Here is a 44,852-nt window from a genome sequence, read left to right as displayed (position 1 = left end):
GCGTGCCTATAAAGTAGGTCCAGCCCTGATTATAGGCACGGGAATCAGACTTGCGTGCCTATAAAGAAGGTCCTTCCCTGATTATAGGCATGGGAATCAGACTTGCGTGCCTATAAAGTAGGCCCAGCCCTGATTATAGGCACGGGAATCAGACTTGCGTGCTTATAAAGAAGGTCCTTCCCTGATTATAGGCACGGGAACCAATCTTGCGTGCCTATAAAATAGGCTCAACCCTGATTATGGGCACGGGACCAGTCTGCCGTGCCAAAAGTGAAGTTTCTGCTCAAATTACTGGCGAAGAACATATGCTGCGTATGTTTTGTCCTTCCCTGAATTCACCTCGGTTCTTCACCAGCCTTAAAACGGTGAACATTTTTCTCTTCCCGGGCCCATTCATGAAGCACATGTTCATATAGCTGCTCCAGCTGTTCAGCAGGCCGATTCCACCCCATCGTCCTGCCTTCCTTCAATGCTTCAGCAGAAATGGAAGCGAGCATGCCGCTGTTTCGTGTTTGTAGCACGGTATTTGTGAAGCTTGTCCGGTCGTTCGGATCATAAAGCAGTCCTGTGACCCCGTCCTCGATTTGTTCACGCGTCGGTCCGCTGTCAGCGGCAATCACCGGAAGCCCTGATGCCATGGCTTCCAGAATGACAAGCCCCAGTGTTTCGGTCGTTGATGGAAAAATAAACGCATCTGCAGACGCATAAGCTGCAGCGAGTTCGCCGCCATGCAGGAAGCCGGTGAAAACTGTGTCCGTCCCCAGAAAATGGCGCTCCAATTCGTTCCGGTAAGGACCGTCACCGACAAGGGCAAGGCAAAACTGATCGGACTCCTCAAGCACATCTTTGATTTTTTGGATTTCCTTTTCAGCTGCCAGCCGTCCGACATACAGCAGTAGGATTTTGTCCTGTTTTCCGGCTGTAAGCCGCTCCCTCATCCCCTCATCATAATATTCAGGGCCGAACTTATCGACAGCAACGCCCCGTTTCCAGAGGCGGACACTGTGGAAGCCTCTTTCCGTCAGTTCTTCCTGTACCGACTGTGAGGTGCATAAATTCATGTCAGCTTTATTGTGCATCCGGCGGATCCACCACCACAGCAGCGGTTTGAACGCTGACAGCCGGTAATAGTCGAGATAGCGGGGCACATTCGTGTGATAGGAGGCGACGAGCGGAAGGTTCAGTTTCTCTGCATAATGGACGCCTGCAAACCCGACAAGTGCAGGGTTGACGGCATGAACAACATCAGGCTGAAACTCCATGAGGATTTTTTTCACCTTCCGGCTTGGCAGGCTGAATTCCCTGGACCGGTAGAAAAAGAACTTCCGGGCGGGAATGCCTTTTACCGGTACACCTTCAAACTCGTCAACGCCAAGATCAGGGGCGATGACGATCATTTCATGCCCCTGTTCTTTCAGCCATTTGATTGTCGCGCAAAGCCTTGTCACCACACCGTCGGTTGATGGCAGGAATGTTTCTGTGACGATGGCGATTTTCATTGGAATAACCCCTTCTTATTTCCAGGTCACCTTCGGAAGGACGTTGTCGGTAATGACGCGGTCTTTATGCTTGACTACAGATTTCAGGATGCCTTTCAATACATCATCCGTCAGAAGATTCGGCTCAAGTCCGAGGTCGACCAGCTTGGTGTTGACCGCATGATAATAATGGTCTTCATTTTCAATCCGCGGATTTTCAATATGGGCAATCTTGCTCGTTATGCCTTCTTCTGCAGCAACTTTTTTCACTTTTTCGGCAAGATCGTTCATGGAGAAATACTCGGTGAATTGATTGAATACACGGAATTCGCCTTTCTCTGCCGGATTTTCAGCAGCGATTTCAATGCAGCGGATTGTATCCATTATGTTGAGGAAAGCCCGTGTTTGCCCGCCTGATCCGTAGACCGTCATATCGTGACCGATTGCAGCTTGAATCAAAAAGCGGTTCAGAGCGGTCCCGTAAACTGCGTCATAATCAAGACGGTTCACCAGAAACGGATCCATTAGTGTTTCTTCCGTATGAAGCCCGTACACAATGCCCTGGTTCAAATCAGTGGCACGGATGCCCCAGATTTTGCAGGCGAACATGATATTATGGCTGTCATGCACTTTGGAAAGATGGTACATGGACCCAGGCTGCTTCGGATATGGAAGGACATCTTCACGGCCTTTATGCTGTATTTTTATGTAGCCTTCTTCGATATCAATATTTGGAGTGCCGTATTCTCCCATTGTGCCCAATTTGATGAGATGACAGTCCGGAACAATTTCTTTGATTCCGTATAGGACATTGAGCGTGCCGGTGACATTATTCGTCTGTGTGTAGACAGCATGTTCGCGGTCGATCATTGAATATGGCGCGGACCGCTGTTCAGCAAAGTGAACGAAAGCATCCGGCTTCACTTCTTCAAGTACACTTCTCAAAAAGGTATAGTCAGTCAAGTCGCCGATGTGTGTTTTGATTGTATGACCGGTTACTTCTTTCCAGCGGCCGACCCGCTCATCAAGAGAAATGATAGGAGTAAGCGAATTTGAATTCAACTCTTCATCTATTTCTCTTCTAACCAGATTATCAATAATTGAAACGGTATGGCCTTGTTTCGATAAATATAAAGCGGTAGGCCATCCGCAAAATCCATCGCCCCCAGCAACAATAATGTTCATCGTACCCCTCCTGAAATTGATAATTCATTACCACTATAATTGTAAACAAAAACGATGTAGTAAATGATTAAATAATTGCAAAGATAGATTGGATGTTGAAAAATACCCGCATCTCATTCTGCTTGCCGGAAATATGGACAGGATAAACGATAAGAACGTGACAGGGCATGTGTTTGAATTGGAAATGCAAAATGGCAGGACTTTTCATAACCTTTGCCTATTCAGACTTTATCTTACTTCTCCTTTCTTTGTCCAATGACAAGGCCAGAGAGAAAATGCCCCCGCCGACTGCCTTATTTTCTTATTTGTCTTCCTTTCCCCGGATAATCGCAGTGTCTGGGCAAATGCAGAAAAGACGCCCAAGGTTTACCCTGAGCGCCTTACTGTTAGACCCATATAAAATTATAACGCCGTTTCCTTGGTTTCCGTGTCGCCAGTGAAACCTGAAAGCGAAAATCGGTGGCACGTCGTTTCGGGTCGGCTTCCGACTCTGATGTTCACCCCTGTTTGCCCGAGGCCTTCACTGATGTAAAACCGCTTCCCATTATAATGGTTAAGGCCTTTGATCATTTCCATGCGGACAAGTTTTCCCATTTTGACGAGGTGATACGGTTTTGGCCAGTGGATCTGGCCGCCGTGAAAGTGGCCCGAGAGAAGGTAGTCATAATGATAATCTTCCATGTCAAGGACAACATTCGGGTCGTGCGTAAGGACAAGCCGGAATCCGTCCCCAGCCTCTCTGAATGCCTGTTTAAGATTGCTGCGGCCAGTACTGTAATCATCGACACCGATGATATGAAGCGGACAGCCGTCGACCGTTATGGTGGCGGACTCGTTTTGCATCGTCCTGCAGCCGTGGGCGTTCAGCAACTCTTTAAGCTGGCTGAAGTTATTTTCCCTCAAAACATAATCATGATTTCCGAACACTGCATACATGCCGTATTTTGCATCGAGGCGGTTGAGGGCCTCTAAATAAGGAACAAGCTTTGGTATGCTTCGTTTACGGTCAAGAAAATCCCCCGTCAGGGCGATGAGATCAAACGACTCATCTTTAAATTTCTCATATAGATCATCCGGAGTAACCGATAAGTTTTCAAGATGGAGGTCAGATAAATGGAGGATGTTGACGGAAGGGGCGGAAACGTCTCTGTTCTGGTCATGATCATCCAGGTGAATCGTATTTACTGCAAATTTTTTCGTATTGGCATTCGCCTTTTTATATAGAAATAAAACACTGATACTCAATAGAAATCCTGTGATAGACAGCACCAACAAAATCCCCTCCTTCTCCTTTCATTATAAAAGGATAGGAAGGGCAGATGAACCGGTAATATTTGGTGCGGGGGTCAAGCGGTTTTCAAATGTCCTGACAGCAGCTGGTTTTTGGACATGCAGAGATAGGCCGGTTTCTTCCGGGATAATGTCTGCTTTTTGAAACTGTTTGAAAGCATATAGATCGGGATTGCGGTCAAAAGCTTGAATCTCTCGTAAAAGGGGTTATTGATTGGAATGACTTCAAATCCCAGCCGTTCAGCCCCTTTGTTTAATACCGTGATGCCAAGGATGCCCTTGATTTCCGGACTGCTCGCATGGGCGTTGACATAACTGGCCAGGCAGGGAAGAGCTTTCTCAACATTTTTATAAATAAACAGAGCCTTCCGGATTTCCGTTTGGTATCTGTCCATTTCATTGATGATCCTTATATTGTGCAGATGGATTTTTACCAGGAGATCGTTTTTCTTTATCAATGTGCCGTCAGAAAGGATCATGTCTTTTCCTTTATATCTGGTCAGCCTTACCCGGAAAATTTGCTTTTCCCTGTGTTCGTTTTTTATATATTTCAGCCTTGTCAGGGCGAAATAATAAGGATCCAGAAACGTCCAGATCGATAACATGCATATTCTGATCATCATAGCCACAGTTTTTGCTCCTTTACCTTTAGTCCCCTTTACTTTTTGCCGACTGTGTCAAGTTCATAATAAGCAATTTAAGCCAGTTGCTTGCTCAGGAGATGGGGGTAACGGAGTATTTTCAAAATAACCACCCGGGATACCTACAGTAACTGGTTTTACCATGCCAATTCAGTTAGTAAAACTAATGTTGTTTTATGTTCTGATTTTTGCACTTCCAAACCAAACCCGTAATACATACAACGAGTTTTTTTATCCCCTGCGGAAAATTCATCTGCATAATATTGGGCAGACTGTTCAAATTAAGAACAAATCCAAACAAAAAGGGGTGCATTTTCAGTGTATAAAGTTAAAGTTTTCCTTACTGTATTACTCGCTGCTGCCGCATTAGCCGGCTGTGCCACTAATGAAGCAAGGGATAACGGGGATAACGGAGTTGAAAATACCGGCTATCAGAACATCGGCACAAGAGATGACGGACTGATCGATCAGCGGAATGATAATAACGGCATCATGAACAACGACAATAATGCTGACATGAATAATGGTAACAATGAAAGAAGGATGGATGTTGCAGAGCAAGCGAGCGACCGGGTTGCAGCTATGAAAGAAATAGACCGCGCCTATACGGTGACCACAGAGAATAATGCTTACGTTGCCGTCGTGCTGGCGGATGATCCAAAAGGGGAAATATCCGACAAACTGAAGAACAGAATTTCAGATAAAGTAAAACAAACGGACAATGACATTGACAATGTGTATGTGTCTCAAAACCCTGACTTTACCGATCGTATGGCAGACTATACCGACCGCATCGAGCAAGGCGATCCGATTGAAGGTTTTTTTGATGAATTCACGGAAATGACACGCAGAGTTTTCCCTAATGCCCGGTAGTATAAAAAATGCCTTTATTTGGCTGACGGTTTTTTGGCTTGAAGTGCAAGTATCCTATCGTTAAATGACTTTCGCTCTGTGAATATAAAAAGCGGCCAGTGGCTTTTAAGCTCCTGACCGCTTTTTTACTGTTTTGATAAATAAAGTGATTAAAGTGCGTTTTGGTATAAAAACCTTCATGCAAAAAAACTCATTAGGTAACAAAGGGCATCTTGACACAAACAGAGCCACTCACTTTCTCAAACCTTTACTCAAGCTTTTCGATGAAAGAGTGAGCCCCTGACACCACGTCTGTCCCTTCTGGAACGCGGACAAGAATCACACTCTTTTCCATATTCCACATTATTTCCTCAGGGTGAAGGGCATTTTCAAAGGAGCTTCCTTCGGTTGTGAAGTGCTTGGTAATGAACTCCTTTTCAATGCCGGTGAAATCCAACTTCAAGGAAGAAAGGTGATTGATTGTGAGTGTGCTTCCGTTCAATAACATTCCGGGCGGCGGTATTTGTTCGGACAAGTCCATTCCTTTATATAGGGAAGGGGGGCGGTAATATTCAACTTCAATCATACCATCACTTGCCGGGTCTTCTTCGTAAAAAAGAAGGGAATCCCGATGCCCGCTTTCTCTCAGCTCGACCATAAGCTCGCTTTCTTCGAATGCCATTTCCCATTTTTTGTCCATCCGTATCCCTTCTAGCTGGCTGAGTTTGCCGGCTCGCGCAGCTTTCTGGATTTCCTGGCGGCCGGGGACCTCGCTTCTGGCACTGTCTTCCGGAGTATTTGCAGACAGAATCAGAGCAATGGACGCCGCTAGAAGCAGAAGGGTTCCGTATCCGCCAAGCATCCATTTAAGCTTTCGGGCACTCATATACGTGAAACCGGCTGCATTCCGTTTCCTCATCAAAATGGGCGTAATCGCAGCAAAGGTTACTAAAAGTAAAATCGGCAGTACGAGAGTCATGACCGCACCTCCAATCGATTAGAAATGACAATTGAACAAGCATAAAGGATTGCGGTTCCCAACAACGTTTTCAAACCGAAAACACCGAGAGAAGAATCTGCGAAAAAGGAAGCGATGTGAAACAGGATCCCTTCTTCAGAGCCATTTTTCGCATCAATGACAAGCATGCCGACAAATAAAACAGGCAATAGAAACGCAACCAATTTATGGATCTGGACCAGCATGCCAATAAAGTAACCCGCTGCAGAAAGCAGGAGGAGCGAAAAGCAGGCTGCCAGGATGCCGATGTGCAAATCTTCAAGAGGCTGGAAACCGAGCGGAGTGGCATCCGAAGTAAAGTGAATGATCACTTTTAATAGCACTCCGGCAAGCAGGGCGGTCACTGCACCGATCAAACTCGATGTAGCCAAAAACAGCATACTTGAAAGGTTGCTTGTAAAACGGCTGGTAACAAAGGTGAAGTCGTCATATCGGTAAGCTTTTGTCGTAAGTAAAATGCCGGTAAGGAAAGCCCACACCATCGTAAAGGCGATGATTATGTCACCTGTGTAAAATCTTATGGAGATATCCACGCTGTCTGAGAACCCGGAACTCATCGAACTGGTTCCGGAAAAAGACAAAAGCAAGCCAAGCAATTGGGTCAGCATAAGTGACTGGAAGGCGCCGATGTAACTGTTCAGCTTATATTTATATTGCTTCATCATAATGTCAGGAAGCCTGGCTTCAGTTAAAAACATCGTCAATTCCCCCTTGTGTGCCTCCGGTCAAATAGATGCAAAGGTCATCAGAAGATACCCGGCTCATTTCAATCCCGGCTGAACGCGCTGCCTGCATTTCTTTCTCGGAAAATGTATTCCGCAGCACGGTGTAAGTATGGTTGTCACCGATCTTATGCTGATGAAAAAGCTCCTTTCCATCTGTAAATCGGGTGACAGCCGCCTGGTCGCCGCTCAATGCTACCGCATAATCCTTAAGGTCAATCATCGGCAGGTGAAGCAGCTTTTGGCCGTTGTCGATCAATAGGATATCCTCCAGCAAGTCTTCAATTTCTTCGAGCAAATGGGAAGAGATGATCATTGTCCGGGGATGGGAAATGTAATCTTTTAACAATGCCCGGTAAAAGTCTTTCCGAACCGCTGCATCCATCCCGGTAGTCGGTTCATCGAAAATTGTCAGCGGACATCGCGCCGCAAGCCCGATAATCATCGTGAATGTGCTCTTCATTCCTTTGGAAAGGCGGCTGTATGTTGAGGTGCTGTCAAAGTTGAAATAGTTGAACAGCCGCTCCGCCAGGCCTGCATCCCAATTCTTATAGAAGCTTTTTGAAGCTTGTAAAAGGTCTGCCAGTGTCAGAGAGTCCGGCAAGGTCATCTGATCGTGTACAAAAATCATGTTGGCAGACACCGTTAAGTTGTTAAACGGTTTTTGGCCGAACACATGGATATCCCCGGATGTTTGCTTCAATTGACCCGCAATCGTTTTTAAAAGCGTGGTTTTTCCAGCGCCGTTGCGGCCGATCAAGCCTGTTATGGTGTTTTCCTCTATTGTGAACGACAGGCTGTTAAGTGCTTTCGCCTTTCCGTATGTTTTGGTGAGATTACTGCACGCGATGACATTCACCTTTCTTCCCCCTTTATGAGGCGCTGTTCTGCCCTAATCATTTCAATCAGCTCAGTTTCGCTTACTTCCAGACGGCTTGCTTCGAGTACGGTTTCTGTAACCAGGTTTTTCAATGTCCGGTTTTTCCGTTTCGATGCGATTATTTGTTTCGCTTCATGAGTGACAAACATCCCCAACCCCCGTTTTTTATATAAGATCGCTTCATCCGCCAGCAGTGCAAGTCCTTTGGCTGCGGTAGCCGGATTGATATTGAACATATCTGCGAGCTGATATTGAGAAAAAACTTTTTCATCCACTGCAATATGCCCGCTTAGAATTTCTGTTTCCAGCCATTCAGCTATTTGAATATAGATTGGTTTACTGCTGTCAGTATTAAGACTCAACCATCCCACCTCTTCTCCATATCACCTAGTGCATTAGTGGAGTAATGTACTGATTTAATCATAGCCTACAGCAGTATGATTTGCACGAGTTTTTTTAAAAAATCCTCTTGGTGTAAAAAAAGGTATCCACCGGCTTTATCACGAATGGAAAAACAGGGTTTAATCCGGGCAGAGGGAATGTAAAGGGGGCTTAATGAATTAAGAACCCAACCATGAATTAAAAGCGTTTGTACCAAGCGTTTTTTGTGATAATTATCATCTTCTTTAATTATATACGGAGGCTTTTTTAATTTGTATGGCAGGAGGAGCAGACATGTATAAGTTCAGGAGGCTCACCCAGAAAGAGGCAGAAGAGATAGCGTTTCGATGGCAATATGCAGGGGAATATGCATTTTATGATATGGAAGCAGACGAAGAGGATCTTGAGGAATTCCTGGATGAAGAAAAACGCGGGAATCATTACTTTGCCGTATTGGAGAATGATGATTTAATCGGCTTCTTCAGCTTTGTGAAAGCTGCTGAAGAGCAGTCTGTCGATATCGGGCTGGGCATGCGGCCTGATCAAACGGGAAAAGGAAAGGGCTATGAGTTTCTAATGGCAGGTTTGGGGTTTTGCAAGCAGGTCTGGAAGCCGAATGAAATCACACTTGCAGTTGCTCTTTTCAATAAAAGGGCGATCAAGGTATATGAAAAAGCGGGTTTCGAAGCAGCCGGAACGTATGAGCAGCATACGAATGGCGGGACGTATGAGTTTCTTAAAATGGTTTATAAAAAATAAGTCGATTGCTGCCGATAAAAAAGATAGAAGAAGTTTGCAGGACGATTCCTTTTTTAGTAAAATGATATTATTTTAAGGTTCAATCAGCAAAGGCCAGCCTTTTATTCCTGTTTTCCTTTGCTGAAGACGTTGGAGGAGGTCGTGATATGATGGAGGCAAAAGTAGGCGACATTGTGGAATTTAAAGACGGATGGTACGGAAAGGTTGAAAAAGTGCTGACGAACAGCGTAATTGTGGACTTAACGGTAATGGACCATCTGGATGAACTGGAATTCGAATTTGAGAAAACAGTTGTAGCCCATAAAAATTACAAGATCGTCAAAAGCGTGGGCGTATAGTATTATAACTTCAGGTGAAAACCCGGCAGTCCTTACGAATCATCGGACAGCCGGGTTTTGTGCGCTTAACAGGTTTACCACTTCCGCAACGGGGGAATCACATTATATATATAAAGTCTACAGTAGAGGGGACCAGCTGTGAGATATGAAGTGGAAATCCATACCAAAGAAGATGTGAAGGCAGCGCTGTTGTGTGCAAAAAAAGTAGCAGAAAATGCTGGGTTTTCAAAATTTGAAGAACAGCAATTGCTTGTCTCTGTTTCAGAGCTAACCCATAACATCATCAAGCATTCCGGATCATCTGGAAGGTTCATATGTTATTCCAATGAACGGGGGATCCACCTTGAAATTGAGGATAGTGGAAAAGGGATCACGGACCTTCCCCGTGTGCTGAAAGAAAGCCATCCCCCGTCCTCTAGAGGTCTTGGTCTTGGCCTTCGCGGCGCCAAAAGGATTATGGATAAATTTTCCATAATGTCTTCACCTGATGAAGGAGTTAAGATTTATGCATTGAAGAAGGTGAAGAGGCCTTTATTGGGTGCTCTTATTCAGTTGGCAATCGTCGACTTTTCGTTTTTTCTATTCTAAAAAAATATTAATTTACAAATTGTTCACCGCCCAAAATCAAGGGCGGTTTTATTTTTACTTAATGACTGGAATATAAAACCATTTTAAAGGAGGAAATACATGGTAGAATAGACCTAATTGTGTCAAATTATGTTGAAAAATGCAATCTAAACTACTATAATTAGCTACAAATCTATAGTTCTGATAAAGAACATCGATAATGGCAAACTTGGCCGAAAGGCAAGGACGCAAAGCTGCGGGTCTAATACTCGAAAGGGTGATGACAGCCGGGTTACCGAAATGTTTATGGAGAAATCCATATTCTTTGGTCTGTGCGGGAATTGCCATGGGGAGGCAATTCCTTTTTTTACTTTAGGTCGTGTTAAATCACAATGTTGATTTTTAATGAAGGTGATTGGAGAGGAAATCAACAACGTCATTTAACAGACCCTTACTTTTTGAATGGGAGTCGGAGGCTTATGGACAAACAGAACTATAACCGGTTGGTACGTGAGAACAGAATGCTGTCTGTCATGTTGAAAAGACAGTCAGGTAAAAAGTCATTTATCGGACAGCTGCTGAAGTATGATGAATCTCTTGATTCGTATCTTTTCTATGATACAGACTTGAAAAATGTTTGGCACTTGCTGGGGAATGAAATTGAGAACATTGAATTAGCAGGCGAAGGGGGCGGCGGATTATGAATACAGTGTATTTCGGTTCGGTCGAATTTTTTGAAATGGAGTTAAGGTCACGCCTGGAAAAAGGTGTATCTGAAATGGATTTTGTCAAAGCAAGGCAAACGGTCATGGATGAAATAGAGGACTTCGTATGCAGGGATTTCATTAAGCAGGAGTGCCTAAATAACCTTTCAGCTGCTTCGATAAAAGTTCAGCATGCAGTTTTCGGTGAAAGAAGTGAACAGGCATGAGGTATACGATTTCAGACATCCAGCTTAAAAAAGGGAAAGTCAGGCTGATTTGCCAGGATTTAATGGAGGAAGCGACCCTTCATGTATCACTCGACCCGGATACACTGGAATGCCTTGATCCGTTCATTCCGGAAGACCTGCAGAGATGCATCGGCAAAAACAGAAATGATATATTCCTTTCTTTACAGGCGATTGCACTCAATGAGGGCAGAAAGGAAAGAAAAGTGGAGTGGAGAAATGAGACTTCCATTCTGCATGAATTGCCGATCAATCCGATCTATTTACCCTATTAAAAGTATTTATAGATTTGTTAACCAAAATACTAGCATTTAACACCTTAATTCGAAATTGAGGTGTTTTTTTGTTGTTAAAAAAGTTGGGAAACCAGCTGCGCAAATTGCGCATTACACCTTGTTTTGTCAAGCTTGTTTCCCAATAACATATCGGTAATTTGTATGTTATCGTATTATTATAAATATTCAGAAACTTTGAGCGGCTGCTCTCTGTTTCAGAAGGAGGATAAGTATGAAAAACCCATGGAAGTTCACAGGATTTATCTTAACGTTCTTGCTGGCTTTTTCAATGATATTCAGCAGTTTTGCCAGCGCTGCGCCGGAGAAGGGTCAGGTCAATGATTATTTGATCGGGTTCAAAGACAGGGTCAACCAAAATATCGTGAAAAACCAGGGCGGAAAAGTCCTTCATGAGTACAAATTCATGGAGGTTGTCCACGCGAAGCTGCCGGAGCAGGCAGTACAGGCACTTGCCAATAATCCTAATATCGCTTATGTGGAAGAAGACCACAAGGCATATGCAATCGGCCAGACGGTTCCGTGGGGCATCACGCACATCAATGCGGATGATGTTCAGGCAACAGGGAATACGGGTTCTGGTGTAAAAGTTGCGATTCTTGATACGGGAATTGATGCAAGCCACGAGGATTTAAGTGTGGCAGGCGGTGCCAGCTTCATCGCTGCGGAACCGGATCCGTATAATGATGGAAACAGTCACGGCACGCATGTTGCAGGTACGGTGGCCGGCCTCAATAACACAGTTGGTGTGCTCGGTGTTGCCCCGTCCGCGAATTTGTATGCTGTCAAGGTACTCGATAGTGCCGGAAGCGGTACATACAGCGGCATCATTCAAGGCATCGAGTGGGCTGTTTCAAACGATATGGATGTCATCAGCATGAGCCTTGGCGGCAGCAGGGGCTCAACATCTCTTCAGCAGGCAGTTGATAATGCTTATAACAGCGGCGTTCTCGTCGTTGCGGCTGCTGGAAATGACGGAGCAAAAGGGAAAAGAAACACAATTGGCTATCCTGCCAAATATGCATCAGCGATGGCTGTAGGTGCAGTTGACGACAGCAACAACAGGGCATCGTTCTCCAGTGTAGGTGATGAACTGGAAATTATGGCACCGGGTGTAAATGTCCTGAGCTCTGTTCCAGGAAACGCTTATGACTACTTTAACGGGACATCGATGGCAACCCCTCATGTTTCAGGGGCGGCAGCTCTTATTTTGGCTGACAATCCATCGTTAAGCAATGTCCAGGTCCGCGGTATCTTGAACAGTACAGCAATTCCGCTTGGTGATGTATTTTACTACGGAAATGGAGTGCTGGATGTGCAAGCGGCAGTTCAATAAAAAATGAAAGAAAAGCCCCGGCGGCTGCCGGGGTTTTTCTTGTGGAATGGTGATGGGTTTATACCTAACAGAATAAAAAAAGGGAGCATACATAAATGTGATATCAACTTTTAAAAAAGCTCTTTGTCGTTCTAACCTGCCCGCGAGTGAAGGATAAAAGGGAACCCTAAAACTTTAATGTTGTTGTAGCCATCAACTGTCACTGGCCTGGCCAATTTGCTAACCCGGTTAAAGCTTTTCTCAAAGAAGAGTGGCTCGGAATCGCGCCTTTACTGAACCCAGTGGGCATTTTAAGGTGCGATAAGTCATGAATCGTCTCTTTAGTTAATGAATTATAGAAGAGTCTCATTACGTTCGAAAATTGAAAAACCAGACTTTCATCTATTTTCAAATGTTATGCCGACCCCAGCCGGATTGAAAATAAAACGTAACGGGAACTGATAAATATAACGCGTGATAAAGGAGGCAATTCAGATGCTGACAATTCTTCCTTCCCGGGATGAACAAACGGTTGTAATAGAAGTATCAGGAAAAGCGGCGGAAGAAGATGCTGAGAAAATGGATCAGTATGTGAAACGGTATTTTGGTGAAGATGAGCCGTTCAACGTGCTGGCGTTCATCAGCGATTTAGACGGAGCAACTTTGCAGGGAATGATTGAAGGCGTTAAACTGGATGCGAAACGATGGGGGCAGTATAACAAGTTTGCTGTTGTCAGTCCCCAGGATATTCTGGAAAAAGGAACGGAAATCGGAGACATTCTGCCTGGTATAGAAACAAAACAATTTGAGTCTGACGAAGTGGAAGAAGCCTGGAACTGGATTGAAGAATGATGTTGTCATCAGTCGGATAATTAATCAAGGCCGGACCTTTTGGCGGTCCGGCCTGATACTTCGATTATTTGATTTCCAAAAGCTTCTGCTTTAGTTCATCTTCCATTTTTGCCAGCTCTTGCTCAGCAAGGCGCCGTTTCGTTCTTCCCTCGCTCTGGATGCGGATTGTTTCTTCAAGCGTGGAAATCAGATTTTCCTGGGTCTGTTTCAGCGTTTCAATATCAACAAGCCCGCGCTCATTTTCTTTAGCCGTTTCTATGCTGTTCGTTTTCAGCATTTCGGCGTTTTTCAAGAGCAGCTCATTCGTTGTTTTGCTGACCTGCTTTTGGGCTTCAACCGCGCGCTTTTGGCGGAACAGCGTGAGCGCGATGGTGATTTGATTTTTCCAGAGCGGTATCGCCGTTAAAATGGATGACTGTATTTTTTCGACAAGCGCCTGGTTCATGTTCTGGATCATGCGGATTTGCGGTGCTGTCTGAATGGTGATCTGGCGGCTCAGTTTCAAGTCATGAAGACGCTTTTCAAGCCTGTCCGCAAACTGGATTTTATCATTTAACTCCTGATAAATCATCTGATCGTCGGATTCCTCGGCTTTTTTCTTCAAATCCGGTATTTCTTTCATCTGAATTTCTTCGTATTTCAACTCGCCTGCGGCAATGTAGATGTTCAACGCGTCAAAATACTCTTTATTTTTCTGGAACAGCTGGTCCAGCATCTGGATATCAGACAAAAGGATTGATTTCTGATTGTCCAGCTTTACACTCACTTTATCGATTTGGGCGCCGATCTTCTGGTATTTGGATAGGATTTCATTTACTGATGTCGACAGTTTATTGAACATGCGGGAGAAAACGTTTTTCTTTTCGCCTTTCAGCTCATCCGGATCGACCTGCTCAAGTTTCTGCATCAGTTCTTTTAAAATATCGCCGACCGGCCCTGTATCTTTTCGCTGGACATGGTCCAGCATCGAATGGGAAAAATCGGATAGCTTGGACTGTGCCGCTGTGCCAAATTGAACGATAATCTGCTGGTCGGACGTATTGATTTGGCTGGCCAGACTGAAAGCTTTCTGGCGGTGGTCCTCCGGCAAACGGTCAATAAGACGGACGGGCCTGACCTCTTTTTCTTCATTTGTTTGCACAGCGGGCTGCAAGTCCCCGAACGGTTCAGAAAGGAGATCCGACAGATCGTCGTTCATCAAGTCATTCTGAAGCTGTTTATTAGGCTGTTCACTCATATTTTTTGCCCCTTTCATCAAGCAGTAGATGATTATCACGGTTTATCGTAAGTTTTGCGACATCCAACTCGGTATTCAAATGGTCAATATCATTTGAGACGACGATGACAAGATCATTTTCGACGGATTTTGTCAGTTTCTCAAGCGTCCTTTCCGTTTCGGAAAGGGATACCCGGACATCACGGTCTTTGATTTTTTGTTTGGATAAAAATGTATAGCGGTCTGTTAACTCGACAACCGAATCGAGGTGATAGAAGAAAAAACGTTCGGCCTGGAAGAAACGCCTCGGTTCGCTCCGTACAACTTGATAAATTTTCCCTGCAGTTTTTTGTAAAGTTCTGATTTGCCTGGCTGCATTTATGGAGCGTGCGCTGAAAATCGACTTATTCAAGCGTTTGATTTTCTCCCTGGCTTCCTTCATATTGCTTTTAATATAACGGTATTCCTTACTCGTCAGCCCGTTGTCTTGAAGGATTTTCCGCTTTTGGACCCATTGGAGGACCGAAAAGCCGAAGATTCCGCCGGCAGCCCCCCAGAGAGATGACATCCAGAAGCCCTGCCCAAAGCCGAAGAAGGCAGTGAGCCATGATGCCGCAGTTATATTCATAGAAATAAATCCGTTGAGGAATAGGTATAGGACGGATTTCATATTAATCGACTCCTATTTATTGTTCTTACTTCTATTATACGATAAAGGAGCGGGACAAGTTTCATGCTGCACCAATTATTTCATCGTTAGAGCAGTTATGTTTATCATTATAAATGATTTCACAAATTCTGGCAGTATATTCCTGACGGGAGGCACAGAAAGAATTTAAAAAGATAAGGGTGGGTGAAAAGTCCTCTAAACGGATTAATTTAAGAAGTCTGTTTACCATTATTGATAAACAGACTTCTACGAAGGTGGTAAGCAGGTTCATTAAAAATGCTTCAGTGCCTGATTAAGCGTGTTGAACGTGGAGCGGAATGTTTCATTCTCCATCTCAGAATTTGCGAGTTCAAGTGCAGCCCGGGGCTTTACTCCTGATATCGCGGTTTCAACGCCAAGCATCTGGAGCATGGCAAGCAGCTTTTTAAGGATATGGGCAAGAGAAGGTTCCATATCGGTGATGGCGGATAAATCAATGACCAGTTTTTTTATTTTTGACGAGGCGATCTGCTTAGCGGCATGATCAATCAAGATGTCCTTTTGAAAATCTTCAAGTATCGGCTGGAGCGGAAGGACGGCCATATCATCTGTAACCGGTACAAGATTGACCGTCATGTCTTCAATCATTTTTCGGTTGCGCTCTATTTCGGCCGCCTGTTCGGTTACATCAATAAAGCGGGTCAGCACAAACTCAATGTCGCCGTCTTGTTTGAAGACCTTGCTGTAGGCATTCAGCACCATATGCTTACCCTTCCAGTCGAATGTGATCGCCTTGTATGTTTGCGGTTCCCCGGTTTCTGCAGTTTTAGATGCAACACGGATATCTTCAGGAATATCCCCGTAAATGTCATGGAGGTGTTTGCCGACGATTTCTTCCCGATTGAGCAGAAACATTTTTTCATAAGCTTCATTTACATATTGGATATATAGATCTTTACCGAAAATAATAATTCCTTCATCCATAATCTCCAGTGCTTTATTTAACATGAAAGCCCTCCCGATTCATTAATCCTTCATTAAAGTATAACAAACGAAAAAGAATAAACCTTCTGATAAGGCTGTGGTTTCAAAAATTGGGAAAAAAATGAAACTTTTTCTGAAAACACCCGTAAAGTTAAGTAACGCAGCCTCGAAAGTGACGAATAGCAGGGCTGCATAATAAACAGGGGGTCTGATACAAATGATGGGTATTGTATGGTTTATTGTTTTAGGGGTAGTGTTTTTCTTTTTGCTTATTGCAGGGGGAATCGGTTTTTACATATTCAAAAAACGGTACAAGACAGCAAGCTCCAATCAGGCGCTGATCATAACAGGTCCAAAGCTTGGTGACCCTGAACAGGATAACCGGATTTTTGTCGATGAAAATGGCCGCAGCATGAAAATTGTCAGGGGCGGCGGCGTTCGCCTCAAAATGTTTCAGACGAGCACACCGATCGATTTGACATCGTTCCAGCTGGAAATCGAATCGCCGAAAGCATACACGTCTGAAGGAGTGCCGATCAGGGCAAAGTCCGTTGCCGAAATAAGTATTGGCAGCAAGTTGGAGATTGTCGCCAATTATGCTGAAAAATTCCTGGGAAAAAGCGATAAAGAAAAGCAGACTGAGTTAAGGGAAGTTCTCGAAGGTCATTTGCGTGCAATTATTTCAGCGCTGACAGTAGATGAGATCTATAAAGACTTTCAATCTGTTAATAAGAAAGTGAAAGCAATTGCAGAAGAAGACCTAAAGAACCTCGGTTTTGAAATCACCTCTTTTGCACTAAAAGAGATTAAGGATGATGATGAAGAAAACGGCTATCTTGAAGCACTTGGCCGCCCGCGGATTGCAGAGGCGCGGAAGGACGCGGACATTGCTGAAGCGAATGCAGTCCGGGAAACGAGAATGCATCGCGCCAAAACCGAACAGGAAGCCGAAGAAGAAGAAATTAAACGCAGGATTGAAATTGCCCGTTCAACGAAGGACAAAGAAGTGAAGGACGCAGAATACAAAGTTGAAGTAGAACGTGCCAGGGCCCAGTCCGAATCTTCCTATAACCTTGAGCAGGCCCGCCTGAACCAGAAAGTGAAAGAAGAAGAAATGAAAGTCCAATATATCGAACGCCAGCGCCAGGTTGCGCTTGAAGAGGAAGAGCAGAAACGAAGGAAAACCCAGGCTGATGCGAATGCTTATGATATCAAAGCAAACGCGGCAGCGGAAGCTGAAAAAGCCCGCATCGATGGGGAGACAAAAGCCGCGATTGAAAAACAAAAAGGTCTTGCTGAAGCAGAAGTCATCCGCGAACGCGGCCGGGCAGAAGCGGAATCCAAGGAACTGATGGCTGCAGCGATGGAGAAATATGGCGAAGCGGCGGTACTGGAAATGTTCCTGGATATGCTGCCGAAGTATGCCCATGAAATTGCACAGCCGCTGTCGAAGATCGAAGGCATGAAGGTGATCGATATGGGCGGTTCATCATCTGATGGTGCTGCCTCCAAAATCACAGGCAATGTCACAAAAACGATGCTCGGCCTGCAAGAGAGTTTAAAGGAAACATCAGGCATGGACCTGAAAGCGATGCTTGAAAGTTATGTCTCCCGGGGAAAGGTTGCCAACTTTGATAAGAAAGGCGATCAAGCTGCCAGCACAGGAAACGAAAAAGAAGAATCACACGACAAAGAAATACTGAAACCTGCTGAAGCTGAAGTTGCCAGTGCGGCTGAAGGTCATGAAACGAAAGACTCACCAGAGAATAAGTAAACTGGGAAAGCCGCTTTTCACCCTGTGAAAAGCGGCTGCATTTATTATGCCGTCTTTTTTGGATCAAGTCCTTGTTATTTGATAACGTCAGCAATTTCAGACTAACTGGATGGAAAGGGAAAAATTTAAAGAAATAGTAAAAAAACAATAGTTTACACTTCAAAAATTTTCTGAATTATGGCATAATTGTCCTACCGGGTGTACTGAAATGGAATTTAAGAAAATGGTGATGCCATGAACGCGGGAAGACAAATCAGGTTTTATCGAAAACAGAAGAAGATGAGTCAGGCAATATTGGCAGACGGCATTTGTTCCATTCCATATCTCAGCAAAATCGAAAATGGCCAGGTGGAAGCGAGCCAGGAAATCATTGATCTGCTGTGTCAGCGGCTGGAGATTGAAATTGAGAATACTGAAGAAGTATACGACCACATCTACCGGGAATTGAATGATTGGTATAGGGCTATTTTTAATCGGGAAGGGCAAAAAGTCTTTGCTCAATATCATTCGCTGAAAGAAAAAGTGAGGAGCACTCCGCTTCCTATTCATTTGCAGCTTCACTTTAGAATGATCGAATTTAAATATTATTTGTATAAAGTAGATTTAAAGACTGCGGAAGAATGCTTTCATAATTTAATTCCTTTCAAAGAATTCTTCACGAAGGAACTCACTTTTCACTTTTACAATTTCAGCGGTTTATATCATTATTTCTTAGGTGATTATGAAAAGGCCAAAAGGGATTTGCTTCTTGCTGAGAAAAACGCCGATGACAGCCAGATTGAACTATGGCAAAAAGCCTACTTATTTTACTTGTTGGGACTGGTTTACAGCAATTTAAGGGAAGTTTCGATGAGCATAGATTATACGATGCAAGCATTAAAAAAGTTCGACCAGGAGTATAACTATGCTAGAAGTGCAGATTGTCAGGTAATGCTAGGCATCTGTTATCTGAGGATAAATCAATTTGACAAAAGTGAGACTGCTTTTGAGCGAGCCTGGAAAATTGCTGACTCTTTTAACAGCAACAAGCTTAAAGGTGTCATCCGCCAAAATATGGGCTTTTTGTTTTCGAAACAGCGCATATACAGTAAAGGCATTGAATACTATGAACAAAGCCTTTCATATAAACAGGAGGATGAAATCAAAAGTAAACTCAATACTGTTTTTTCGATTATATTAAACTATTATAAGTTAAACGACCCGGCGAACTGCCAGAAGTGGATCAAAATCGGACAAGACTACAACAGGCGGGGACAATACAAAGATTATGAATTCCATTTCAGCATTTATGAGGCGTTGGTCGCACAGTCCTCAGAAAGTCAACTTGAAGAAGTGTTGACTGAGGCCATTGACTATTTCGTCGACCAAAAAAGTTGGAAATTTGCAGCTGAATATGCTGAAAAGCTGGCTGAACTGCTTGCCAAAAAGTTCAAGTATAAGCTTGCTAATCAATACTATCAATTAGCTGCAAATTCATATAAACAAACATCAGTATAGGAGGAGTTAGATGAAAAAGTTATTGCTTATTGCTTTGATTGCTGCAGTTTCTCTGCTTGGAGGTTCAGGGTTTATCGCCCAGGGAGACTATTCAGACTTCCATTACGGAGCAGAGAAATATAATGCACAGGAAGAGCATCCTGATCCAAATTAATGAGTATAGAGTATTATTAAGCCCCAGCAATAGTGGGGCTTTTTTGGTGTTAACTCTTCTCAGGTCGGTATATTTGCCCGGAATACATTTATTCTAACTTTATGAAATACGCCTTTGAAAAATCCCTCTAATCCGCCTTTTTCCACCCCCTATTTCCCAATACCGCAATCCTTTTCCCTGTGATACGATTTAATTGTAAGTAAATAGTGAATATTCACAAATCGTGTTGAAGGGACGGGAGAATGGATGAAAAAAGGACTATCAATTGCACTGGCGGCGGGGCTGGTGTTCAGTTCAGGTTACCCTGCAGTGAATGCGATGAGCAATGAAAGCATTCAGCAATCAATGGAACAGATGGATGTTAAGAATAAATCTGCAAGTGAAAACGGCAAAGTCCCTTCGTTTTTATCTGGCAAGCTTTCCTCAAAACCTATGAAAACAGAAAAAGAAATTAAGTCTTTCCTAAAGGAAAAAGAATCCCTCTTTCAAATAAACCCATACAATGAGCTGACCCTTTTGGATGTCAAGACTGATGAACTTGGCATGAAGCATTACCATTACATCCAATCAGTAAAGGGAGTGCCGGTTGACGGTTCCGAATTCACGGTACATACGGACAAGGAAGGTATCGTAACGGCAATAAACGGTACGCTGAAGCCGGATGCCGTTAAAAAAACCAGGCAAACAAGACCGGAATTGCAAAAGGAAGCCGCCATCGATGAAGCATGGAGATTCATTGATTTAACGAAGGAAGAGACAAGCAACGGTCCTTCAGAATCACCTGCGGAACTTCCGAAAGACGCAGGGAACACCGGTACAGTTGAAAAAGGAAAACTCCTCGTCCATGAGAAGGATGGAGAGTTCAATTTAGCTTATAAAGTTGAACTTCAGTTTATCGATCCATATCCTGCTAACTGGCAAATTTTTGTGAATGCGGTTAACGGGAATGTCGTGGAGGCATACAATGCAGTGACAGAAGGGGCAACATCCGGATATGGCTACGGTGTAGCGAACGATTATAAGCCCCTGAATACCTACAATTCCAACGGAACCTACTACCTATATGATGTAACCAAACCGATGAGCGGTGTCATCCGCACGACTACAGCTCGAAACGGCACATCAATTCCAGGCTGGTATTCTGTTGACAGCAATAACGCATGGACAGCAAACTCACAGGCTGCAGATGTCGATGCTCACGCGTATGCCGAGGATGTCTATGATTACTATTATAATACACATAACCGCAACAGCTTTGATAACAATGGTGCGACCATTACATCGACTGTCCACTACGGCTATAACTATAACAATGCTTTCTGGAACGGTTCCCAAATGGTATACGGCGACGGGGACGGAACCCAATTTGCGCCTCTGTCCGGTGCAGACGATGTGGTTGCCCATGAAATTACACATGCTGTGACAGAACGGACGGCAGGACTGCAGTATCAATACCAGTCCGGTGCGCTGAATGAATCAATGTCGGATGTATTCGGGTATTTTGTGGATTCTGAAGACTGGCTGATGGGTGAAGATGTGTATACGCCGGGTGTTCCCGGAGATGCACTCCGCAGCATGTCCAACCCGGAAGCATACGGCCAGCCGGCTCACATGAATGATTTTGTGAATACCTCGAGTGATAACGGCGGGGTTCATACGAACAGCGGCATTCCGAATAAAGCCGCTTATCTGACCATATCATCAATCGGCAAATCAAAAGCCGAAAAAATATATTACCGTGCACTGACAGTCTATATGACATCTACGACTGACTTCAGCAACGCCAGAGCCGCATTGCTGCAGTCGGCATCCGACCTGTACGGATACGGCAGTTCCACTTACAACTCCGTACGAAATGCATGGGACCAGGTCGGTGTCTATTAAACTGAGTATCCTTAGCTGCTGTATAAGCAGTTAATTAGAATACAATATCGCAACACGATCGAATGGAGCAGTGTTACTCCCCCACACCTTCTCTGTTTGGCTTCCGGCCTTCTGGCTGGAAGCCCTTTTTTTTGCCGTTTAGGAAAGTGAAAACAAACAGCAAGGAACTGTTTCATTGCACCGGCCGATATGGAACATATGTTTAACTTGCGCTTTTCATACCTCCATTGACTCGAATGATCACATTTCCTTTTATGACAAAATAGCGAACAATAGAATAGTGTGATATTCCTCACTTCTTCTAGCCGCTCAGGTTGTTACCATTAACACGGAATTGATAGTTTCAAACAAAACCAGTAAAGATATAATGTTTGTCATTTGAAGAATTCAAAAAAACACCACTGGAGGTAATCGTAAATGAGTATGTTTTGTTATCAATGTCAGGAAACAGCAAAAGGAACAGGTTGTACAATCGTTGGAGTTTGTGGAAAAAAAGATGATTTAGCAAATATGCAAGATTTATTAATTTACACGCTTAAGGGAGTATCGATTGTAAATATAAAGGCTCGTGAAATCGGAATTAATCAAAAGAAAACGGATGAATTTATCGTAGATGGCCTATTTAAGACGATTACAAACGCGAATTGGAGTAAAAACGACTTTTTTAATACTGTAAGAAAAGGATTAATGCTTCGTGAAGAGATTAAAACGGCAATTGAACATGCGGGGCACACGTTAGACAACAATAGCGATTTTGTCACCTGGTATGGTGAAACAAATGATCAGCTTGAAATCAAATCTGCTTCTCAAGAAGTTAGTGTGTTAGCTACAAGAGATGAGGATATTCGTTCCTTACGAGAATTAGTGACCTACGGATTGAAGGGAATGGCAGCATATTTAGAGCACGCTACACACCTAAGCTATGAAAATGAAGAGCTGAATGCGTTTATGCAAAAAGCCCTTGCACAAGTTACAGATGACTCAGTAAGTATGGAACAATTGATTGACCTTGCAATGGAATGCGGAAAATACGGTGTTCATGCCATGGAGCTTTTGGACACAGCCAATACAACAACGTATGGCCATCCTGAAATGACGAAAGTAAATATTGGCGTCCGCCAAAATCCAGGAATTTTAATCAGTGGCCATGACCTTAAAGATATGGAAGAATTATTGAAACAAACGGAAGGCACGGGCGTAGATGTGTATACACATAGTGAAATGCTTTCAGCGAATTATTATCCAGCTTTCAAAAAATATGACCACTTTGTCGGTAATTACGGAAATGCATGGTGGGAACAAAATCGTGAATTTGAGAGCTTTAACGGCCCCATTTTAATGACAACAAACTGTATTGTACCACCTAAGGCTTCTTATAAAGGGAGAATGTATACAACTGGGGCAACTGCTGTTGATGGTGTAACGTATATTCCTCAAAAAGAAGATGGGTCAAAAGATTTCTCCATTCTTATTGAGCATGCAAAGACCTGCGAACCGCCAGTAGAAATTGAAAAAGGTGAAATTGTAGGCGGATTTGCACATAATCAAGTCGCTCAAGTAGCAGATCAAGTTGTAGAAGCTGTGAAAAATGGTGATATTAAACGATTCTTTGTGATGGCCGGGTGTGATGGCCGCCATAAGAGCAGAAGTTATTATAAAGAGTTTGCCGAGGAACTTCCAACGGATACGATCATTTTAACAGCTGGTTGTGCAAAGTATCGATACAATAAGCTTGAGTTAGGTGATATCAACGGAATCCCAAGAGTGCTTGACGCCGGTCAATGTAACGATTCATACTCTCTAGTCATGACTGCATTGAAGCTAAAAGAGGCATTCGGATTGGAAAGTGTAAATGAATTACCGCTATCTTATAACATCGCATGGTATGAGCAAAAAGCGGTTATCGTTTTCTTATCTTTACTTCACCTTGGTGTGAAAAACATTCACATTGGCCCAACACTGCCAGCTTTCTTATCACCAAACGTAACACAATTCTTAGTTGACGAATTTGGGGTAGGCGGCATTTCAAATACACAAGAAGACATGGAAATGTTCATGAACAGCTCAATTGATGTTCAAGAAAATACGTTAGTTTAACAAGGAAACAGCCTGCTGCGGTGAAGGATAGAATGAGAGACACTGCATTTTATTAAGAAAACATACGAAACCTATAATAAGGATAGATGAACAGGAAGGAAACCTGTATTCATCTATCCTATTTTTTTATAAGGCTATAAGGGAGGGTTATTAAAGCATGCCAATAACCGCAGATGTTTAAAATTGACCTCGCCATAAAAGGAAAGCTGAGATGATGTTCTTAAAAGGATTATCAAGAACATTACAAATGATGATAAAAGTATCGTATAGGACAAACCTCGAACCGGGCAAACTGTATTGCAGGGAGGCGATAAGGATGGAAACATTTGAAGTGTTGTCGCTGATGCTCAGTTTTGGAATGTTTGTGATCGCCATTCTTAAGTTTCATGATCAGGACAGGAACAGTTAGACGCAATAAGAGATTTTTAAAAAAAGTGTAGCATTTGGGGAAATCGCACCCAGAGCTGCTGGGCCATGTACGATCTCAAAGTATCCATGCAATAGATGTCATCTATGCCTATGTAAATGAAATAAACGAAGTGATTAAGCCGCGTAAACAGGTATCGACTAACCTTTAATGCGGTCTTTTTTTATGGAGCTTTTAAAATGCTTGACGGCAGAGCAAAATGGAATTGGCGGTTAAATGAATTGACAATTCCGAATTTCCAAACGTAAACTGATAAAAAGCTGGTAATTGCACAAGCGGGTTACACAGCGGCACTTACATAAATGAAACCAGGTGAAATTATGAGTCGGCACCACAAAGATCAACCAATAGAGATACGCCCATATACCGCCAAAGATCCGGGCTTCTGGAAGGCGGCAGCAGCTCTGGCATTCGGCTCGCTGCTTATTTTTGCCGCTTTGTATGCTTTTCAGCCGCTTCTGCCAGTGTTTGTGGAAGAGTTTGAGATTTCGGCGACTGCTTCCAGCCTCCTTGTCTCATCATCAGTCATTACGATGATTATTGGATTGCTTGTTCTCGGTTTCCAATCCGACCGAATCGGCAGGACTGCCGTCATGAAACTTTCGCTGCTAGTCACAGTCGTCACATTGCTGTTGATGCCATTTGTGCATTCGTTTTGGCTTCTGATTTTATTGCGCAGCATCCAGGGCTTTTTTCTTGCCGGAATTCCCGCAGCGGCAATGGGATATCTGGCTGATGAAGTTAAACCGTCAAGTGTCGGAATGGCGATGAGTATCTATATCGCGAGTAATGCGCTTGGAGGTTTGGGCGGCAGAGTTGCATCCGGCTATCTGACGGACTTATATGGATGGGAGTCCGCCCTCCTCATCATGGGAGGCTTTGGGGTTCTGGCTGTTGTTCTTTTTTATGTGTTTTTGCCTCCATCCCGTTTTTTTGAACCGGGAAGCGGCCGGTTCATGGATGACTTAAAGGGCATGGCTGTCCATCTTAAGGACAGCCGTTTGCTGATCCTCTTCAGTGTCGGCCTCGTTTTGCAGGTCGTTTTCACAAGCGTCTGGACGTATTTGCCGTTTTATTTGCTTGAGGACCCTTTCAATCTATCATTGAAGTGGATATCGCTTACTTATTTTACATATGGACTGGGTGTTATCGCACCTCCTATCGCCGGAAGGCTGTCTGCTTCCTATGGACTGATTCCGGTTATGCTTGCCGGTATCTTCATTATGATAGCAGGGGTGCTGCTGACAATACCGGCCTCGGTTGTCATTGTCGTGATTGGGCTTTCTCTGATTTGCACCGGTTTTTTTATTGCGCATTCGATGGCCTCAGCCGCTGTCAGTACGACTGCCCGGCATCATAAAAGCGGGGCATCCAGTTTTTATCTCGTAAGCTATTATATAGGGGTTGCAGTGGGAAGCACCGCTGTAGGCGGATTGTGGGATGCTTTCAACTGGATCGGAATCCTGGCGACGGTACTTGTTTTCTTGCCGGTCATCTTCTTAGCCAGAAAATTACAATGAGGGAGGAGAAACATCGTTCTTCCCGAAATATAAAGATGAAGACAGAAAAGGCATTGCGAAAAAAACAGCAGTGCCTTTTCTGTTTAAGGAACAAGCATGCGGGGTGAATCAATGTTTGTAAAATCATCGGATACAAGTGAAATGCTTGAAGCGATCCTGGGCAGCATCGATGAAGGCATTCATGCTGTCGATGCGGACGGCATCACCATTTTTTATAATGAATCTGCTTCGCGCCATGATGGTGTTGAGATCGGTGAAGTTCTTAGCCGTCACATCCTTGATGTATTTCCGTCATTAAATAAAGAAACAAGCACGCTTTTGAAAGTGGCCAGGGATGGAAAACCAATCTACCAGCAGTCGCAAACATACACGAACATCCGCGGTGAACTTATCGATACTGTGAACACGACACTTCCGATCAAAAAGGACGGGGCTGTCATCGGCGCTGTTGAAATCGCGAAAGATTTTTCGACCGTCAGAAGGCTATCACAGAAACTCCTTGACCTACAGGCGAAAATCGAACGAAAAGATGGTAAACCCTCAGCTTCGAGTGAGGCCATCTATAGCTGGAATGATGTGATTTCTGTTTCGGAAAAGATGGAACAGCTGAAGAAACATGCTGAAAAAGCCGCCAAAACCTCTTCTGCTGTGCTGATTTACGGCGAAACCGGGACAGGAAAGGAACTGCTCGTCCAATCGATTCACAACGCTTCTCAGCGGGCAAGGGCCCCCTTCATCGCCCAGAATTGTGCGGCACTGCCTTCAGCTCTCCTGGAGAGCATTTTGTTCGGCACTATGAAAGGAAGCTTTACAGGTGCGATTGACCGTCCGGGTTTGTTTGAACTCGCTCACGGCGGCACATTATTTCTCGATGAAATCAATTCAATGCCGCTCGATATCCAGGCGAAGCTGCTGCGGGTTTTGGAAAATGGCGTCATCCGGCGGGTGGGGGGTACAAAAAGTTACGCCTGTGATGTCAGAATCATTGCTGCCCTTAATGAACCGCCTTTAAAGTGTGTGGAGAAAAATTCCCTCCGGCGTGATTTATATTACCGGCTGAATGTATTCAACCTTGAAGTTCCGCCGCTCCGCGAACGAAAAGAAGACATCGCCGTCCTGGTCGATCATTTCATGAAAAAGTACAATTATAAACTCGGGAAGCTGGTCACCATCATTTCGAAAACCCTTCTTCAGCATCTGGAAAACCAGCACTGGCCGGGCAATGTCAGGGAATTGCAGCATGCGGTTGAGTATGCGATGAACATGACAGAAGGCGATACTTTGTCTTTAGAGCACCTGCCGCAATACTTGAAAACCGGCAAACCAAAGCCATCAGAACAGCCTCCGTTCCGTCCGTTGCGGGAAACCCTCGAACAGACTGAAATTGTCTTGATCAAAAGGACACTCGAAGAAACCGGCGGCAACATTCTCCAGGCAGCAAAACGCCTGGAAGTGCCGCGGCAAACGCTGCAATACAAATTGAAGAAATACAGGATTATCTAGTTGCAAATAATGCCTGGCAATTGCCTGGGACTTCCCAGGCAATTGCCAGGCATTTTCTTTTAGAAGGATGGAAAAATTACAGCATTACAAATAAATTCCGTTAGAGAGATGCAAACTAGTACAGTGGAGGTGGAAAACATGGAAGGGAAACCGATTCATTACGATGGAAGTGTGCAAAATCCACAGAATCCAAACGGCGAATCAGTGAATGAAACTTTCAAATTGACTGAGGAAATGAGAGTGAACATAAGTGCAAATCCTTACATACCTGCAGATCCGGAATGAGGATAAGAGAGGGTGCTTTTTGAAGGTGGTCAGACAGGCAATCGTCGCTGAAAAAAGCGGTGATGTGAGTTATGAGGACGATGCTGGGAGGATCTTGTCTGTCATCATCAGAACCAAACATTACAAGCACGATGCCGGAAGAAGCAGTACATTCCTGAAATCAGCAAAACAAAGTCCCTTATTCTCTTCCTCATTAGCAAACCAGCACTACTTAATCAGAGAACAATGTTCCTTGAATTGAAAATTCATCAATTCAGCACAAATGGAAATTTTTTGTAGGAACAAATCGAACATAAATCAAGAAACAGAAAGGACAGGAATGTTGATGCCTAAAGTTTTGTACATTACAGCACATCCACATGATGATACGCAATCTTACAGTATGGCTGTAGGGAAAGCATTTATTGAAACTTACAAGGAAGCAAACCCTGATCATGAAGTCGTCACGATTGATCTTTACAGGGAGAATGTTCCTCAGATTGATGTCGATGTATTCAGCGGCTGGGGAAAACTTCAAAAAGGTGAGGGATTTGACCAGCTTTCTGCAGAGGAGCAAGCAAAGGTCGGGCGGCTTTCCGAATTAAGTGAACAGTTTGTTTCAGCAGATAAATACGTCTTTGTCACCCCGCTATGGAATTTCTCCTTCCCGCCTGTGATGAAAGCATATATTGACTCTGTTGCCGTTGCCGGCAAAGCGTTTAAATATACCGAAGAAGGTCCGGAAGGGCTGCTGACGGATAAAAAAGCGCTCCACATTCAGGCGCGCGGCGGCATTTATTCTGAGGGACCGGCAGCTCAAATGGAAATGGGGCACCGTTATCTGGACACGGTTATGCAATTCTTCGGCGTTCCTTCTTTCGAGGGATTGTTTGTTGAAGGGCATGCCGCTATGCCGGACAAGGCTGAAGAAATAAAAGAAAATGCCATTTCACGTGCAAAGGTTTTATCCCATACCTTTTAAATGACGATGACGAACCGGGCAAATGCTGCCGGTTCTTTTTTTTCCGTATAGTGAGCTTTAACACAGCCTAAGAATAAAGAAAAGTGCAGAAGCGCAGCTGTCTTCACCTGCAGGCTCGCTGATCGGTGAGTTTTCTTTTGCGGTTTGCGATTCTTTCAAAGTGAGAGAATATACATAAAGATAAAGAATCACTGTTTACATGCTGTTGGCACAATCCTTGCAAACAGTCGGACACATAAGAAAGGGGATGGCATCTATGGCTGATCAAGAAAAAAGAGCTGAATCTATTAAAGTTGAAAGCAGGTCTTATTCGTTCCATGTATTACTTGATTACTTCAATGAACGGCTGAGGGTGGAGGATTATCTCGGCAACCCTCAGCACATAATTGAGAAGCTGCAGCGTCTTTCTGAAAAACACTCTTTGAAAAAGTTGATCATGTATGCGAGACCGGCCCATTTGCCGGTGTTCCTCCATGAAGGCTTCTCGTTTGAAGCAGTATTAAAAGGATATTTCAGGGGCACGGATGCATATGCGATGGCCCTGTTCACCGATCCTGAACGGAGGAACAGCCCGTTCTGGATTAAGGAAGACAGAATACTGGCTGATGTGAAGCAAAAAGGCAGAACGCCAGAAGAAAAACCGGCGGCTGATGTCACCTTCAGGAATGCTGAACCGGAAGATGCGGAACAGCTTGCAGCGCTTTACGGGGAAATTTTCAAAATCTATCCAACTCCAGTGACGAATCCTGCCTATATCAGAAAAGGAATGGAGAACGGAACCATTTTTTATATAGGGGAAACCGACGGGCGCATCATAAGCGCAGCTTCTGCCGATGTGAACCGGAACTACTTTAACGCGGAGTTGACAGATTGCGCTACACTGCCGGAATATCGAAAAGGCGGTTTGATCAAGCAGCTTCTTGAACAGCTTGAAGGCGAGCTGAAGAAACAGGGGATATTTTGTGCATATTCCATCGCCCGTGCTTTGTCATTCGGTATGAATGCAGCATTTTATCAGCTCGGTTATCACTATGGGGGCAGGCTTGCCAACAACTGTTACATCTACGATAAAATCGAAGACATGAATGTCTGGGTCAAGGATTTAGCTGAATAAGCTGCCGGATTTTCATCGTTAGTGCCGGGAATTCGGCATATTGAAGGTGAAAGCTGTGAATTTGGAGGGAAGAGCTGCCGGAAATTAGGCGGCAAGGGATGGACGCCCGGACCGTTTCGCTGGAGCCAGCCGGAGAGTTGCTGCACGCCACGATACTCAGACTAACGGAGTGAATTCTGAAGGCTGGCGGGAAAGTGTCTGATTTGGCATGAAACCTGCTGCATTCCGCATGAAATAGCCGCTAAGCGGCACAAAACCGCCTCACTCCCAAGCAGTCTTCAAATTCTGCCTGCATCACCAAAGGCAAAGCCCTTGTATATCCGGTTGCTTCACTGTTTTAGATTGTAAGTAAAATGTCCAAGAAAAACAATTCAACACCCGCTGCCGAAAATTCGGCACAATACGATTCCGAGAACTGCTCCAAACCGCAAAAAACCAACCAAATATCTGCTCAACTTCAGACATCCAGCCCTATGTTTCCGAGAAACCAGGCTTAGACAACATTCCAACTGTATTTTTCAGAATATTATAAAACTGGCATGAGTTTTGCATTAGTAAATGGCAACACAAATAGAAAGGGGCAATTGGGATGCTGCACGACTTGTATAAGCCGAAAAGGCACTGGAAAGACGTCGAGTTATGGAAAGACGTAACCGAAGAGCAGTGGAACGACTGGATCTGGCAGCTTACGAATACGATCCGGACACTTGATGACTTGAAAAAGGTCATTAATATAACACCTGAAGAAGAAGAGGGGGTCAAAATCTCCACAAAGACCATTCCTCTTAATATCACGCCTTACTATGCCTCGCTTATGAATCCGGATGATCCGCGCTGCCCGGTGCGGATGCAGTCAGTACCGGTCGGAGAGGAAATCCAGAAGACAAAATATGATCTTGAGGACCCGCTTCACGAAGATGAAGATTCGCCGGTCCCGGGACTTACGCATCGTTATCCGGACCGGGTGCTGTTTCTGGTGACAAATCAATGTTCCATGTATTGCCGTTATTGTACGCGCCGCCGTTTTTCCGGACAGATTGGGATGGGAGTGCCGAAAAAGCAGCTTGACGGAGCCATTGATTACATTCGGAATACACCGGAAGTGCGGGATGTCCTCATATCCGGCGGGGACGGACTCCTGATCAACGACAACATTCTTGAATATGTATTGAAAAACTTGCGCGCCATCCCTCATGTGGAAATCATCCGGATCGGCACACGGGCTCCGGTCGTTTTTCCGCAGCGGATAACTGAAAACCTGTGCAACATATTGAAGAAGTACCACCCTGTCTGGCTTAATACCCACTTCAATACATCAATAGAGATTACGGAGGAGTCGAAGAAGGCCTGTGAGATGCTGGCCAACGCGGGTGTCCCGCTCGGGAATCAGTCGGTCATCCTCGCCGGCATCAATGATAGTGTGCCGATTATGAAAAAGCTGATGCATGACCTGGTAAAAATAAGGGTCCGCCCTTATTACATTTATCAGTGTGATTTGTCTGAAGGAATCGGCCATTTCCGTGCGCCTGTAACAAAAGGTCTTGAAATCATTGAAGGACTGCGCGGACATACGTCCGGATATGCCGTACCGACGTTTGTTGTTGATGCGCCAGGGGGCGGCGGTAAAATATCATTGCAGCCGAATTATTTGATTTCCCAGAGCCCGGATAAAGTGGTGCTCCGGAATTTTGAAGGCGTGATCACAAGTTATCCTGAACCTGAACATTATGTCCCGGGACGCGCTGACGCTTACTTTAGTGAAATTTATTCTGATACAGAGGAAAAGAAATCAAAAACGGGTATCGCTGCAATTATGAATGATGAAGAATTCAACCTCGTACCTGAGTCGCTCCAGCGTTTTAACCGCCGGAAGTTATATGAAAGTGACCCGGAACATGCATCACTGAAAGACAAACGGACGAAACGCGACGAACTGAAAGAAAAGAAATATCAGTCACAAGTTAAAAAAATGGAAGAAGAAGTGAATTAATGCCGAATAGAAAGGAAAGGAGGCCGGTACAATGAAGTGTGAGTGGTGTGAGAGAGATGAAGCACAGGAAGTCAAAACGACAGTCTACTGGGAACTCCCCGATGGAACACGGGCTATTGAAATCACCGAAACACCCGGCATCAGCTGTTCGGCCTGCGGAATGGAATACCAGGCCGATGATACCGTCAGAGAACTGGAGGACCAGCTTTTCCTCGTTGATACGTCTAAAATTGATAAAACGGTCGTCTATAAAGAATTGATGGAGCTTCCAAGGCTGCTTAAAAGAAATTACTTCAACTTTGACTACTGATATTGAATCAGTGAGACGGTTGTTGTGAAAAGATGGGAAGACGACAGAAGGTTCTCCGGATTTGTGCGGAGAACCTTTATTATTTTTACGGAAATTATAAGATTTTTGCGTAATGGATAAAAAGCCGGAAGGGAGTCATGGAGCTCCAGACGCCAGCGGCTATCGTCATAAGCGTGATCACCAGAAGGGAAACCCGCCTTCCTGCGGGCACCCCCGCTTAGGCGTATGCCGCTAAGCGGGCGCCTTGCGCATTTCGAGTGTCCGGCTGCGATCCAGGGTCTATCGGCCATGCATGAAAAAGGGAGTTCCGGCGTGAAAGCCGGGCTGAACGGCGCGAAACAGCTGCTCCGGCGTGAAAGTTGGAATCTACGGCATGAAATATGGGAGATTACGCGTGAAAGAGTGATCGTTTGGCGTGAAAGAAACGGGATTCCGCGCGAAAGTTGCATCCCTAATTGTGGTTGTTCGTGAACGGCGTGAAAAACCGGGGATATGGCGCGAAGGAACAGCCATCTGGCGTGAAATACGAAGAAAAGGAATAGTCTTTTTATAAAATGAGACAAATCCGGCTGGTTACCGGGCCTAAATGGTTGGAATGATCCTGTATATGAGTAAACAGCCCGGTTTTGGCCGTCAGCTTGCTTGAAACGGTGGAAAAACGTGCAAATTTCCATGCCCGGGGTAATCAGGCAGTGCTGTCTGGCATCGTATTGGGATGCGGACTAGCTACTCCCCTTCAGGAGGGAAAACCGCCGCACTGCTTATAACCCCGCTTAAGATTACGCCGCTAATCGGGCGCCTTGCGCTTTTGTCCGTTAGTCGGGCTGATCGGAGTCAACTACTCCGGCAGAGATGGAACTTTTCATCCGCCGCCAGTGCACGTAGCTGGTGTACTTCCAACCATTTCATTCAGATCGCGCAGAAGGAGTGGAAGAGTGACGGGTTCAACGAGTTCTGTTAATTGCCGATCACTCAGCAGGACATCATATGCTTTAAAGACAGCTCGAGTATTGTCCCAGACGTCAACTATTGCTTGCGGGGACATGGTTGGCTGAATAACCATAGGCAGTCCCTCCTTAATGTCAAGATTTGAAGCCGCAAACGGAAAATATCTTATTTTCTTGAGAATTCCACATTTATAATCGATCATTTACTCACAAAATTTCCTTCGATTACAAGCAAACCTCAGGTGTTTACTCACTGGATTCAGAAGCTTGGTATCCACTTTCCGGAGCTCCATCCTTCCAGTGAAAAATCCAGCGGGCCGGCCCTGCGAATGAAACCATCATTCCCCGGTAACCTCATAATTGTCAAGCTTATAAGCGGCCATGGCCAGCTGCAGCTTCAACCGTACATCAGGAGAGGCAAGGTCATAGCCGCTTTTCTTTTTGATTTGCTCGAGGCGGTATTTCAGCGTATGGCGGTGGATGAAAAGCTCCGCAGCCGTCAGCTGGATGTTGGAATTGTTTTTAAAGTAGATTTCGAGCGTGTGAAGGAGGTCGATTCCCTTTTTGCTGGACCTTACAAGCTCACCGAGCGCCGTTTCATAAAACTGCTTGAGATCGATGCCGAACTCTTTCATTTGCAGCAGGAGATGGAAGGTATTGATGTCGTCATAATGAATCAGTTCTCTTTCGGAAAGCAGGAGACCTGATAGATTGCATGCATACTTTGCCTCGATTGCACTTTCGCTCAGTTTGTTCACATCGTCATAAGGTTTGCCGATTCCGATTTGCAGAGGAACGCCTGTCTGCTTTTTTGCCCACTTTTCCAGCATTGTTTCTGCCAGTTTGATACTGTCATCCTTCGGGTTTTTGGCTTCAGGTTTTTTTAATTCGCACAGGACAGTGATGCCGTCCAGCCTTTTTTTGATGATTGCCTGCCGGTTTTGCTGCTCCATTGTCACCTGGGCGAGGTTATAAAGCTGCTGAATGGCAGCTTTCGGAGCCTTAAGGCCGCTGCCTTTTCTGAACTTCACATGGAACACGGCCTGGGTCAGTGACAGGTCATACCCGAGCATTTTTCCGCGTTCCTGGATGAGGGCAGGGCTGTTATAGTTTTTTGTAATGATTTCTTCTAAAAATTCGCCGCGCAGCCGCAGCTGGGTTTCGTCAACCGCAGATTGTTTTAACAGTTCAATGGCATAGACTGTCACGGCATGTTCGATTGCCGTCATGTCAATTTCTTTCCATTTTTCTGTTTCTTTAATGGCAATGATGTACCCATATGAAGATTCATTGGCGATAATCGGGTGAATGATTGCTTTAAAGGGTTTCAAATCCACCGTCACGGGAGTTTGGGCCGATTTTGCCCGGGCGGTAAAACCGGATAAGTCTATCGGTTCCGCGTTTATTGAAAGCTGCTGATTTTTATAGTTGATGCCGTCGTGGTGAATGACGTGGTGCGGTTCATTGTGCACTTCATTCATCATGAAAACCGATGCACTGATCAAACCTGACAGCGTTTCAGTAATTGACGTTTCTGATTGGTTTTTTAATACCAGGCCGGTAAGCTCTTTATGGATTGTCAGTGAGAGGGAAGTCAATTCCATCTGCTTATTTAGGATTTCCTGTAAGATTTCTTTGGAAATTGTCGAGAAGTTTATGTTTTCCGGGATTTCGATCAAGGGGAGATCGTTTCGTTCAGCGATTGTTTTGAACGAGTCGGGGATTTCCTCAAGATAGACGCCGGTATATATGGCGACTCCGGATAACTTTTTCATGCCGAGAAGGAGCTGGAAATGTTCGTCATGTTCTTTCAGTCCATAGCCCGTCGTGATTAAGAATTCTCCTTCCTGCAGGCGGTTGATATCTTCGATGACCTCCACTATGGTCACCCATTTGATCATATTGTGAATACCGGCTTCACCGGCCGCTAGCCGTGTACTTTTCATCGTCGGCAGCTGCATTGCTTCGAAAACTGTTATTCCCATGGCGGCTTCCCCCTTTTTCGAGCCCGAAATAGCCAGCTGCAGGCGTTACAATCCGCCAGCATATGATTCAAAAGCTGGGCTTCTGTCATGAACAGACAATTTCTTCGTCAAATTACTCCTTTTTACCACGATACCAGACTATTAAACTTATACACTGTGTATAAATTTTGCAAACTGATTTTAGATGACTATGGCCAATATCTAAAAGGTTTCTTATATCATATTATAAACTTAACAGACTATTTAGTTAATTTTTAAGGAATATGAGCGGTACAGCGGTTCACAAAACACCGGATTTGTAAGCGCTTACCTGCCAAGCACATTCATCCAGCAGCTGAGGGAACGCAGGGAAGGCCTAACCAATAAGAAAAAGATGGAAAAATCCCGCCAGCTGCTTTAATCGCAAATCTTCAGGGTATAAACATTCTAACTGATTGAAGAAGGAGGTCAGGGAAAATGGAACGTTCATATTTAATCAAACCTTTTTTGGACCGCTCTTATCCAACCGCTGTACGCGGACATGGTGTATATATTTATGACGAACAAGGCAAGCGTTATCTGGATGGGTCTTCCGGAGCTGTCACGGCAAGTCTCGGTCATGCCGTGCCGGATATCGTGGAGGCCATGTATAAGCAAGCGCAGAACATTTCGTTCGTTTACCGTTCCCAATTCACCTCGAAGCCGGCAGAGGAGTTGGCAAAGAAACTGAATGAACTGGCGTTCGGGGGAGACCAGCATTACTGGTCTTTTTTTGTAAACAGCGGGTCGGAAGCGACGGAAACAGCGATGAAGGTTGCCATCCAGTACTGGCAGGAAAAAGGCAAACCGGAGAAAAAGAAAATCATCTCGCGGTGGAGCAGCTATCACGGCATCACCATGGGTGCGCTTTCAATGTCGGGACACCCGGAAAGGCGGGAACGGTTCATCCATCTGCTTGAGGACTACCCGGCGGTTGCGGCACCTTATTGTTACCGGTGCCCGTTCAATCAAACCTTTCCGGCATGCAACTTGTTATGTGCACAAGAGCTTGAGCGTGCGATTAAACGGCTTGGTGCAGACAATGTGGCAGCGTTCATTGCCGAGCCGATCGTCGGTGCTGCGGGCGGTGTGATTGTGCCTCCTGACGGCTATTATCAGCAAATCAAAAAGATTTGTGAAGAAAACGAAATCCTGTTCATTGCCGATGAGGTGCTGACAGGAATGGGCCGGACCGGCAAGATGTTTGCGATGGAGCACTGGGGCGCCGCCCCTGATATCATCGCGCTCGGTAAAGGGATGACAGCGGGTTACACGCCTATGGCAGCCGCGATGGTCAGTGAAAAAGTGCTTGAGCCTATTCTGAATGGCTCGGCCTCGATCATGAGCGGGCACACGTTCAGCGCCAACCCGCAATCGGCAGCAGTTTCACTTGCTGTTCTTGAATTTATTGAAAAGCATAACTTAGTCAATGAGACAGCGCAAAAAGGCGATTATCTCATGAAAAAACTGCAGGAAATGGCTTCCAAGTATCGGATTATCGGCGATGTGCGGGGAAGAGGGCTCCTGTGGGGCATTGAATTCATATCGGATATATTCACGAAGCGGCCATTCAGCAAAGAAACACTACTGACAGGATTTGTGATCGACAGGGCGAAGGAAAATGGCCTGCTGGTTTATCCGGCAGCGGCCGGGTATGAGGGGGATGACGGTGATGCTGTCATCATTTCGCCGCCGCTCACCATTAACAAACAGGAAATCGATCAGCTTGTGAAATTGTTGGATAAGACCCTTTATGAGGTGCAAACTCATCTGGAAAAACTCGGGCTTATCAATTGTGCAGGATAGGAGGGGCTCAGAATGGCATTTCAAACCAAAAAACAATCACTTAATAAAACAGGAACCGTAAAGGAAGCGCTGGCCTATATAAATGACGGCTGTACGCTGATGTATGGCGGATTTGGGGGAATCGGCAACCCGCCGACAATCATTGCCGGAATCCTGGAAAAAGGAGTCAAAGACCTGATATTGATCGGCAATGATGCCGCTTTTCCGGACATCGGCATCGGCCGTGTTGTGAGCCGGGGGATGGCCCGGAAGCTGATCGCTTCACATATCGGATCGAATCCGATTGCCGGACAGCTTATGACCGATGGAGAGATGGAGGTGGAGTTTTCCCCGCAGGGTACGCTGGCAGAACGAATCAGGGCTGGCGGCATGGGACTTGGCGGCATCCTCACCGATATCGGTCTTGGCAGCATGATTGAAGACGGGAAGCAAAAGGTCACGGTGGATGGAAAGGAATTTTTACTGGAAAAGCCGCTTACCGCTGATGTATCGATTGTGTATGCAAGGAAAGCGGATACATTCGGCAATCTGGTTTTTGAAACGAGTGCCAGAAATACGAGTCCGCTTGTCGCAATGGCAGGGAAGATCACCATTGCTGAAGCGGACGAAATCGTGGAAGCAGGAGAACTGGACCCGGAATGCATCGTGACACCAGGCGTATATGTCGATATGGTCGTTCCAAGCAAGGGGGTGGATTGGAAATGGGCATGGGAATAGATATCCGCAACCGCATCGCCAAACGGGCGGCAACAGAAATTGAAGCCGGAATGGTCGTGAATCTCGGCATCGGGATTCCATCCCTCGTTTCGAATCATGTCCCGGACGGCATGGAAGTCATGTTCCATGCGGAAAATGGCGTATTGGGCATGGGTGAAGCGCCGGATGAAGGCAATGAGGATCCGTCGCTTTGCAATGCCGGCGGCTTTCCGGTAACGATCGTTCCTGGCGCATCCTATTTTGACAGTGCAACAGCATTTGGAATCATCCGTTCCGGCTATCTGGATTTGACTATCCTTGGCGGACTGGAGGTCAGTGAAAAGGGTGATCTCGCCAACTGGATCGTGCCGGGAAAACGGGTTCCGGGAATCGGCGGCGCGATGGAACTGGCTGCTAAAGCAAAGAAAGTTGTTGTCCTTATGAATCATATCAATAAAAAAGGGGAGCCGAAGATTGTCCGTGAGTGCAGCCTGCCCCTTACAGCAAAACGGTGTGTCGATTTGATCATTACGGATATGGCCGTGATTGAGGTTGCTGACAGCGGGCTTGTCCTCAAGGAAGTGATGGAACCGCATACGCCGGAAGAAGTTATTGAAAAAACCGGGGCGCCTCTCCATGTCCCCGGCGAGGTTGTGACACTTCGATAAGTGTAAAAGGAGGTTAAGGAGCGATGCCTGAACTTAAAAAACATGTCCATGATTGGCTGGAAGCCCATCGCGAAGAAGGAATCACACTTTTGCAGCAGATGATTCAAGCACCGAGTACACAGGGAAACGAAAAGGCGGCCCAGGAAATCGTCGTTGAGACACTTGAGAACATGGGGCTTGAAGTGGATGTCTGGGACCCTGATGGCAATGAATTGGCCAAAAACCCGGCGTTTGCCTCATCCCGTGATGAATTCACAGGCAGCCCGAATGTGGTGGGTGTCTGGAAAGGAAACGGGGACGGCCGCTCGGTCATTTTAAACGGCCACATTGATGTCGTTCCGGCTGGGGACCGCGAGCAATGGATTGAAGACCCATACAGCGGCAAGATTAAAGACGGAAAAATATACGGCCGCGGCGCCACGGATATGAAAGGTGGAAATGCCGCCCTTCTATTGGCTATCCAGACACTGCAGGGCCTGGGCATCCGGCTGCAGGGTGATGTCATTTTTGAAAGTGTCATTGAAGAAGAAAGCGGCGGATCGGGGACGCTGGCATCCGTTTTGAGAGGCTATAAAGCGGATGCGGCGATTATCCCTGAACCTACCAACATGAAAATTTTCCCGAAACAGCAGGGGTCGATGTGGTTCCGGATCCATATCAAAGGCCGTTCAGCCCATGGCGGCACCCGCTATGAAGGCGTGAATGCCATCGAAAAAAGCCTTGCGGTCGTTGATCATCTCCGCAGGCTCGAGGAAGAACGGAATAACCGCATCAGTGACCCGCTGTATGAAAAAATTCCGATCCCTGTCCCGATCAATGTCGGAAAGATTGAAGGCGGCGACTGGCCGTCATCTGTGCCCGACCTTGTGAAAATCGAAGGAAGGATGGGAGTTTCGCCAGAGGAAACGATGGAAGAGGCAAAAGCGGAAATGGATGCCTGGCTTAAAGATTTGAAAGAGATTGACGAGTGGTATGAAGATCATCCTGTCACGCTTGAATGGTTTGGTGCCCGCTGGCTGCCTGGTTCGATAGATCTTGGGAATGACATGATCAAAGCGCTTACCGAGAGATACAGGGATGTCATCGGGGGCAATCCGGTTGTCGAAGCTTCTCCGTGGGGAACAGACGGAGGCCTGCTGACAAAGGTCGGCGAAACGCCATCGGTCGTTTTTGGGCCGGGTGTGACTGGCATGGCCCATTATCCGAATGAATACATTGAACTTGAAAAAGTATTTCAGGCTGCGGAGATCATCGCGCTTACACTCGTAGATTGGTGCGGTGCTGAAAACGGGTAAAAGCCCAACAAAGCAAGGAGGTTTTTTAAATGGCAGAAAAAACAACGTCCATTAACATGAAAACATCGATACCCGGACCGAGGGCGGCGGAACTTCTCGAAAGGCGCGAAAAAAACGTTCCGAAAGGCCCCTTTAACACAGTCGCCACGTTTGCTGAAAAAGGAGAAGGTGCGCTCTTGACCGACGTAGACGGCAATACATTCATCGACTTTGCGGGGGCGATCGGCACGCTGAATGCGGGCCATTGCCCGCCGGCTGTAGTAGGTGCGGTGAAAGAGCAAGCCGAGAAGTATCTGCACCCGTCTTTTCATGTGATGATGTATGAGCCTTATATAGAACTTGCCGAGAAGCTGAACAGCATTACGCCGGGGGATTTTGAGAAGAAAACGTTCTTCTTGAGCAGCGGTGCGGAGGCTGTTGAAAACGCCATCAAAATTGCACGCAAATATACCGGCCGCAAAGCGATTGTGTCGTTCGAGAGGGGATTCCATGGCCGTACATTCATGTCAATGTCCCTGACGAGCAAAGTGAAGCCGTATAAGAACGGATTCGGACCTTTTGCGCCTGAGACATATAAAATGCCGTATCCTTACTACTACCGTGCCCCTGCTGGGATGGGGGAGGAGGAAATGGACCAGGCAATCATTGACCAGTTCAGCGACTTTTTCCTGCGGGATGTGCCGCCAGAAGAAATTGCTGCTGTCATTATGGAGCCGGTGCAAGGCGAGGGCGGTTTTGTCATTCCTTCGAAGAACTTCGTCCGCCGGATTAAGGAAATCTGTGAAGAGCATGGCATCCTCTTTATTGCTGATGAAGTGCAGACCGGCTTTGGCCGGACAGGTAAGATGTTTGCGATGGAACATTTCAGTGTCGCACCTGACCTCATGACGATGTCCAAATCCATTGCAGCTGGACTGCCGATCAGTGCGGTGACCGGCAGGGCTGAAGTGATGGAGGCCCCTGGCGTCGGCGAAATCGGCGGAACCTACGGCGGCAGCCCGCTCGGTTGTGTGGCTGCTCTTGAAGTGATCAAAATGATGGAAGAAGAGGCCCTGCCTGAGCGGGCCGTGGAAATCGGGAAGACGATCACCGATCGGTTTTCCATGCTTCAAAATTCGATTCCGCAAATCGGTGACGTCCGGACACTCGGCGCCATGACGGCGATCGAGTTTGTAAAGGACCCGCAGACGAAAGAACCGAACAAAGAAATCGTCGGCCAAATCATCAAAAACGCCCAGCAGCACGGTGTCATTGTCATGGGAGCGGGTCTCTACGGCAACATCCTCCGCATCCTGTCACCGCTTGTCATCACCGACAGCCAGCTGGAGGAAGGCCTCGATGTGCTGGAGCGTATTGTAAAAGACATCACAGCAGAGTAGCGGTGCCTGTCACTTGTCGATGTTTGTCGTAATATGAAGGTGCCTGGCAATTGCCAGGCAAGCGGTTTAGCATAGTATGATTGGTAGTAATCAAAGGCCGGTTCTTTGAATAACAATGTAGTGAAGACCGGGGGCTTTTCCGAAGGAGTTTTGCTGAAAGGCTTTGTGCCTGACTGCTGGGAGCGGGATAGCCTCCGGTTTTTGTATGGAGAGCACTAAAAGCTGCTATTCAGACCGACTCAATAATTGATGCAATCAAAAAGTCTGCATATAAGGAATTCAAAAAAGCTGCATCCCACCTTTTAAAGTAGGGGATGCAGCTTTTTATTCTATCATGATTGTTTAACGGCGGTTCGGTTTAGGGTGTCTGATCCTGCCGATTCCAAGTTCTTTTCCTTCTGTATATAGCGCCTTGATGAGACTGTACGTCATAAGCAGCATAATAAACGAAAACGGGAAGGCGGCGATGATCATTGTATTCTGCAATGCCTGTAATCCGCCAGTGTACAGTAATGCAAGGGCAGTTGCAGACAGCAATACGCCCCATGTCAACTTGATTGAGTTTGGCGGTGTAAGTGAACCGTTTGTTGTCATCATGCCGAGTACGAATGTTCCAGAGTCGGCAGATGTAATAAAGAATGTTCCAATAAGAGTGATGGCGATAATGGATGCAAAAAATCCGAGTGGGTAATTTGCCAGGACGCCGAAGAGCGATTCTTCCGTTGCAAGTTCGGCAATTGCCGCTACACCTTCATGCTGAAGGGAGATTGCCGTACCGCCGAATGTCGCAAACCATAAAAAACCGATTAAAGACGGAAGCAGCAGTACTGTGAAAATAAACTCACGGATGCTCCGTCCTCTGGAAACACGGGCGATAAAGATGCCGACAAAAGGACTCCATGCGATCCACCAGGCCCAGTAGAAAATGGTCCAGCCTTGAATCCAGCCCCGTGCCTCTTCATTCAGCGGAGCAATCCTGAAACTCATTTCAGGAAGGTAGGCGATATATGTGCCGATCGTGTTTGTAAACAGGTTTAAAATAAAGGCTGTCGGTCCGAAGATGAAGACCATTGCAAAAAGCAATATTGCAAGAACCATGTTTGCATTACTTAAATACGCGATCCCTTTACTGAGTCCTGACCAGGCTGAAATCATGAAAAGGATCGTGACAATAAAAACAATCACGAACTGGACAACAATGTTATTCGGCAGTCCAAACAAATATGACAGTCCGCCGTTAATCTGTACTGCCCCAAAACCGAGCGTCGTCGCAACGCCAATGACAGTTGCGATAACAGCGATGACATCTATCGTTTTTCCGAGTCCGCCTTTGGCCAGTCTTTCCCCAATAACAGGATAGAGGGCAGCACTAATCAATCCGGGGCGGTCATGACGGAACTTAAAATATGCCAGAACAAGCGCTACAATACCGTAAATCGCCCACGCATGGATGCCCCAGTGGAAAAAGGTGAAGCGCATGGCATCCTTAATTCCCTGTGCCGTTCCTTCCTGGCCGGTAGGTGAACTTACAGCATAGTGGCTGATAGGCTCTGCGGTTCCCCAGAATACAAGGCCGATTCCCATGCCGGCACTGAAAAGCATTGCAATCCATGTCGGCCGGGTAAACTCCGGTACACTATCAGGCTTGCCGAGCTTTATGCGGCCGACAGGGCTGAACATCAAAAAGATACTGACGACCACAAAGACCGTTACGATGATCAGGTAATACCAGCCGAAAGCTGTTGAGATAAACGATTGAATATTGCCGGTCAGCTTTTCAAGGGTACCAGGCATTAAAATGCCGAATACGACAAGAACGGCCATAATCGCAGCCGAAACTTTAAAAACTGTTGTAAAATTTCTCATGTTTTTGTATCCGTCTCCTTTCCTATATATACCAAATAACAGCAACCCAGTCTAAATGAATTCTAAAAATAGTTATACCCCATTTACTTCTTAGCAAACAAATAAACATTTAAAGATAAGAAGGCACCTGTTAATACCTGGAAATTGCCAGGGAACTGCTTCCGTATGCCGGTCCGGCCGATTGACCCGTTTACATAAAAATGGAAGGGGAACAACATACTACACCCGATGGATGAAAACCGGGAATAGAAAGGGCCAAAAAACGCACTGAAAGGAGATTGTATCATGGATAAAAAGGAACTGAAAGAAAAAGTACTCGGAATTCTTGATGAGAACAAAGTTGGAACGCTGGCAACCATCGAAGAGAATAAACCGCACACCCGTTATATGACGTTCCTCCATGAGGATTTGACGCTTTATACACCGACAAGCAAAGCAACTTATAAGGCAGATGAAATCAAAGACAACCCAAACGTCCACATTTTACTTGGATATAAAGGCGGCGGCTGGGATGATCCTTATGTGGAAATTCAGGGAAAAGCCGAAATCAAAGAGGATCGCGGCCTGAAGGAAAAATTCTGGATGGATGAGATGAAGAGGATCTTTAACAGCCCGGAAGACGAAGACTATATCATTCTGAAAATCCAGCCGCAAACAATCCGTTATATGGACGGTGAAGGGACTCCTGCTGTACTGGAACTGTAAACTCCCCGAAATTTGCGGGAAGATGTTTAGTGATATCCAGAGAAAGGTACAACACTACTGTAAGCATCATTAGAAATCACAGAAAAGGAGAGGATTTCGAAATGGCTAAGAGAGAAAACCGCAAGATGACTGTGGAAGAAGCAGGCCGCAAAGGCGGGGAAGAAACGGCCCGCACTCACGATAAAGAATTCTATCAGGAAATTGGCGAAAAGGGCGGGGAAGAGACTTCCCGCACCCACGATCGTGAATTTTATGAAGAGATTGGTGAAAAAGGCGGCAACGCCCGTGCCGATAATGATGATAAGTAAACGACAATGTTCTGCCCCGGTTCCGCAATGGACCGGGGTTTTATTGTCGATTAAAACTGTTGTTGAGAGGCGGGTTGGACAGTATAATCATTGAATTGGATAGTAAAAGGTAACAGGCAATGACTCGGCCAAGCAGTAGTGCAGCCGATGTCTGTAAGATTGAATTTCGCCGGTTATACGATGTAGTTTCTTGAATTATATAGAAAGGGCATCAACATCGAATGAATTGATCTCCATGCAAAAAACTTTTAAATGTAAGTTCTGTTCTTATTATAGGCACGGGTAGCGGTCTGCCGTGCTAAATGTTGTACTTTAATGCGACAAGCCGCCCCCAACCTCAAGAGACTTCCTTTCTGTGGCAAACCGTAATTGAGTGCCGCTATCAACTAAAGCGCATACAAAACAGAGTTGTCAAAACCCTTAGACAAGTACCTCGTCGAGCATGGGTTTCTGTCACAATCTGTTCGCAATATACAGGTTCACGCCTGATTTTTCTCTGTTATATTAAACGTGTAGGAAAGTTTGTGATATATATCACAAAATGAACTCATACTATTCATCTATCAATCCTTTTGACTAAGGATTAATTATTTGGAAACTTATGTGAAACTATTCACAAACTTTCGACAATAAAATGAAGACTGGGAATTCCAGAACAACGAATCAGATTGAAAAGAGGTGGAGTCAGTGGAATTCAATCAAAAAGTAAAAGACGGAGCCGCTCATATTGTCGATAACTGTATGGGACATGAAGAGGCCTTTTGCGTGGCAACCTGCCCGATGCATACTGATGTTAAAAAGTACATGGCTCAAATTGGTGAAGGAAATTTTGAAGGAGCACTCCTGACGATCCGTGAGAAATTGTTCCTTCCGAACACGCTTGGCAGAATTTGCGCTCATCCTTGTGAGAGTGTATGCCGCAGAAACGAAGAGTTTGGACAGCCGCTTTCAATTGCGGCACTGAAACGATTCGCGGCTGAAAGAGCGGATAAAAAGTCACTGTGGGATATCCAAACTGGTGCGCCTACAGGCCGCAAAGTGGCAATCATCGGAGCGGGCCCGGCTGGCGCCCAGGCAGCGATCGATCTCCGCAAACAGGGGCACGATGTAACCATTTTTGAAAAGCTTGAGGTTGTCGGCGGCATGATGAGAGTCGGCATTCCGGAATACCGCCTTCCGCGTGACATCATTGATTTTGAATATACGTACCTGACAGATCTCGGTGTTGAAATGAGAATGGGCGTAGAGATTGGAAAAGACATCTCCTTCAAACAGCTCAAAGAAGAATATGATT

General features: G+C 45.5%; 44 protein-coding genes, 1 pseudogene and 1 riboswitch (1 of these 46 only partly in view). Of the genes and pseudogenes, 31 read left to right on the top strand and 14 right to left on the bottom strand.

The features are described from left to right. Positions 1-335: 335 nt before the first annotated feature. The 4 genes from A4U59_RS02690 to A4U59_RS02675 all read right to left on the bottom strand — a co-directional run bounded on the left by A4U59_RS02690 (position 336) and on the right by A4U59_RS02675 (position 4,558). A complete protein-coding gene (locus A4U59_RS02690; protein WP_070119657.1) occupies positions 336-1,499 on the bottom strand; it encodes a glycosyltransferase family 4 protein in 1,164 nt (387 codons plus the stop codon). Between the two features lie 15 nt (positions 1,500-1,514). After that, positions 1,515-2,663 carry an NAD-dependent epimerase/dehydratase family protein gene (locus A4U59_RS02685; protein WP_070119656.1) on the bottom strand — a complete coding sequence of 383 codons (1,149 nt, stop codon included), beginning with the start codon at positions 2,661-2,663 and terminating at the stop codon, positions 1,515-1,517. A 402-nt stretch (positions 2,664-3,065) separates the two neighbouring features. Next, the gene (locus A4U59_RS02680; protein ID WP_070119664.1) at positions 3,066-3,923 is read right to left on the bottom strand and encodes a metallophosphoesterase; all 858 of its coding nucleotides are present in this window, start codon (positions 3,921-3,923) and stop codon (positions 3,066-3,068) included. Positions 3,924-4,009: 86 nt separating this feature from the next. Then, positions 4,010-4,558: a YkoP family protein gene (locus A4U59_RS02675; RefSeq protein ID WP_245680478.1), complete on the bottom strand. Its 549-nt coding sequence runs from the start codon at positions 4,556-4,558 to the stop codon at positions 4,010-4,012. A 354-nt stretch (positions 4,559-4,912) separates the two neighbouring features. On the opposite strand from A4U59_RS02675, the gene A4U59_RS02670 reads away from it, so the two are divergent. Continuing rightward, a complete protein-coding gene (locus A4U59_RS02670) occupies positions 4,913-5,467 on the top strand; it encodes a YhcN/YlaJ family sporulation lipoprotein (RefSeq protein WP_070119655.1) in 555 nt (184 codons plus the stop codon). 247 nt (positions 5,468-5,714) lie between these two features. Here the strand turns inward: A4U59_RS02670 and A4U59_RS02665 are convergent, their stop codons facing one another. The 4 genes from A4U59_RS02665 to A4U59_RS02650 are packed head-to-tail and all read right to left on the bottom strand — an operon-like array spanning position 5,715 to position 8,428. After that, positions 5,715-6,425: a hypothetical protein gene (locus tag A4U59_RS02665; protein ID WP_070119654.1), complete on the bottom strand. Its 711-nt coding sequence runs from the start codon at positions 6,423-6,425 to the stop codon at positions 5,715-5,717. Then, positions 6,422-7,162, bottom strand: coding sequence for a hypothetical protein (locus A4U59_RS02660; RefSeq protein ID WP_070119653.1), 741 nt, complete (start codon positions 7,160-7,162; stop codon positions 6,422-6,424). Before A4U59_RS02660 ends, A4U59_RS02665 begins: the two co-directional genes overlap by 4 nt. After that, on the bottom strand, positions 7,149-8,045 hold the full coding sequence (locus A4U59_RS02655) for an ATP-binding cassette domain-containing protein (RefSeq protein ID WP_070119652.1): 897 nt from the start codon (positions 8,043-8,045) through the stop codon (positions 7,149-7,151). Before A4U59_RS02655 ends, A4U59_RS02660 begins: the two co-directional genes overlap by 14 nt. Then, a complete protein-coding gene (locus A4U59_RS02650; RefSeq protein WP_070119651.1) occupies positions 8,042-8,428 on the bottom strand; it encodes a GntR family transcriptional regulator in 387 nt (128 codons plus the stop codon). Before A4U59_RS02650 ends, A4U59_RS02655 begins: the two co-directional genes overlap by 4 nt. A gap of 313 nt (positions 8,429-8,741) precedes the next feature. Between A4U59_RS02650 and A4U59_RS02645 the strand changes: the two genes are divergently transcribed. From A4U59_RS02645 to A4U59_RS02610, 8 genes are all read left to right on the top strand, one after another. Next, positions 8,742-9,206: a GNAT family N-acetyltransferase gene (locus A4U59_RS02645; RefSeq protein WP_070119650.1), complete on the top strand. Its 465-nt coding sequence runs from the start codon at positions 8,742-8,744 to the stop codon at positions 9,204-9,206. Between the two features lie 146 nt (positions 9,207-9,352). Further along, entirely contained in the window at positions 9,353-9,544 is a 192-nt protein-coding gene (locus tag A4U59_RS02640) for a YkvS family protein (protein ID WP_070119649.1), read from the top strand. 138 nt (positions 9,545-9,682) lie between these two features. Beyond that, complete coding sequence (locus tag A4U59_RS02635) at positions 9,683-10,132, top strand: ATP-binding protein (RefSeq protein WP_070119648.1); 450 nt, start codon at positions 9,683-9,685, stop codon at positions 10,130-10,132. Between the two features lie 191 nt (positions 10,133-10,323). Beyond that, positions 10,324-10,411, top strand: a riboswitch (cyclic di-GMP riboswitch). 179 nt (positions 10,412-10,590) lie between these two features. After that, positions 10,591-10,815: a hypothetical protein gene (locus A4U59_RS02630; protein ID WP_070119647.1), complete on the top strand. Its 225-nt coding sequence runs from the start codon at positions 10,591-10,593 to the stop codon at positions 10,813-10,815. Beyond that, on the top strand, positions 10,812-11,042 hold the full coding sequence (locus tag A4U59_RS02625; RefSeq protein ID WP_070119646.1) for a hypothetical protein: 231 nt from the start codon (positions 10,812-10,814) through the stop codon (positions 11,040-11,042). Before A4U59_RS02630 ends, A4U59_RS02625 begins: the two co-directional genes overlap by 4 nt. Continuing rightward, complete coding sequence (locus A4U59_RS02620; protein ID WP_070119645.1) at positions 11,039-11,335, top strand: hypothetical protein; 297 nt, start codon at positions 11,039-11,041, stop codon at positions 11,333-11,335. Before A4U59_RS02625 ends, A4U59_RS02620 begins: the two co-directional genes overlap by 4 nt. 232 nt (positions 11,336-11,567) lie before the next feature. Then, a complete protein-coding gene (locus tag A4U59_RS02615; protein WP_070119644.1) occupies positions 11,568-12,689 on the top strand; it encodes a S8 family peptidase in 1,122 nt (373 codons plus the stop codon). 474 nt (positions 12,690-13,163) lie between these two features. After that, positions 13,164-13,520 carry a SpoIIAA family protein gene (locus A4U59_RS02610; protein WP_070119643.1) on the top strand — a complete coding sequence of 119 codons (357 nt, stop codon included), beginning with the start codon at positions 13,164-13,166 and terminating at the stop codon, positions 13,518-13,520. A 64-nt stretch (positions 13,521-13,584) separates the two neighbouring features. Here the strand turns inward: A4U59_RS02610 and A4U59_RS02605 are convergent, their stop codons facing one another. From A4U59_RS02605 to A4U59_RS02595, 3 genes are all read right to left on the bottom strand, one after another. Then, positions 13,585-14,757 (bottom strand): toxic anion resistance protein, encoded by a 1,173-nt coding sequence (locus A4U59_RS02605; protein WP_070119642.1) that lies wholly within the window; start codon positions 14,755-14,757, stop codon positions 13,585-13,587. Further along, positions 14,750-15,406, bottom strand: coding sequence for a 5-bromo-4-chloroindolyl phosphate hydrolysis family protein (locus A4U59_RS02600; RefSeq protein ID WP_070119641.1), 657 nt, complete (start codon positions 15,404-15,406; stop codon positions 14,750-14,752). The genes A4U59_RS02605 and A4U59_RS02600 overlap by 8 nt, the downstream gene beginning before the upstream one ends. A gap of 270 nt (positions 15,407-15,676) precedes the next feature. Then, complete coding sequence (locus A4U59_RS02595) at positions 15,677-16,393, bottom strand: PAS domain-containing protein (protein WP_070119640.1); 717 nt, start codon at positions 16,391-16,393, stop codon at positions 15,677-15,679. Positions 16,394-16,586: 193 nt separating this feature from the next. Here A4U59_RS02595 and A4U59_RS02590 point away from each other — a divergent pair, with 193 nt between their 5' ends. The 14 genes from A4U59_RS02590 (at position 16,587) to A4U59_RS21595 (ending at position 32,438) form a co-directional block, all read left to right on the top strand. Then, on the top strand, positions 16,587-18,143 hold the full coding sequence (locus A4U59_RS02590; protein ID WP_070119639.1) for a flotillin family protein: 1,557 nt from the start codon (positions 16,587-16,589) through the stop codon (positions 18,141-18,143). 234 nt (positions 18,144-18,377) lie between these two features. Further along, complete coding sequence (locus A4U59_RS02585) at positions 18,378-19,640, top strand: helix-turn-helix domain-containing protein (RefSeq protein WP_083270612.1); 1,263 nt, start codon at positions 18,378-18,380, stop codon at positions 19,638-19,640. Positions 19,641-19,650: 10 nt separating this feature from the next. After that, complete coding sequence (locus A4U59_RS21225; RefSeq protein ID WP_157888118.1) at positions 19,651-19,794, top strand: hypothetical protein; 144 nt, start codon at positions 19,651-19,653, stop codon at positions 19,792-19,794. A 246-nt stretch (positions 19,795-20,040) separates the two neighbouring features. Continuing rightward, positions 20,041-21,678, top strand: a complete 1,638-nt coding sequence (locus tag A4U59_RS02580; protein ID WP_070119637.1) for a M4 family metallopeptidase — start codon at positions 20,041-20,043, stop codon at positions 21,676-21,678. Positions 21,679-22,101: 423 nt separating this feature from the next. Then, positions 22,102-23,775, top strand: a complete 1,674-nt coding sequence (hcp, locus tag A4U59_RS02575; protein ID WP_425388868.1) for a hydroxylamine reductase — start codon at positions 22,102-22,104, stop codon at positions 23,773-23,775. 316 nt (positions 23,776-24,091) lie between these two features. Next, positions 24,092-24,184 carry a putative holin-like toxin gene (locus A4U59_RS22160; RefSeq protein ID WP_245680477.1) on the top strand — a complete coding sequence of 31 codons (93 nt, stop codon included), beginning with the start codon at positions 24,092-24,094 and terminating at the stop codon, positions 24,182-24,184. Positions 24,185-24,522: 338 nt separating this feature from the next. Next, on the top strand, positions 24,523-25,722 hold the full coding sequence (locus A4U59_RS02570) for an MFS transporter (RefSeq protein ID WP_070119635.1): 1,200 nt from the start codon (positions 24,523-24,525) through the stop codon (positions 25,720-25,722). Between the two features lie 111 nt (positions 25,723-25,833). Then, complete coding sequence (locus tag A4U59_RS02565; protein WP_070119634.1) at positions 25,834-27,225, top strand: sigma-54 interaction domain-containing protein; 1,392 nt, start codon at positions 25,834-25,836, stop codon at positions 27,223-27,225. 138 nt (positions 27,226-27,363) lie between these two features. Next, positions 27,364-27,510, top strand: coding sequence for a hypothetical protein (locus A4U59_RS21600; protein WP_211274893.1), 147 nt, complete (start codon positions 27,364-27,366; stop codon positions 27,508-27,510). 325 nt (positions 27,511-27,835) lie between these two features. Further along, positions 27,836-28,471 (top strand): FMN-dependent NADH-azoreductase, encoded by a 636-nt coding sequence (locus tag A4U59_RS02555; RefSeq protein ID WP_070119662.1) that lies wholly within the window; start codon positions 27,836-27,838, stop codon positions 28,469-28,471. Between the two features lie 256 nt (positions 28,472-28,727). Then, positions 28,728-29,585: a putative beta-lysine N-acetyltransferase gene (gene ablB / locus A4U59_RS02550; RefSeq protein ID WP_070119632.1), complete on the top strand. Its 858-nt coding sequence runs from the start codon at positions 28,728-28,730 to the stop codon at positions 29,583-29,585. 589 nt (positions 29,586-30,174) lie between these two features. After that, a complete protein-coding gene (kamA, locus tag A4U59_RS02545; RefSeq protein ID WP_070119631.1) occupies positions 30,175-31,575 on the top strand; it encodes a lysine 2,3-aminomutase in 1,401 nt (466 codons plus the stop codon). A gap of 31 nt (positions 31,576-31,606) precedes the next feature. Then, positions 31,607-31,885, top strand: coding sequence for a YokU family protein (locus tag A4U59_RS02540; protein ID WP_070119630.1), 279 nt, complete (start codon positions 31,607-31,609; stop codon positions 31,883-31,885). A gap of 415 nt (positions 31,886-32,300) precedes the next feature. After that, complete coding sequence (locus A4U59_RS21595; RefSeq protein ID WP_169823894.1) at positions 32,301-32,438, top strand: hypothetical protein; 138 nt, start codon at positions 32,301-32,303, stop codon at positions 32,436-32,438. Positions 32,439-32,747: 309 nt separating this feature from the next. Here A4U59_RS21595 and A4U59_RS02535 read toward each other — a convergent pair whose 3' ends face one another. Together A4U59_RS02535 and A4U59_RS02530 are read right to left on the bottom strand one after the other, a co-directional pair. Then, a complete protein-coding gene (locus A4U59_RS02535; RefSeq protein WP_070119629.1) occupies positions 32,748-32,948 on the bottom strand; it encodes a hypothetical protein in 201 nt (66 codons plus the stop codon). Between the two features lie 222 nt (positions 32,949-33,170). Then, entirely contained in the window at positions 33,171-34,817 is a 1,647-nt protein-coding gene (locus tag A4U59_RS02530; protein WP_070119628.1) for a PucR family transcriptional regulator, read from the bottom strand. Between the two features lie 456 nt (positions 34,818-35,273). Between A4U59_RS02530 and A4U59_RS02525 the strand changes: the two genes are divergently transcribed. The 5 genes from A4U59_RS02525 to gabT are packed head-to-tail and all read left to right on the top strand — an operon-like array spanning position 35,274 to position 40,679. Next, on the top strand, positions 35,274-36,641 hold the full coding sequence (locus tag A4U59_RS02525; protein ID WP_070119627.1) for an aspartate aminotransferase family protein: 1,368 nt from the start codon (positions 35,274-35,276) through the stop codon (positions 36,639-36,641). 12 nt (positions 36,642-36,653) lie between these two features. Then, positions 36,654-37,358, top strand: coding sequence for a CoA transferase subunit A (locus A4U59_RS02520; RefSeq protein ID WP_070119626.1), 705 nt, complete (start codon positions 36,654-36,656; stop codon positions 37,356-37,358). After that, positions 37,343-38,005 carry a 3-oxoacid CoA-transferase subunit B gene (locus tag A4U59_RS02515; RefSeq protein ID WP_070119625.1) on the top strand — a complete coding sequence of 221 codons (663 nt, stop codon included), beginning with the start codon at positions 37,343-37,345 and terminating at the stop codon, positions 38,003-38,005. The genes A4U59_RS02520 and A4U59_RS02515 overlap by 16 nt, the downstream gene beginning before the upstream one ends. Positions 38,006-38,028: 23 nt before the next feature. Then, positions 38,029-39,300, top strand: coding sequence for a peptidase (locus A4U59_RS02510; RefSeq protein ID WP_070119624.1), 1,272 nt, complete (start codon positions 38,029-38,031; stop codon positions 39,298-39,300). Between the two features lie 29 nt (positions 39,301-39,329). Further along, positions 39,330-40,679, top strand: a complete 1,350-nt coding sequence (gene gabT / locus A4U59_RS02505) for a 4-aminobutyrate--2-oxoglutarate transaminase (RefSeq protein WP_070119623.1) — start codon at positions 39,330-39,332, stop codon at positions 40,677-40,679. Positions 40,680-41,021: 342 nt separating this feature from the next. Here the strand turns inward: gabT and A4U59_RS02500 are convergent, their stop codons facing one another. Continuing rightward, entirely contained in the window at positions 41,022-42,545 is a 1,524-nt protein-coding gene (locus tag A4U59_RS02500) for a glycine betaine uptake BCCT transporter (protein ID WP_070119622.1), read from the bottom strand. Positions 42,546-42,830: 285 nt separating this feature from the next. Between A4U59_RS02500 and A4U59_RS02495 the strand changes: the two genes are divergently transcribed. The 3 genes and pseudogenes from A4U59_RS02495 to A4U59_RS02485 form a co-directional block, all read left to right on the top strand. Next, positions 42,831-43,250, top strand: coding sequence for a pyridoxamine 5'-phosphate oxidase family protein (locus tag A4U59_RS02495; RefSeq protein ID WP_070119621.1), 420 nt, complete (start codon positions 42,831-42,833; stop codon positions 43,248-43,250). 101 nt (positions 43,251-43,351) lie between these two features. After that, positions 43,352-43,555, top strand: a pseudogene (locus tag A4U59_RS02490) (KGG domain-containing protein); the annotation flags it as partial. Positions 43,556-44,245: 690 nt separating this feature from the next. Beyond that, on the top strand, positions 44,246-44,852 hold the 5' end (the start) of the coding sequence (locus A4U59_RS02485; protein ID WP_211274892.1) for an FAD-dependent oxidoreductase. It continues 1,187 nt past the right edge of the window; only the first 607 of its 1,794 coding nucleotides appear in the window; it begins with the start codon at positions 44,246-44,248; the stop codon falls past the right edge of the window.

This window comes from Bacillus marinisedimentorum (assembly GCF_001644195.2).
GTDB classification, from domain to species: domain Bacteria; phylum Bacillota; class Bacilli; order Bacillales; family Bacillaceae_O; genus Bacillus_BL; species Bacillus_BL marinisedimentorum.
This window is presented reverse-complemented; position numbering and strand designations above follow the sequence as displayed.

What these genes read in the sequence shown, in the direction of transcription:
- A4U59_RS02510 (WP_070119624.1), top strand. Translation starts at nt 38,029, where the DNA reads ATGCCTGAACTTAAAAAACATGTCCATGATTGGCTGGAAGCCCATCGC.
- A4U59_RS02625 (WP_070119646.1), top strand. Translation starts at nt 10,812, where the DNA reads ATGAATACAGTGTATTTCGGTTCGGTCGAATTTTTTGAAATGGAGTTA.
- A4U59_RS02565 (WP_070119634.1), top strand. Translation starts at nt 25,834, where the DNA reads ATGTTTGTAAAATCATCGGATACAAGTGAAATGCTTGAAGCGATCCTG.
- A4U59_RS21600 (WP_211274893.1), top strand. Translation starts at nt 27,364, where the DNA reads ATGGAAGGGAAACCGATTCATTACGATGGAAGTGTGCAAAATCCACAG.
- A4U59_RS02525 (WP_070119627.1), top strand. Translation starts at nt 35,274, where the DNA reads ATGGAACGTTCATATTTAATCAAACCTTTTTTGGACCGCTCTTATCCA.
- A4U59_RS02685 (WP_070119656.1), bottom strand. Translation starts at nt 2,663, where the DNA reads ATGAACATTATTGTTGCTGGGGGCGATGGATTTTGCGGATGGCCTACC.
- A4U59_RS02580 (WP_070119637.1), top strand. Translation starts at nt 20,041, where the DNA reads ATGAAAAAAGGACTATCAATTGCACTGGCGGCGGGGCTGGTGTTCAGT.
- A4U59_RS02520 (WP_070119626.1), top strand. Translation starts at nt 36,654, where the DNA reads ATGGCATTTCAAACCAAAAAACAATCACTTAATAAAACAGGAACCGTA.
- A4U59_RS02495 (WP_070119621.1), top strand. Translation starts at nt 42,831, where the DNA reads ATGGATAAAAAGGAACTGAAAGAAAAAGTACTCGGAATTCTTGATGAG.
- A4U59_RS02620 (WP_070119645.1), top strand. Translation starts at nt 11,039, where the DNA reads ATGAGGTATACGATTTCAGACATCCAGCTTAAAAAAGGGAAAGTCAGG.
- A4U59_RS02530 (WP_070119628.1), bottom strand. Translation starts at nt 34,817, where the DNA reads ATGGGAATAACAGTTTTCGAAGCAATGCAGCTGCCGACGATGAAAAGT.
- A4U59_RS02500 (WP_070119622.1), bottom strand. Translation starts at nt 42,545, where the DNA reads ATGAGAAATTTTACAACAGTTTTTAAAGTTTCGGCTGCGATTATGGCC.
- gabT (WP_070119623.1), top strand. Translation starts at nt 39,330, where the DNA reads ATGGCAGAAAAAACAACGTCCATTAACATGAAAACATCGATACCCGGA.
- A4U59_RS22160 (WP_245680477.1), top strand. Translation starts at nt 24,092, where the DNA reads ATGGAAACATTTGAAGTGTTGTCGCTGATGCTCAGTTTTGGAATGTTT.
- A4U59_RS02600 (WP_070119641.1), bottom strand. Translation starts at nt 15,406, where the DNA reads ATGAAATCCGTCCTATACCTATTCCTCAACGGATTTATTTCTATGAAT.
- A4U59_RS02690 (WP_070119657.1), bottom strand. Translation starts at nt 1,499, where the DNA reads ATGAAAATCGCCATCGTCACAGAAACATTCCTGCCATCAACCGACGGT.
- A4U59_RS02590 (WP_070119639.1), top strand. Translation starts at nt 16,587, where the DNA reads ATGATGGGTATTGTATGGTTTATTGTTTTAGGGGTAGTGTTTTTCTTT.
- kamA (WP_070119631.1), top strand. Translation starts at nt 30,175, where the DNA reads ATGCTGCACGACTTGTATAAGCCGAAAAGGCACTGGAAAGACGTCGAG.
- A4U59_RS02665 (WP_070119654.1), bottom strand. Translation starts at nt 6,425, where the DNA reads ATGACTCTCGTACTGCCGATTTTACTTTTAGTAACCTTTGCTGCGATT.
- A4U59_RS02540 (WP_070119630.1), top strand. Translation starts at nt 31,607, where the DNA reads ATGAAGTGTGAGTGGTGTGAGAGAGATGAAGCACAGGAAGTCAAAACG.
- A4U59_RS02645 (WP_070119650.1), top strand. Translation starts at nt 8,742, where the DNA reads ATGTATAAGTTCAGGAGGCTCACCCAGAAAGAGGCAGAAGAGATAGCG.
- A4U59_RS21225 (WP_157888118.1), top strand. Translation starts at nt 19,651, where the DNA reads ATGAAAAAGTTATTGCTTATTGCTTTGATTGCTGCAGTTTCTCTGCTT.
- A4U59_RS02515 (WP_070119625.1), top strand. Translation starts at nt 37,343, where the DNA reads ATGGGCATGGGAATAGATATCCGCAACCGCATCGCCAAACGGGCGGCA.
- A4U59_RS02675 (WP_245680478.1), bottom strand. Translation starts at nt 4,558, where the DNA reads ATGTTATCGATCTGGACGTTTCTGGATCCTTATTATTTCGCCCTGACA.
- A4U59_RS02630 (WP_070119647.1), top strand. Translation starts at nt 10,591, where the DNA reads ATGGACAAACAGAACTATAACCGGTTGGTACGTGAGAACAGAATGCTG.
- A4U59_RS02570 (WP_070119635.1), top strand. Translation starts at nt 24,523, where the DNA reads ATGAGTCGGCACCACAAAGATCAACCAATAGAGATACGCCCATATACC.
- A4U59_RS02535 (WP_070119629.1), bottom strand. Translation starts at nt 32,948, where the DNA reads ATGGTTATTCAGCCAACCATGTCCCCGCAAGCAATAGTTGACGTCTGG.
- A4U59_RS02585 (WP_083270612.1), top strand. Translation starts at nt 18,378, where the DNA reads ATGAACGCGGGAAGACAAATCAGGTTTTATCGAAAACAGAAGAAGATG.
- A4U59_RS02605 (WP_070119642.1), bottom strand. Translation starts at nt 14,757, where the DNA reads ATGAGTGAACAGCCTAATAAACAGCTTCAGAATGACTTGATGAACGAC.
- ablB (WP_070119632.1), top strand. Translation starts at nt 28,728, where the DNA reads ATGGCTGATCAAGAAAAAAGAGCTGAATCTATTAAAGTTGAAAGCAGG.
- hcp (WP_425388868.1), top strand. Translation starts at nt 22,102, where the DNA reads ATGTTTTGTTATCAATGTCAGGAAACAGCAAAAGGAACAGGTTGTACA.
- A4U59_RS02595 (WP_070119640.1), bottom strand. Translation starts at nt 16,393, where the DNA reads ATGTTAAATAAAGCACTGGAGATTATGGATGAAGGAATTATTATTTTC.
- A4U59_RS02555 (WP_070119662.1), top strand. Translation starts at nt 27,836, where the DNA reads ATGCCTAAAGTTTTGTACATTACAGCACATCCACATGATGATACGCAA.
- A4U59_RS02640 (WP_070119649.1), top strand. Translation starts at nt 9,353, where the DNA reads ATGATGGAGGCAAAAGTAGGCGACATTGTGGAATTTAAAGACGGATGG.
- A4U59_RS02610 (WP_070119643.1), top strand. Translation starts at nt 13,164, where the DNA reads ATGCTGACAATTCTTCCTTCCCGGGATGAACAAACGGTTGTAATAGAA.
- A4U59_RS02615 (WP_070119644.1), top strand. Translation starts at nt 11,568, where the DNA reads ATGAAAAACCCATGGAAGTTCACAGGATTTATCTTAACGTTCTTGCTG.
- A4U59_RS02660 (WP_070119653.1), bottom strand. Translation starts at nt 7,162, where the DNA reads ATGTTTTTAACTGAAGCCAGGCTTCCTGACATTATGATGAAGCAATAT.